We start from the raw sequence: 56,396 nt of genomic DNA on the forward strand, positions 1-56,396 counted from the left end.
AAAAAACTTTGCCAACACTGGAAACCTGCATCAAACCAAAACCCACTTGCTGCCAGTTGCTTTTCTTGTGACAGAAGGGCTTGGTTGGCAGCAAGGGCGTGATTGTAGCAGGGGTTTTTGGCGCTTTCGCGTTTTAGCAGCTTGGGTAAGGCTGCTGCTGGGCGGTGGTAGCGCACCTAGGGGACGGGGCACGGATAATCGGACGTATGGCACTGATTACCTTACTTAACGCGCAGCTGGCCTTCGGGCATGTGGCTCTACTAGATCACACTAACTTCTCTTTGGAGACGGGGGAACGGGTGGGCTTGATTGGGCGCAACGGCGCTGGCAAGTCTTCTTTATTGAAAATTTTGGGGGGACTGGCCCAGCCTGATGATGGCAATAAGCATGTGCAGCAAGGCGTTCGGATTGCCTATGTGGCGCAAGAACCGGAGCTGGATGCGGATACGTCGGTGTTTCAGGCCACCTCGGAAGGCTTGGCCACGGTGATTGCCTTGCGTGAGGAGTATCTGGAGGGCAAAGAGGGGGTCGATTTGGATGCTTTGCAAACCCAGATTGAAGCCTTTGACGCTTGGAATTGGGAGCAGCGGGTGGAAGAAACCCTGCAACGGCTGCACCTGGACCCGCAGGCACGCATTGGTGATTTATCGGGCGGAACCAAAAAACGGGTGGCCTTGGCACAGGCGCTGGTGACACGGCCCGATGTGCTGCTGCTCGATGAACCTACCAACCATTTGGATTTGGATTCGATTGAGTGGCTGGAAGGTTTGCTGCTGGACTTTCCGGGCAGCGTGGTGACGATTACCCATGACCGCAGTTTTTTGGACAATGTAGCCACGCGCATTGTGGAGCTAGACCGGGGCAATCTGCGTTCTTATCCCGGCAATTTTGCCCAGTACCAACTGCACAAGCAGGAACAACTGGCGCAAGAAGAAACCATTTCGGCCAAAGCCGACAAGTTACTGGCCCAAGAGGAGGTTTGGATTCGCAAAGGGGTGGAGGCCCGACGCACGCGCAGCCAAAGCCGCATTGCCCGTTTAGAAGCCCTGCGCGCGCGCCGCAGCGCACGCCGCGAGACTTTGGGCAGTGTGAAGATGGATTTGGCCTCGGGTGCGCCCAGCGGCAAAATTGTGGCCGAACTGGAGCATGTGTCCAAGACTTTTGGCGATAAAACCGTGGTACGCAATTTCAGTGGCACGATTTTGCGTGGCGACAAGGTGGGCTTGATTGGCCCGAATGGTGCCGGTAAAACGACGCTGCTGAAGATGATTTTGGGCGAGTTGGCCGCTGATAGTGGCCGGGTACGGCAAGGGGCTAACTTGCAGGTGGCCTACTTTGACCAGATGCGCCATGCCGTGGATTTGGATGCCACGCTGGAGGATTTCATCAGCCCCGGCAGCGAGTGGATTGAGATTGGCAACCAGCGCAAGCATGTGAAGAGTTATTTGGGCGATTTTTTGTTCTCGCCAGCGCGCGCGCATTCGCCAGTGCGTTCGCTGTCGGGGGGGGAGCGCAACCGCTTGCTGTTGGCGCGCTTGTTTGCCCGTCCGGCCAATGTGTTGGTGTTGGATGAGCCGACCAACGATTTGGACATTGAAACGCTCGATTTGCTAGAAGATTTGCTGCAAAGCTACGAGGGCACGGTGTTTTTGGTCAGCCACGACCGGACGTTTTTGGACAATGTCGTGACCAGCACGATTGCTTTTGAGGGCGATGGCCTGTGGCGGGAGTACGAGGGCAGCGTGCAAGATTGGCTGGTGCAGTCGCGCCGCAGCCGCGAGATTGCCGCTGCTAACGCAAACGCTACGGTGGCAGCGCCCCCAAAAACCCCCGAGGCTCCCAAAGAAGCTGCCAACACAGCACGCGAACCAGCCGCCAGCAAGCGCAAATTGAGCTACAAAGAGCAGCGCGAGTTGGAGCAGTTGCCGCAGCAAATTGCAGCCTTGGAGGCTGAACAAAGCCGTATTCAGGCGGAATTGGCTGATGGCACGTTGTACAGCACCGATGCCGCCCGCGCCACCGCTTTGCACGCCCGCGAAGGTGAAATTGAAGAGGCGTTGATGGCGGCCTTGGAGCGCTGGACGGCGTTATCGACCTAAGGGGGCGCTCATGAGGCGCTCGCTCATCCAGCGCAGCAAATCGACCCACATTTGGCGCATTTCGGCCTCGCGTGGGGTGGTTTTGGCACTGGCCAACTCTACCGTGACTACGGGCATCGCTTTGTGTACGCCCGCGTAGTGGCCCAAGCTGCCGGGGTAGATGCCTACTTGGTCTAAGTAGAGTCGGCCTAAGCGTGAGGGCGGCGTGATGGGGCCATCAAAATCCAACACGCCATAGGGCGCGTGCAAACTGACGATGAGGTGCGGCTTGAATTGCTGCATCTGCTTGTGCAGGTAGCGGCTTTCTGGCTCGGACAGGGGTACTTTGCCGGGCCAGCGGCGTGGGTCTTTACCGGTGCGTTGCGCCCAATAGCGTGGGGCATCGCGCTCCCATTCCGGGGTGGGGAAGTTACGGTTTAAGTCCACCCCGTTGGCGTTGGTGCGCCGAGGCCGCGCCATCAACAAGCCATCGGGGTTGAGGGCCGGAATAAAGCGCCAATGTACCGGCTGGGGCAGTGCAAAAGCACCGTCGCGCGCCCAGTGCAACCAATGCAAAGCCACCGAGGAGGAGGAAGGCTCATCGCCGTGCATACCGCCAAGGACCAGCACGCGAAGTTGTGGCGTTTCTGTGGGTAACACATCGGTGAGCAAAATGCGCCGCCCTTGCACCGAGCGTGCGGCACTGGCGTTCAGCCCAGCTTGCTGGCATTGGGCCAAGGTGACATTGGGCAAGCGGCGCACCAGCGCTTGGCATTCTGGCGTGACCGAAGCTGCTGTGGGGGAGGACACCGGGCTTTCGGGTGCCGCCCCAACGGGCGTGCTAACTCCTACGGCCCACAAACTTGCGAGGGTAGCGCGCAAAGCACAGCGCTGGAAAAAAGACCAAAAACGCATCTCAGAATGGGCCTGTGGCGTGCAGGCGTTGGTGTTCTACCAAGGTGCAGCGGTCTTGCACTACCTGCAAACCAGCGGCACGGGCTTGGGCGGCGGCTTCGTCGTGGCGAATACCCAATTGCAACCACAGGCATGGTGCGCCAATGGCAATGGCTTCTTGGGCAATAGGTGGCACATCGGCACTGTTGCGAAACACGTTCACCATATCAATGTGAATGTGCTGGGCAGCCAGGGCTTGGGCCGCTTGGCTAAGACTGGCATAGCAGGGCTGGCCCAAAATGGATGCGCCCGCTTGGGCGGCTACCGGATTAATGGGCACGATGCGGTAGCCTTGCTGTTGCAGGTACTGGGCGACGTGGTAGCTGTCGCGGTGCGGCTTGGGCGATAGGCCCACCACAGCAATGGTGCGGCATGGCGCGAAAATGGCGCGCAAGTGCTGGTCTGAGTTGTCTAAATTTTGCAGATGGGGCATAACAGTAGGCAATTTTTAAGGAACCATCAGGGGTGCAGGGATGGTAGCGCTGCCATCAGGTTAGAGCGCCTGCAAAGCCGTGCGTACCTCTTGCACGCTGAGTATTTCAGTCAATACGACCGGCGCACGCCCCGGTGCATAGAGCACATAAACTGGCACTCCACTACGGCCCAGTTGGGTCAGGGCCGCAGTGATGGCAGGGTCGCGCAGTGTCCAATCGGCGCGCAACAAGGCTACCTTACGTGCGGCAAAATCATCCAGCAAACTGGCATCGGCCAAGGTGGTGCGCTTGTTGTATTGACAGGTAACGCACCATGCCGCCGTGAAATCCACAAACACCGGCTGCCCGGCGGCACTCAATTCAGCCACGCGCTGCACCGACCACGGCTGCCAATGGGCTTGACTGGCATCGTTGGGTGCAGTGTTCTCTACGCTGGCCCGGATAGGCTTGGATTGGGTGATGTAAGGCCCCAGCACCACCAACAGCCAACCGCTCCACAGCAGCAATATACCGCCCCACCACCAACGGCTACGCCCCGGCAAAGCAAATGCCCACACCAGTGCAGCCAAGGCGACTAACAAGGAGAGTAAGGCACCAGCGCCATCCATGCCCGTTTGCTGGCCTAACACCCAAACCAACCACACCACCGTGGCAAACATCGGAAAAGCCAGCGCCTGGCGGAAAGTTTGCATCCAAGCCCCTGGATGGGGCAGGCAGCGCACCACGGCGGGAATCCAAGCCGCCAGCAGATAGGGCAAGGCCATCCCGAAACCCAGTGCAGCAAACACCGCCAGCGCCTGCCAACTAGGCAACGCTACCGCCAAGCCCAGCGAAGCCCCCATGAACGGCCCCGTACAAGGCGAGGCCACAGCCACGGCCAGCACGCCAGATAAAAAAGCATCGGCCACGGGATGGCGCACCTGCATACTGGCCAAGCCAGAGGGCACAAACTGGCCAAACTCAAACAACCCGGCCAAATTGAGGCCCATCAGGGTGAACAAAGCGGCTAACGCGGCCACCACGGCAGGCGATTGCAACTGAAAACCCCAACCCAGTTGCTCGCCAGCAGCACGCAAAGCCAGCAGCAGCCCGCCCAAGGCCAGAAACGACAACACCACACCAGCGGTATAAGCGGCACCGGCCAAACGCTGCGCCCGCCGCTCCTGTCCGTGGCGAGAAAATCCCACCACCTTCAGCGCCAAAATGGGAAACACACAGGGCATCAAATTGAGCAACATGCCGCCCACCAAACCACCCAGCAAGGCCAAGAGCCAAGTGCTTGCAGGCACTGCTACGGCGGGAGGTGGAGCAACCGGGTTGCTGGCCAAGGCGGCAGCCAAAGCTGGCGACAGTTCGGCACGGGCGGCGGGGGTCCATTGGCCTTGGATGGAGGCCAGCATGCGCCAAGCTGCACCTGCCAAAGTAGCACCGGGGGCATAGGTACTTTCAACCACCAAGAGCAGAGGCAAACGGCTGATGTTTTCCCCTCGGTCAGGCGAGAGGGGCAGGCGGGCAGTCCAGATGGCACCGTCCCAAGTTTGCGTCCAACGCGGGTCTGCTTGCGCCATATGCTGCAACACAGCGGGAGTCTCTGGTAACAACAACAAGGTTTGCCCATGCACCGAGGCAGGCAAACCGGCCACACGCACTTGCAAATGTTCGCCATCCACTTGGGCGCTGGCCTCGCCCGCCAAAGTAACAGGCTGGGTAGCCAACTGCTGCTCAAAAGCAGCGCTGTGCAAGGCTGTGGAACCCTGCACTGGCAGCGCCAAGGTAAATTGGCCTTCTTCGGGGATACATTCCACACGGCACACCAACCAGCTGGCGCGCAGGCGCACGGTGATGTTGCCACTGCCCAACAAGGGCGGCTTAAACAGCGGCGTTACCTGCACGGGCACTGCCAGCAGCAGCTGGCCTTCATAGCCATAGTTGACCAAGGTTTCAACCGGAATGGGGCGCGGAACGGGCCAAAGGATTTCGCCAGCGTCTAAGCCAGCGGGTAGCTCCCAATGCAGCTCGGTGGGCAAACCAGAATCGCCGGGATTTTTCCAATAGCTGTGCCAATTGGGTTGGTGCGTGAGTTGCAGCCCTAGCCACAACGGTTGGCCCGGTGCAATCCCTTGCGGGGCGTGGGCGATGAGTTCAGCGCGCACATGGGGCGTGGTAACGACGCTGCTGGTAGCTGCGCTCAGGCCAGCTTGGGCCAGCGCCAGCGGACTACAAAGACTGGCAGCCAGCCACAACACAATAGAGAAAAATCGAAAAAAAAGAGGATGCAGCATGGTGGTCAGTCGGAGCCACAGACATCCGTTTGGTTCCAGCCAATGGCAACGGGGGTGGGCCGTTGCATGGTAGCCGAGAGGGCCGACAATCCCCGTTATGCGCCACCCACCAGCCCCTTTTATTTCTGCCCACGGCTTGCCCTCGCGTTTTTGGGCCGCGCTTTCTACACACGACTTTGCCCAGCTTCAGGCCAGCGGCATGGCGCAAGAGATTGTGGCCGTGTTGCCTGTGGCAGCAATAGAGCAGCATGGGCCACATCTGCCACTCTCGGTAGATGCCGCCTTGCTGCAAGGGGTGATAGATACCGCGCTGGCACAACTACCCGCCGAATTGCCAGTGTTATTTTTACCAGCGCAAAACCTCGGCCTCAGCACCGAACACCGTGATTTTGCTGGCACCCTGACCCTCTCGCCAGCCACCTTAATCGCCGTATGGACAGAAATCGGCCACTGCGTGGCCCGTGCGGGGGTACGGAAACTGCTGCTGCTCAACGGCCACGGCGGCCAAGTCAGTGTGATGGATATTGTGGCGCGGCAATTGCGCCAAGAGTGCCGTTTGCTGGTGTATAGCGCCAGCTGGTTTAGCCTGCCGCTGCCCGATGCGGTATCCGGACAATTCAGCGCGCACGAACACCGCTTTGGCATCCATGCTGGGGATATTGAGACTTCTATGATGTTGCACTTGGCCCCAGAGACGGTACACATGGAACGGGCGCAAGACTTCCCATCAAGCTCTTATGAGCGCTCGCAACACTATGCGCTGCTGGGCAATGGCAAAAGCGCCAAACTGGGTTGGGCCATGCAAGACTACCACCCAGCAGGTGCAGTGGGCAATGCCGCTGCCGCCACTGCCGATAAAGGTCGGGCGGTAGTCCAAGCAGCCGCGCAGGCACTGGTGCAATTGCTGCAAGAACTGCACCAGTTGCCTTTGACTACCTTGGTATCAGCCCCCGGCCACTTGGCGGGCTAACACCTTTAACCCATCACTCTTGCCAATCAGCGTGCTTTTCACACAGCCGGTTGGTCGATTTACCTTTGGAAGACTCGGAGAATTTCACCAAGTTGCCTGCAAAATCATCGGGGGTTTCGTTCCACATGCAGGTACACCAAGCTTGGGCCTTGGTCTGACCGCGCACGGGGCTGGCCTCGTCGCCACCCTCGTAGAGCTTGGCAGCGTAGCGCAGGCACTGGCGGTATTGGGCATCATCAGAGGGAGGGCGATTGTAATCAGTGGCGGCGAAAGCGCTGCTGCTGAAAACCAGCCACAGGGCAGATGCGGTCAGTGCAATGGTCTTTTTCATGGAAGGGCCTCTTCAAAAAAGGCGTAAGTTAATGGTAAGTTGATAGAAAAAGACTACCCTACAGGCGCTAAACACCTATAAAAGCAATCGACAACTATGTTAGCGATTGCCACCGTGCGTAACAGGATTTTTTTGCAGCGTGGCAAAAAGCAGACATTTTTTTGCTGGGTATCATTGCGCGCGCTTTTGCTTGCCTTCTTCCCTGCTTCCGCTTTATGTCTGTTGGTCTCAATCTTGCCCAGCTTCAGGCTGTCCACTACACCCACGGCCCTTGTTTGGTGCTGGCTGGTGCTGGCTCGGGCAAAACCCGTGTGATTACGCACAAAATTGCCCATTTGATTGAACAGGGACTGGCCCCGCGCCGCATTGCCGCCATCACCTTTACCAACAAGGCCGCCGCTGAAATGCGCGAGCGCGCCCAAGGCTTGATTGGCCGCCGGGCCAAAGAGGTGCTGATTTGCACCTTCCATGCACTCGGGGTGCGTATGGTGCGCGAAGATGGCCAAAGGTTGGGCCTCAAACCGCAGTTCAGCATTTTGGACACCGACGATGTGACCAGCATCCTCAAAGATGCCGCCGGTGGCACCACCGATGCCGCCACCGCCCGGCAGTGGCAATGGGCCATCAGTCGCTGGAAAAACCAGGGTCTCAACGCCGCCCAAGCCTTGGCACAAGCACAGGATGAACAAGAACGCAGCACCGCCGTACTCATGGCGCGCTACGAAGAGCGCCTGAGTGCCTACCAAAGCGTCGATTTTGACGATTTGATTAGCCTGCCGCTGAAACTCCTGCGCGATTTTCCAGAGGTGCGTGCCAAATGGCAAACCCTGTTGGGCCATGTGCTGGTGGATGAGTACCAAGACACCAACGCCACCCAATACGAGCTGCTCAAATTGCTGGTGGGCGAACGCGGCCACTTTACCGCCGTGGGCGATGATGACCAAAGCATCTATGGCTGGCGCGGTGCCACCTTAGACAACCTAAAAAAGCTGCCACAAGATTTTCCGGCACTCAAGGTGGTGAAGCTGGAGCAAAACTACCGCTCCACCAGTGCCATCTTGCGCGCGGCCAATAACGTCATCCAGCCCAACCCCAAGCTGTTCCCCAAAACCCTGTTTTCGGAATTGGGCGAAGGCGAACCGGTGCGCGTGGTCGATGCCGACAACGAAGAACACGAAGCCGAGCGCGCCGTGGCACGCATCCAAAACCTGCGTGCCAGCAGTAATCCACCACCCGATTGGCGCAGTTTTGCCATTTTGTACCGTGCCAACCACCAAGCCAAACCGTTTGAAAAGGCACTGCGCAAGGCCAATATTCCCTACAAAGTCTCGGGTGGCACCAGCTTTTTTGACCGCGCCGAAATCAAAGACCTGTGCGCTTGGTTTAGGCTGTGGATTAACGCCGACGACGACCCGGCCTTTTTACGTGCCATCAGCAGTCCCAAACGCGGCATTGGTCACACCACCTTAAGCCAATTGGGCAACTTTGCCAGCCAGCACAAGCAAAGCATGTTTGAGGCACTGTTCAATGGCATGTTACCGGCCGCCATCCCCAAACGGGCCTTAGAAGACTTGCACGAGTTTGGCCGCTATATCAATGATTTGGAATACCGCGCCCGCCACACCCACGGGGCCGAGGCGGCACGCACTTTTCTGCAAGAGTGGTTGCAAGAAATAGGCTACGAAAAGCACCTCTACGAGGGCGAAGAAAGCGAAAAAGTAGCCGCTGCCCGCTGGACCAATGTGCTGGATTTTTGCGATTGGATGGCGCAGCGCGCCGGTGGTGAACTGGACGAGGCCGCAGGCGATGTCATCACCACGCAAAGTAAAAGCCTGCTGGAGGTAGCGCAAACCATCGCTTTGCTGTCCACCATCTCAGAGCGCGAAAAAGACCAAGACATGGTGACACTGTCTACCCTGCACGCCTCTAAGGGGCTAGAGTGGCCGCATGTGATTTTGGCAGGCGTGACTGAGGGCATGTTGCCCTTCAAGCTCGATGAGGACGAGGACGGGGCCGAGATGGTACAACGCCTACAAGAAGAGCGCCGCTTGATGTATGTGGGTATCACCCGCGCCCAACGAACGCTGACCGTGGGTTGGAGCAAAAAGCGCAAAAAAGGGCGCGAGATGGTCAAAGCACAACCGAGCCGCTTTATTGCCGAAATGAAGCTCAACCAAGCGCCAGTGCAAGAAGATTACCGCGAAAAACTGCGCGCACTGCGGGCCGAGTTTGCTGCGCGGGCGGCAGGCACCATCCCATTCCGGTAAAACGCTTGCCACTCCGGCTTGCCAGAAAGGATGTATTTGATGCCAGAAATTCTAGAACACAACGCAGATATTCATCAAGCATCCCAGTCCGGACTGTTCTCCGGAAAAGTGCCGATTGAGGCTGTCCTCAAGGAATTACGACTGCGTTTGCTGGACATGACTGGCCGCAACCGCTTGGTTAATTTCAAGCACAGTCCGGGCAAGTCCTTGCAGTTTGTACATAGCACGATTGACGGTACGTTCAAACGGCTAACTGAACAAAACAACCGCGTCGCCATCACCCCACTCCCGGAACCGGACAGAAACGAGTGGGTACAAAAAAATGGCCGTTTAGCCAGACCTGATTCAAAAGACTGGGCCACCAGTCTCGGCATTCCGACCAGCTACATATTCACAGAAACAGCAGGGCTCTATCCTCTGAGTGCAGCTGACCTGCAAACCCTTTACTACGCCGAAGACTTAGGAAAGCACTGCCGTAAGCTCGAACGCGAGGCTAGGTTGGCCATTGAGGAAACTGGTGCCAACATGCTTTACTTGGTGGCTGGGTTCCTCGAATTCCCTGAAGCCCCCAACAGCAAAAAGCGCTATCTAGCGCCGCTGCTGTGCATTCCAGTATCTATATCGAAAATCGACAAGGGACAATACTCCAGCTTCTACCTCAATCACACCGGAGAAGAAGTCTCTGACAACTTGTCTCTACGAGAAAAGCTCAAGCGTGACGTCGGTTTCAACTTACCCGAATTCGATCCAGAGGGCAATGAATCCGCAGAGGACTACCTAGAGCGAGTCAACCAAACCGTGAGGCGGCTGCCCGACTGGAGCGTCAAGCCCATGTTGACTTTGACACTCCTTTCATTCAGCAACATGCTATTGGTGCGTGATCTGGATCCAAACAAATGGTGTCAAGAAGGACAATTCAACTCTCTCGTTGAGCATCCTTTGATCAAACAGGTGTTTGAAGGAAAACCATCCGATGGTGAACCCCAATACGCCGATGAATACCCAATCGATGAGCACCCTAAAGGGGATCTGCCGCTGATCTTTGACGCGGACAGTTCGCAACACAGTGCCCTGATTGACATTCTTGAAGGTCATAGCCGTATTATCGAAGGCCCTCCCGGCACAGGCAAATCGCAAACCATCACCAACCTGATTGCGACAGCGCTTCAAGCTGGCAAAAAAATTCTTTTTGTCGCTGAAAAGCTTGCTGCCTTAGAAGTTGTCAAGTCTAGGCTCACGCAGGCAAGGCTATCGCCATTCGTGCTTGAATTGCACAGCAACAAAACCAACAAAAAACGGATTCTTGAAGACTTAGATGCCAGAATTCGTTTAGATCTCCCACAAGCTCACGATCTGCCAGATTTGTTGCAACGCCATGAGGAAAAGCGCAAGGAACTCAAAGCCTATGCTGACTTGATGAACACCAAAGTCGGGAATCAGCTTGACCTGACTCTGCACCAAATCATGTGGCGTGCAGAGCGACACCGTTTGCAAGGGGGAGAGTCTGCACAAGCCGTTCAAGCAGTTGAATACTTCGCTGCCCCCAGAACATCCCCGGTTCTGTTTGCTGATATTTGCGACTGCCTTCGCCATCTTGCCACCCAGCTGGACTTGATTGGAACCTATGGGCCTGAGCACTCTTTATGGGGATTTTTTCCAAAAGATCTGTCCCCAGAACAAGACTTGACTGTCCAGCGAATGCTCAATGACTACGCCAAGCGCTTTACTGCTTTTGCTCAGACAACCTATGAAGCTGCGGAATTTCTGGGTGGCGGCAACCTCAACCTCAGCGCTCAAGGTGCCGAGAAGCTCTTGGACATCCTTGACAGGATTGCGCCAACCAATGTAAGCGAGGCAGATCTTACCTATCTGCCAAAGTTGTTTCCGGTAGATGATCCAACAGGGCGCAACAGTCTTGCCCTGTTGCAAAGCATTCAAATCCAACTTTCGCGACTTGGAGAGCTATCAAAGCAAGTTTCTCAGAGACTTCAAAATCCGGTGTCTGCCTGCGACGATGTTTTGGCAACGGCCAAACAGCAGGTTGAGGACGCTAAGATTTTCGGCTTGGAAAATACATGGTGGACAAGTCTGTCAGAAACAGGCGCTCAACTATCGAAAGCAGCCAGATTAGCCGATGATGCCCTCAGAAAGTTGCAGCAAACCGCCCAGAATGCAGGGCTTCCACTGACAGACCAAAGCTCCGACTTGGCAGTGCTAAAGGCAGCCGCAAAGGTTGCTGTCAATACACCGATGGAGATTCTGAACTACCGACATGCCGGACTGAATCTGCCCATCGCGGTAATTAAGCTCAAAGAAGGCTTGGCAAAAAGCACAGCTTTTTTGGATGTGAGGGCGCAAGCAGAGAGTCTGATGTACCTAGACGCTCTGCCGCCCGAGCCAGAACTGATAGAGGCTGTTCGTACGTTTCGTGAGGGCGACGCTTGGTATCGAATTTTTCAAGGTAGATGGCGTAAAGCACGAAGATTGCACACGGCGCTGTCTCGTAACAAGGCCAAGCGGTCTAGCGCTGCTTGCTTGAAAGACTTGGAATTACTTGTTCAACTCAACTCGGTACGAAACGAGCTGAAAAATGACCAGACCCTGAAAGAAATTGCCGGAGTGTGGTTTGATGCTGAAAAAACACCTTTTGACGAACTCATCGCACTGGCAGAATGGTTAGCCAAAGCTCGGACTATTCTCGACAGCGCAGGCGTACCAGTTGAAACATTTGACCCGCTGACAGCAAAGCAGCTTGTCCTCGAATCATTACGGGCAAATACGGCGGACATAGACCACGGCTTGACCTCCTTAGACGAGCTTCAAATCCTTGCACGCACAGCTCTGACGGATGCTCAACCCGATGTGCTCAAAAACACTGATGCACCCGCATGGCTCCTCAGAATCGAAACTTGGAGACATGCGGCCAAAGTAGCCTTGGCAAGCCATGACTTTGCTCAGAGTGTCTTGCTACCAAGTGTGTCTCTCCAACAAGGGCTGATTGCGCTGCAAGCCAGTCAAGAAATACCAAACCTAGAAGCGCAGTTAGAAGCTAATACAACCGCCAAGTTACTGATAGGCCCACGGTTCGAGGGAGTACAAACTAATTTGGTGCCAATACTTGCCGCCCACACCTATGGCTCCTTGGTCAAAAAGGCTGGCTTGCCCAAAGTCATCGAAAGCGTGCTGATTTCTGAGCAGTGTGCAGAGAACTACGCATTGCTCAAAAAATACACGGCAGGCATCAAGCAAGGATGGCAAGACAGTATCGATTTTGGCAAGGCGATGTCTGCTTATGGCAGCTTCGAGCCAACACAATGGGTTAACCCCAGTAACAAAGCAAACTCCACATATGCCTCTGACTTAGCAAGGAAAACACAAACTGCTGCAGAGAGTCTCGGCAGTCTGCTTGCTTGGGTGCAGTATGTCGCTACCCGAGAGCAAGCCTTGGCATTTGGTTTAGATGAATTTGTGCGAGGTCTTGAAAATGGTATGGTGGCACCGGCACTGCTGGAACATGCGTTCGCCTATCGCTTTTATGCAACGCTTGCTAAAGGGGTCTTTGACAGAATCCCCGCCCTCAAGCAATTCAGCGGAACTCGGCACAGCGCGGTGCGTAGAGAGTTTGCTGCGTTAGACAAGCAAATCATCGAGCTACGAGGGTTACAAGTGGCGCAGACATGCGAAGAGCAAAGCGATCCACCAATAGGCCAGCATGGAGCACGGGTAGGTGACAAAACAGAAATGAAGCTCCTTGAACACCTAATTTCCCTACAACGGCCTCGTGTGCCAGTGCGGCAAATCATGAAACGCGCAGGCAAAGCCATTCAAGAGCTGAAACCATGCTTCATGATGGGGCCTCAGGCAGTAGCGCAGTTTCTGGAGCCGGGGCAGTTCCATTTCGACATCGTTGTGATGGACGAAGCATCGCAGTTGCGCCCCGAACAAGCCATTGGCGCGATTGCCCGTGGCGCTCAGTTGGTAGTGGTGGGTGACCCCAAGCAATTGCCGCCCACGTCTTTCTTCTCACGCATGTCGCTTACAGATGGCGACGGAGACAGCTTAGGCCAGCTGGTGACATCTGATGCAGAGAGTATTTTGGATGTGTGTATCGCTCACTTCCAACCTGTCCGCACATTGCGCTGGCACTACCGATCCCGCCATGAGTCACTGATTGCGTTTTCTAACCAACATTTCTATCGCGGCAACTTGGTGGTGTTCCCTTCACCGTTTCCACAGAGCAAATCGCTAGGTCTGAGTTACCAGTACGTGCAAGATGGTATCTACGAAAACCAGATGAACCATGTCGAGGCCCATCGGGTAGTGGACGCAGCCGTAGACCATATCATTCACCGGCCAGATGACTCGCTGGGCATCGTCACGCTGAACATCAAACAGCGAGATTTGGTTGCAGAACTTTTAGAAGAACGTCTGCATAACCTGCCACAGGCTGCCCACTTCCAAGAAAAATGGGAGGCTGAAGGCTTAAGCTTATTCGTGAAAAACCTAGAGAACGTTCAGGGTGACGAGCGTGACTGCATCTTGATATCCACAACCTTCGGTAAAGCCAAAGGGACGGAAGTGGTGCGCCAAAATTTCGGGCCTATTAGCCGTGAAGGGGGCTGGCGGCGGCTAAACGTATTGTTCACGCGCGCCCGCAAAGCAGTCGCTGTGTACAGCTCAATGCAACCAGAAGACATTGTTTCTGACAGTCGTACACCCGAAGGTACTCGGGCATTACGCAACTACCTTGAGTTTGCGCGTAATGGTGTACTTTCTGTTGACAAAGAGACGGGGCTTCCCCCGGACAGTGATTTTGAGATCACCGTCATGGATGTACTTCGCACCAAGGGCTATGAAGTCACACCCCAGCTTGGTGTAGCTGGGTTCAGAATCGACATTGCGGTTCGGCATCCCCACCAGCTTTCAGGGTATCTCGCAGCCATTGAGTGCGATGGTGCCTCATACCATTCTGGCGTTTCGGTGCGAGACCGAGATCGCATCAGACAAGAAATCTTGGAAAGCTTGGGCTGGCGCAATAAGATTTGGCGTATTTGGTCAACAGACTGGTTCCGCAATCCATTAGTCGAAACACAGCGTATGTTGCAATTTCTTGAGAACCTGCGCCACACATCTGTTTCAGATCAGTTAAGTGCCTCAGTGCCAGCGAATTTACAAGCTAACCACACTGACAAGGACAGTGGGCAAAACCAATGGATTACGGTTCCAAATGAGTCATCTGGCCAAGCACAGATGCTCTTTGACTGAAACGTGACAGACGTTCTTTTTGATATTGCCGAAATGAAGCTCAACCAAGCGCCAGTGCAAGAAGATTACCGCGAAAAACTGCGCGCACTGCGGGCCGAGTTTGCTGCGCGGGCTGCCACAGCCCCGCGCTTCTAAACCGAATGGGAGCAACATCCACAGCTTTTTGCCGGGTTTATTCGACGTTTGACAGACACCTATTTGCACGACAATCGCGCCACGGAGAGGCATCATGGACTTGCAATACCAGCTCAAAGCTGGCAGCTATTATTTATATGACATGCGCGACACCCCCAGCGCCATCACCGGGGAGCGCCGCTTTAAGCTCAAGACCGACACGGTCGCCATTGCCTTTGACTTGCACACCGGTGAGGTGCAACAGCATGGCAATCCGCACCGCATCCACTCTTGGGCCACCATGACGCGCAGGCGTTTGCGCGCTGCTGGTAATTTGGCACAGGCCAATGACATTGTGGTGATCTCTGGCCCCCTGCCGGTAGAAGAGCTGAACAAATGCCTGTGGATTCGGGGCTATGTGCAGCGCCTGTTCAAACGCTTGGCCACCTTACCGCATGGCAAATTACAGCGCCAAGGAAGCGCTGGTTTTCGCCGAGCGGCCTAAGAGCGCTCAATCAGTCGCTTTATCTTCATCAGCCAGTTGCTCCTCCTCGACATCATTGTCGATAGGGTGGACGATGGTGACAGGCACGGGACTAGAGTGTGCCAATTCTTGTGATACCGAACCCAGCAGCGCACTGGCAATCGCCCCTTGGCCGCGTGCGGCAATCAATACCAAATCGCAGCCGGTGTCTTCGATGATGTCTATGAGCGTATGGGCGGGGTCTCCCATACCGACCTCGGTGCTGCACTCTAGCCCGGCCTGTTGCAACAGCGCCAACGCTGGGGCCATCAAATCTTGTGCCGCCTCGACGCTGGCGGCGGCAATCAAATCTGGGTCCCGCGAAGTGACTAGCTCGTACAAGGAAGCCGGTTCTTGCACATTGGCCAGCACAAACTCGGCCTGCAAGCCTTTTTCGACCAGCTTGAGCGCATGGTGTACCGCATCGAGTGAACATTCGGAGCCATCAATGGCAATCAAGATTTTGAGCATGAAAATTCCTTTGAGTCTTTAGCGCAAGCAATACCAGCCAGTGTAGCGGCGCAGCATCGCGGAAAATGCCACCATGCTGCAATTTGAACTTTTGAACACCGACCCCGCCAGCCATGCCCGGCGCGGCCAGCTCACGCTCAACCACGGCGTGGTGCAAACCCCCATTTTTATGCCTGTGGGCACCTATGGCACCGTCAAGGGCGTGATGCCACGCAGTTTGCACGATATGGGCGCACAAATCATCTTGGGCAATACCTTTCATCTGTGGATGCGCCCCGGCTTGGACATCATGCAGAGCTTTGGCGGCCTGCACGCCTTTGAAAAGTGGGACAAACCCATCCTGACCGACTCGGGCGGCTTTCAGGTTTGGAGTTTGGGAGCCATGCGAAAAATCACCGAAGAAGGTGTGACTTTTGCCAGCCCGGTGAACGGCGATAAGCTGTTTATGTCGCCCGAAGTGAGTATGCAAATCCAAACGGTACTCAACTCGGACATCGTGATGCAACTGGACGAATGCACGCCCTACGAGACCAAAGGCCACCTGACCACCGAGCGCGAAGCGCGTACCTCGATGGAAATGAGCCTGCGCTGGGCGGTGCGCTCCAAAAATGAAATAGAACGGCTGCAAAACCCCAATGCCCTGTTTGGCATTGTGCAGGGCGGTATGTACCTGAACCTGCGCGAAGAATCTTTGCAGCGCTTGGTCGAGATGGACTTCCCCGGCTATGCCATTGGTGGCGTGAGTGTGGGGGAACCCAAAGAGGAAATGCTCAGCATCATGGCGCACACGCCGCATCGCCTGCCAGCGCACAAACCACGCTACCTGATGGGCGTGGGCACGCCCGAAGATTTGGTAGAAGGCGTGGCCTGCGGTGTAGATATGTTTGACTGCGTGATGCCAACGCGCAATGCCCGCAACGGCACGCTGTTTACCCGCTATGGCGACCTCAAAATCCGCAACGCACGCCACAAGACCGACCACCAGCCGCTGGACACCAGTTGCACCTGTTATGCCTGTGCGGGCAGCAGTGGCGTGAGTTGGGAGCAAGGCGGACGCGATGGCTTCTCACGCGCTTACCTGCACCACCTCGACCGCTGTGGCGAAATGCTCAGCCCAATGCTGACCACGGTCCACAACCTGCATTACTACCTGAACCTGATGCGCGAAGTGCGCGAGGCGCTGGATGTGGGCCAATTTGCCGCCTTCCGCGCCCGCTTTAAGGCAGAACGGGCGCGGGGGGTTTAACGCGCGCCTCTCATTAGCTGCTAAGACGCGGAACGGCAGCAGCACGCGGCCTTGCCGCCGGTGTCCAGTGTTGCTGCTCTAGCTTGAACACCACCACGGTTTGCACTAAATCTTGCGCCTGCTTTTCTAAGCCACCAGCGGCAGCGGCCATTTCTTCGACCAAAGCAGCGTTCTGCTGCGTTACCTGGTCCATGCGCGTTACGGCGGTGCCGACCTGCTGCACGGCATCGCTTTGCTCGTGGCTGGCGGCAGTGATTTCGCCCACCATATCGGTCACGCGGCGGATGGCACTGACCACTTCGGTCATGGTGGCCCCAGCCTGATCGACCAAAGCCGCCCCTTGCTCTACCCGATCGACGCTGGTTTGGATGAGTGCTTTGATTTCTTTGGCCGCATTGGCACTGCGTCCAGCCAAGGAGCGCACCTCGGACGCTACCACGGCAAAACCACGCCCTTGCTCGCCTGCCCGTGCTGCCTCGACTGCGGCATTCAGCGCCAAGATATTGGTTTGGAAGGCAATGCCATCAATCACTTGGATGATGTCGGCAATTTTTTTGCTGGCATCGTTGATGCCCTTCATGGTACCAACCACCTGTTCCACCACCTCGCCACCACGCATGGCGACGCTACTGGCACCTTGGGCCAATTGGTTGGCTTGCTTGGCACTATCGGCGTTTTGCTGCACTTGGGAACTGAGTTGCTCCATCGCGGCTGCCGTTTGTTGCAACATGGCGGCTTGCTCTTCGGTGCGACGGCTTAAATCGTGGTTGCCCGAGGCAATTTGCCCACTGGCCGAGGCCACGCTCTCGGAGCCGCTACGCACTGCCAGCACCACCCGGCCTAAGCTGGCTTGCATCTCTTGCAGCATTTGCAATAGCTGTGCGGTTTCGTTTTTACCCTCTGCGACAAACCGCTGGCTCAAATCACCCGCCGCCACGGTGCGCGCCACCTCTACCGCCTGCCGAATCGGGCCAGTGAGTGCGCGGGTAATCAGCACCCCGGTCAGCCCACCCAGCAGCACAAACACCACACTAACCCCCAGCGAGATATTGCGCCCGTTTTGCTGCACCTCCAAAGCATTGGCCTGAAAACTTTCGGCCTTGCTCCAGGCAATTTTGTGAATTTCGTTGATGGCGGCATTGATTTCTGCCACCTTGCTCACGCCTTGGGTACGCACTACTTGGGCAGCCTCGGTGCTTTGGCCGGCTTTTTTCAACTGCAACACCTGCTCGCGGATGGGCTGCCACGAGCGGATTTTGGCCACTAAAGCCTCTGAGTGGCCTTTATCGCTCAAAAAGCGCTCTTTGACGATGGCCATATCTTGAAAAATTTTTTGCTCTAGCCCTTGCACATCGGCAGTGAACTTTTGCAGGTCGGCCTCGGTTTCGGCCATTGTCATATCGCGCATGGCCCGGGCTATGCGGGCAACATTGGCATCCACCCGTGTGATGGCGTTGGTGACGGCAAACGGGTGTTTGAACTCGGCCACCATCAGTGCGCCCAGTTTGTCTTGCTGATAGACCGAAAAAGCACTGACCCCTATCAGCGATAGCAGCAACAGGCCAAAGCCAATCGCCAATTGTTGGGCAATATGCAAGTGTTTCACGCGAAGCTCCTTTTATATCTGCTTACCTCTAGCGAGAGACAGCAGCTTTCGTGCCACCGCTTCGCCCCCCTCTTTTTGGCCTTTTTTTATGCAATTTTCAGCATACTTTATAACTAAAAATAATAAAGTATTTTTGATAGCTTCAATCTATCCCATCTGGCACGGCACCACACTAGGGAAAGCCCGGCACCAAATTGAAGCAATAGGCTTGCTGTGATAGGCAAAAACGTGGTGGGCAAAAAAAAGCCGCCTGCAAAACACAGGCGGCTTGGGGGCAATGGTAAAAAATCAGCGATAACTGCGCGCGTCTTCAATCACCTTGCCATCGTTGGGCAAAGAGCCGGGGGCTACCAACTCTACCTCGCCGCGCAGTTTGGTGACTTCGCGGATGGTGTCTTGCAGGCGTTCGGCCAAGCCACCGGCAAACTCGGCGGTTTCGGCTTGCAACACCATGTGGTCGTTGGCCATTTCGCCACTGACCACCAAACGGGCGCGCAACACTTGCGGAAAGCGTGCCGCAATGGCGGCCACTTGGCCCGGATGCACAAACATGCCGCGCACTTTGGTGGTTTGGTCAGCACGGCCCATCCAACCCTTAATGCGGGTGTTGGTGCGCCCAGTCGGGCATTGTCCGGGCAAAATGGCCGATAAATCGCCGGTGCCAAAGCGAATCAAGGGGTAATCGGGGTTGAGCGTGGTCACTACCAACTCGCCCACTTCGCCCTCGGGCACCGGGTCGCCAGTGCCGGGGCGCACAATTTCGACAATCACCCCCTCGTCCAATACCAAGCCTTCGCGGGCGCTGGTTTCGTAGGCAATCAAACCCAAATCGGCCGTGGCATAACACTGGTAGCCTTGCACGCCGCGCTCGGCCAGCCAATCGCGCAAGCTGGGCGGAAAAGCCTCGCCCGACAACAGCGCCTTGTTCATGCCCACAATGGGTTGTTTCAGTTCTGCCGCTTTTTCTAAAATCAATTTGAGAAAGCTGGGCGTGCCAATATAACCAGCGGGGCGCAATTCGGCCATCGCTTGCACTTGCTGCTCGGTTTGGCCAGTGCCCCCCGGAAACACGGTACAGCCCAAAGCATGGGCACCGACTTCCATCATCGAGCCAGCAGGCACAAAATGGTAGCTAAAGCTATTGTGTGCCAAATCTCCGGCCCGGAAACCCGCCGCATACAAGGCACGCGCCATGCGCCAATAATCGGCGCGCTGACCCTCAGGCTCGTAAATCGGGCCGGGGCTGCAAAACACGCGCGGCATGGCGCTGCCAAATTGAATGGCGCTAAAGCCACCAAACACGTTGTCGGCACGCTGCGCCTGTTGGCGCTCTAGCAGCTCGTATTTGCGCGTGACCGGCAAGCGGGCCAGCGCTGCGCGGCTGGTGATGCTGGCAGGGTTGACATCGGCCAAAATAGCCGCAAACGCAGGTGCTGCATGGCGCGCATGGGCTACTTGCAAGGGCAGTGCCGCCAACAGGGTGGCTTCACGGTCGGCGGGGGCGCGGGTTTCCAGCTTGTCGTAAAAAGAGGTCATGGTGGTGTGGGGCGAAGTGGAGGGGAGAGTACGTAGGAAAAAAACGAACCGCCTTCAGCAGGCTTTTAGGCCAGCCAGCGTTTGCGGCGCTTGTAACTTTTGACATCCTTGAAGCTCTTGCGCTCGCCACCACCAACACCGAGGTAAAACTCTTTCACGTCTTCGTTGCTGGTCAAATCGGTGGCGGTGCCATCCATCACCACGCGGCCACTTTCCATGATGTAGCCATAGTCGGCATACTTCAGCGCCATGTTGGTGTTTTGCTCGGCCAGCAAGAAGGTGACTTTTTCTTTGGTGTTGAGGTCTTTGACGATGTTGAACACTTCTTCCACGATTTGCGGGGCCAAGCCCATCGAAGGCTCATCCAACAGCACCATGTTGGGGTTGGTCATGATGGCGCGGCCAATGGCGCACATTTGCTGCTCGCCGCCCGATGTGTAGGCCGCTTGGCTGGTGCGACGGGTTTTGAGGCGCGGGAAGTAGTTATAAACCTTCTCTAAATTAGCAGCAATCTCGGCCTTGCTGTCGCGGGTGTAAGCGCCGGTGAGCAGGTTTTCTTCAATGGTTAAGTGGGCAAAACAGTGGCGGCCTTCCATCACCTGCACCACGCCGCGCTTGACCAAATCAGCGGGCGAGAGGTTCTCAATGCGTTCACCCCGGAACTCAATGCTGCCCTTGGTCACGGCACCGCGCTCGCCTGCTAACAGGTTGGAGATGGCGCGCAAGGTGGTGGTTTTGCCTGCGCCGTTGCCCCCCAGAATGGCCACGATGCCACCTTCGTGGACTTGCAGCGAGACCCCTTTTAGCACCAAGATGACATGGTTGTAAATGACCTCGATACCGTTGACGTTCAGGACAATGTTTCGGTTTTCCATACGATTTCTCTCTCTGTGCCAATCGGCAGGGCTTGTGCAGGCCAACCCTGCCGGTTGGCGGCTGTAAGGGCACAGCCGCCAGAACCCGACACGGCCCCAGCTGTGTCGGAAGGGCGCGTTTCAGGCCATCAAGATTGGCAATCGGCGGGTGCGCGGCGGGTCAGCTTTTTGTCGGCCAGGTATTTATCTGCGCCCGTCTTGACCAGCGGCTTGAGGATTTGCTCATCGGCTTGGTACCAATCCGAGGTGATGCCCCACTTCTTGCCATCCCAAGTTTGCACACGCGCCCAGGTAGAACCCATGTGGTCGGCACAGCTGGTGGCAATTGGGCGCATCAGACCGTTAAAGCCCAGCGCATCCAACTTCTTCTGGTCAAGGGCCAAGTTTTCCATGCCCCAGCGCACTTGCTCGCCGGTCATGACCTTGCCTTTGCCAAAACGCTCTTGCGCGCGGCGCACGGCTTCTACGCCCAGCATCTGGATAATCACGCCACGGGTGTACAGCACCGAGCCGACATCATCCTTGGCACCCGTGCCTTGGCCCTTGTCATAAACGTGCTTGAGGATGTCTTGAACCACCTTGGAATCGGTGCCATAGCCATTCAAAGCCAGTGCTTGGTAGCCCTTGGCCCCTTCGCCCACGTCGCGCACATCAGGTTCGGCACCGGCCCACCAGACGCCATACAACTTGTCCCGTGGGAAGCCGGTGGCTTGGGCTTCTTTCAGGGCGGTGGAGTTCATGACACCCCAGCCCCACAGCATCACGTAATCGGGGCGGCTTTGGCGCACTTGTAACCATGTAGCCTTTTGCTCAACACCGGGGGCAGTAACGGGCAGCATTTGCAGCTCGAAGCCGTGCATCTTGGCGCGCTCTTGCAGCAGCGGAATCGGCTCTTTGCCAAACGGGCTATCGTGATAGACCAGCGCAATCTTCTTGCCCTTGAGCTTGTCCATGCCGCCAGCGTTTTTACCGATGTGTTGCACCAGAATATCGGCGCCTGTCCAGTAGCTGCCCAAGTAGGGGAAGTTCCACTTGAAGGCCATACCGTCTTGCGATACCGACAGGCCATAGCCCAGCGTCATCAGCGGAATTTTGTCCACGGGCGCTTTTTCGGTCAGGGCAAAGGTGATGCCGGTGGCTTGGGGGTCAAACAGCGTGACACCGGGGCGGCTCTTCAGGCGCTCGTAACACTCCACACCCCGGTCGGTGGCATAGCCGGTTTCGCACTCTTCAAAAGCAATTTTTACCCCGTTGATGCCGCCATCGCGGGCGTTAATCATTTTCAGGTAGTCCTGTTTGCCGTTGGCCCAAGGGGTACCGTTGGGGGCATAGGGGCCAGTGCGGTACGACAGCAGCGGAAAGAACTGCTCTTTGGCCTGCGCCACTGCACTGGTGACCGAAGTGGCACCGGCGGCCAATACGGCCACGGCAATCACGATTTTCGAAAGCTTCATGGATGTCTCCTAGTTATGAAAGGTGAAAAATGCAATGCACAGGGAAAATCAGTGTGGGAACGGCCATAAACGCAGCTTTTGCTTGGCAATCGACCACAGCTTGGCCAAACCATGTGGCTCGACAATCAGGAACCAGACAATCAGGCCACCAAAAATCATCAGCTCGGCGTGAGAAACACCAGCGGTAGAGATTTCGATGCCAAACAAGCCCATCAGCGCAGGCAAGAACTGGTTGAGCACAATCGGCAACAGCACAATAAAAGCAGCACCAAAAAAGCTACCCATGATAGAACCCAAGCCACCAATAATCACCATAAACAGCAGGCGGAAGGAGATTTCGACCGAGAACGCCGCAGGCTCCCAAGAACCCAAGTGAACAAAGGCCCACAAGGCACCAGCCATGCCGATGATGAAAGAACTGACCGCAAAAGCCGACAACTTAGCGTACATGGGGCGAATACCAATCACGCTGGCCGCCACGTCCATATCCCGAATCGCCATCCACTCACGGCCAATTGCACCACGTACTAGGTTTTTAGCCAATAGGGCAATCACCACCAACAGGGCCAAGCAGAACAGGTATTTGGAGGTAGCGCTGTCAATCGGCATTCCCAGCACTTGCAAGCTGTTCACCGATACCGAGCCAGAATCGGAGTTGTTGGTAAACCACTTGATGCGTAAGAACATCCAGTCGCTAAAAAATTGCGCTGCCAAAGTGGCCACGGCCAAATAAAGCCCCTTCACGCGCAAACTAGGCAAACCGAACAAAATACCAAAGAAGGTGGCGCACAAGCCGCCCAAAATCAAAGCTGGAATCAACGGCAAGCCCGGAAAGCGCACAAAGAAGTTGAAAGCGCCATAAGCACCCACGGCCATAAAAGCCCCAGAGCCAAGCGAAATCTGGCCGCAATAGCCCACCAGAATGTTCACACCCAAGGCGGCCATCGACATAATGACCAGCGGAATCAAAATAGCGCGGTAAAAATAATCGGTAGCCAACATGGGCACCACCAAGAAGGCGATGGCCAACATCACCCCCAAGGCAATGCGGTCTTGGGCAATCGGGAAAATTTGTTGGTCAGTCCGGTAAGAGGTTTTGAACTGACCGTTCTCGCGGTAAAACATGGAAAGTCTCCTTTTCTTTTTTTTTGTTGTTTACACGCGGTCGATAATTTTCTCGCCGAACAAACCTTGTGGGCGGAACAGCAAAAATACCAGCGCCAGCACATAGGCAAACCAGATTTCAATACCGCCCCCCACAAATGGGCCAAGATAGACTTCAGACAGCTTCTCGCCCACGCCGATAATCAGGCCACCAATAATCGCACCGGGCACCGAAGTGAGGCCACCCAAAATCACCACCGGCAAAGCACGCAAAGCCACGGTCGTGAGCGAGAACTGCACGCCCAGTTTGCTGCCCCAAATCATGCCTGCCACCAAGGCGACCACACCAGCCACGCACCAGACAATCACCCAAATGCGGTTGAGGGGAATACCAATCGATTGTGCGGCTTGGTGGTCATCGGCCACCGCACGCAGGGCGCGGCCTGTGGTGGTTTTTTGGAAGAAGACGCTGAGCAAAATCACCAAACCACCGGCAATGGCTGCGGCAATCACGTCCTCTTTGTTCACCAGCACGCCACCGGGAAACATGGATTCGAGCAAAAATACCGGCTCTTTGGGCATACCGATGTCGATTTTGTAAATATCGCTGCCAAAAATAGTTTGGCCCACACCTTCCAAAAAGTAAGTGATACCCAAAGTGGCCATCAATAAGGTAGCCCCTTCTTGGTTCACCAAATGGCGCAATACCAGCCGTTCAATCACCCAGGCCACGACAAACATACAGGCCCCAGCAATGATAAAGGCCAGCACATTGGCTATCAGCAAACTATCGGTGCCCAACCATTTGGGAATCCACTCAGAGAAACGCGCCATTGCCAAAGCAGCAAATAGCACCATCGCGCCTTGGGCAAAGTTGAATACACCCGAGGCTTTGTAAATCAGCACAAAGCCCAAAGCCACCAAGGCATACAACATGCCGGCCATCAGGCCGCCAATCAGGGTTTCAAGAAAAAAGGCCATTTTTTATTCTTCCTGCGGTTAGTGGCTAGTGCCCAGATAAGCGCGGATGACGTCTTCGTTGTCGCGCACTTCTTGCGGCTGGCCGTCCCCAATTTTTTTGCCGTAATCCAACACCACTACGCGGTCGGAGATGTCCATCACCACGCCCATATCGTGTTCAATCAGCACGATGGTGGTACCGAATTCATCGTTCACGTCCAAAATGAAGCGGCACATGTCCTGCTTTTCTTCTACGTTCATACCGGCCATTGGTTCATCCAGCAGCAGCACTTGCGGCTCCATCGCCAAGGCGCGGCCCAAGTCCACGCGCTTTTGCAGGCCGTAGGGCAACTGGCCGACCGGGGTTTTACGGAAGGCTTGGATTTCCAAGAAATCGATGATGTGTTCGACAAACTCGCGGTGCTTTTCTTCTTCGCGTTGGGCCGGGCCAATGCGCAAAGCCTGCATGAACAGGTTGCTCTTGATCTTCAAGTTGCGCCCGGTCATGATGTTGTCGATCACACTCATGCCCTTGAACAGCGCCAAGTTCTGGAAGGTGCGCCCGATGCCCATCTCGGCCACTTGGCGGCTGTTCATGTGGTCAAACTTTTGCCCCCGGAAGGTAATCGAGCCTTCGGTCGGGGTGTAAACACCGTTGATGCAGTTGAGCATCGAGCTTTTACCCGCACCGTTGGGGCCAATGATGGAGCGGATTTCATGCTCACGCACATTGAAGGAAATATCGGTCAGGGCCTTCACACCACCAAAACGCAGGCTGATGTTTTGGATGTCGAGGATGACGTCGCCAATCTTCTTATCGCTCATGGGGTTCCTCAGGCAGCGGCTTTGACCGGGGTGAATGTTTTGGCATCCGAGAGCTTGAGCGTGGCACTGACACTGCCGGTGCGGCCATCTTCAAACTTGACCAAGGTTTCGATGAATTGCTCGGTGCGGCCTGCATACAGGGCATCGACCAACACCGCGTATTTGTCGGCAATAAAGCCCCGGCGTACCTTGTTGGTGCGGGTCAATTCGCCATCGTCGGCATCCAGCTCTTTGTGCAAAATCAGGAAGCGACTGACTTGGCTACCGGCCAGCAGCACATCGCTGGCCAAATCGGCATTGGTTTTTTCTACGCACTCGCGGATAAATTCATAGACTTCGGGTTTTTGCGCCAAATCGGTGTAACCGGCATAGGGCAGATTGCGGCGCTCGGCCCAATTGCCCATCGCTTCAAAGTCAATATTGATCATCACGCAAACGCGGTCGCGGCCATCGCCCAAAGCCACCACTTCTTTGATATGCGGGAAGAACTTGAGTTTGTTCTCTACATATTTGGGCGCAAACATGGCCCCATCGTGCGCGCCACCTTTGAGGCGGCCCACATCCTTCACACGGTCAATAATTTTCAGGTGGCCGTGGGCATCCAAGAAGCCCGCATCGCTGGTGTGGTACCAACCATCGGGGGTTAGCACTTCGGCAGTGGCAGCGGGGTTTTTGTAATACTCTTTCAGCAAACCAGCCGATTTGACCAAAATCTCGCCGTTATCCGCCACCTTGATTTGCACGCCCCGAATCGGCACGCCCACGGTGTCGGCACGGGCTTGGTCATCGGGGTGCAAGCACACAAACACTGCGGTTTCGGTGGAGCCGTAGAGCTGCTTGAGGTTGATACCGATGGAGCGGTAAAAGGTAAACAGGTCGGGGCCAATAGCCTCACCGGCGGTGTAAGCCACCCGCACGCGCGAGAAACCCAAATTGTTACGCAGCGGGCCATAGACTAGCCAATCGCCAATCGTGTACTTGAGCTTGTCGATGGCACTGACTTCTTCGCCATTCATGAGCGCGGGGCCAACACGGCGCGCCAGCGCCATGCAAGACTCAAACATCTTGCGCTTGAAGCTGCCTGCATCTTCCATGCGGATGGTGACGCTGGTGAGCAGCCCTTCAAACACGCGTGGCGGCGCAAAATAGTAGGTGGGGCCAATCTCTTTCAGGTCGATATTGACGGTGCTGGCCGACTCAGGGCAGTTGACCACGTAGCCACAGGCCAGCCACTGGGCATAGCTGAAAATGTTTTGCCCAATCCAAGCCAGCGGCAGATAGGCCAGCACTTCTTCAGCGTTGGTAAGTTTGTCAAACTCGGCCCCGGCGGTGGCACGGTCGAGCAAGGTGGCGTGGGTATGCACTACGCCCTTGGGGTTGCCGGTGGTGCCCGAGGTAAAAAACATCGAGGCCACATCTTGCGGCTGGGTCTTGCTCACTTCGTTGAGGAACCACTGCGGATTTTTCTGGGCAAATGCAGCACCCGTCTCAATCAGGGTTTCAAACGAGGCCAAACCGGGTTCGCTGTATTTACGCAAGCCGCGCGGGTCATCGTAATAAATATGCGAAATGGCCGGGCAGCGGTCGCGGATTTCGAGCAGCTTGTCCACCTGCTCTTGGTCTTCGACCACGGCAAAACGTACTTCGGCATTGTTGAGCGGATAAACGCACTCGGCCGCCACGGCATCTTGGTACAGCGGCACCGGGATAGCTCCCAGCGATTGCGCGGCCAACATGGTGGCGTAGAGGTGCGGACGGTTGGCCCCCACGACTACCATGTGCTCACCCCGCGCCAAACCAGCCTGGTGCAGGCCAGCGGCCACCTGCTCTACCAAACGGGCCAAGCCAGCCCAAGTATGGGTTTGCCAAATGCCATATTCTTTTTCGCGCAGTGCCGGGGCATCGGGGCGCTCGGCAGCGTGCTGAAGTAGCAGTTGCGGAAACGTGGTCTTCATTCCGGGTCCTAAAAGGTTCAAGGGATGGCCGGTGGGGGCCAGCGTTGCCAGGCCACGGGTGCCTGCAAGTTGCCCGGAATGGTAGGGCGCAATTTGACGTTAAGTTGTCTTTACGGCGACAATTGCAGGGTTATTCCCTGTTGGGTAAAACCCTTGTTTAAGCGCTTTTTTAACGAATCAGTCGGCCTTCACGCCCCACCACGGTCAACTCGACAAAGCGCGAGGCACTGCGGTCGGGGGTGGTAGCGTTGATTTCAAAGCCGCCCAAATCCCATTTTTTCAGCCCCCAACTGGCATCAATAAAGGCACTGCGTGTAGCCCCTTTGCCAGCGCGCTGCAAAATTTCGGCAAACGTTCTGGCATTGATATAACCCTCCAAACCCAAATGGGAGGGTTCGGCCTTGGCATCCAGATTTTTCAGGGCGCGCACAAAATCGCGCGCCACGGCAGTAGTGGAGTTGGTGGGCAAGGGCACCACCTGCGAAATCGCCATGCCCATTGCATCTATGCCCAGTGCTTTGATGTTGACGGGTGTGCCCAACACCGACAGCGCATACAAACTGACACCCCGGCGCAATTTACGGAAATGTTTAATCAACTCTAGCCCCGGCTTACCGGCCAAGCCCAACAATACGGCCTCGGGGTTGGCATCGGCCAGCAAGGCGGCTGCTTTGGCAGCATCGGAGGCATTGCTCTCTACCGTGGTGGAAACTGCATCGGGCAGCTTGGCGCGCTGCATGGCTTGCTCGGCCCCGGCAAACACTTCACGGCCAAAGGTGTTGTTTTGGTAGGCAATGCCAATGCGCTTAATGCCAATCGTGGCCAGATGCTGCACCAGCTTTTCGGCCTCATCGGCATAGCTGGCGCGGATGTTGAACGCATAGCGCGCCCCGGCCACGCGCGAGACCTGCCCACCCGTGAGCGGGGTAAAGAAGGGCATATTGCCATCTTTGAGCCTAGGCATCATCTCTTCCACCATCGGGGTGCCAAAACAGTTGAACAGGGTAAAACAGTCTGGATCGTTCAAAAACTGCTCCAAATTGAGCATCGCCTTGGACACCTCATAGGCATCGTCTAAAGTTTCGAGCTTGATTTGCCGCCCATGCACCCCACCACGCGCATTAATCGCCTGAAACGCCGCCATCGCGCCTTGGTGCAAGGCCGAACCCAAATCACCCAAAGGCCCCGTCAGCGCAGTCGTCTGGCAAAGCTTGACCACGCCCTCCTGTTGCGCCCAAGCAGCAGGCATCGCAGCGGCAGCGGGCAAAGCCAACGCCGTGGTTAAAAAACGACGACGGGCCAGCGTGGCGGTAGCTTGGTCAGAAAGAATCTCGGTAGTTGTTTGAACGGTCATAGTGTTATCAACTCCACAATGGAGGGGCAAATTTTGAGGATGGGGGTGGCAAAAATAACTGCATCATGGCCCGCAACAGATGCGTGGGTCTTGCATCATCGGTCAGTGTGCAAGCAAAAGCTGTCTTTATGCCGACAATCTATCTCGTGGAAATCCCGCATCCCACTCAGAACTTAGCTGCCTGATGATTGCCCCATGAGCCAAGAATTGTCCCTGCACCAGCGCCGCCGCCCCCCCAGCACCGAAGAAATTGAGGGCATTCCTTGGTTGGCCCCTTTGCATCGCCACGAGCGCGAGCGCGCCATTGCCGCCCTGTTGGTGGGCGATGCCAGCCCCGGCGATTACGTCTGCCGCATCGGCCGCCCCGTCACCTACTGGTTTGGTGTGGTCGAGGGCCTGCTCAAAATGAACAACGATAACCCCGACGGTGGCAGCATGACTTTTGCCGGTCTGCCCCCCGGCGGCTGGTTTGGCGAGGGTACCGCCATGAAGCGTGAACCCTACCGCTACAACGTGCAAGCCTTGCGCGCCAGCGTGGTAGCGGGCCTGCCGATTGAAACCTTCCATTGGCTGCTAGACCACTCTATCGGCTTTAATCGCTTTGTCATGAACCAGCTCAATGAGCGGCTGGGCCAATTTATTGCCGCCCGCGAAATTGACCGCCTCAATAGCCCGGATTTGCGCGTGGCACGCAGTTTGGCTGCGCTGTTCAATCCGGTGTTGTACCCGAGCGTAGGCCAAATGTTGCACATCACGCAACAAGAGTTGGCCTATTTGGTCGGCTTGTCGCGCCAGCGGGTGAACGAAGCACTCACGGCGCTAGAGCGCCAAGGGGCCATCCAAGTGGAATATGGCGGCCTGCGCGTGCTGGATTTGGCCGCCCTGCGCTGGCATGTGTTCCAAGTGGGCGAACACCGCAAGGCCAGCCGTCGTAAACGTTAGGCAGCGATAGATAGGCTACTGGTTTGCAGAGTCGATAGTTAAGCGTTATAACAAACGCTTTTGACAAAGATATAGATTTTTCCTATGCTAAGCACCTCCCTGCCCCCTTCTCGCCTGCTTTGGCTGGCTGCACTGCCTTGGGTGCTGGCTGCTTGCACGGGTGCCCCCTCCGCGCCCCCCACACAGAGCGACGGCAGTGCCTCTGCCAGCGCCTTGCAAACCCGCCCTGCGGCACGCGCGCCCGAGTTGTTGGCTGTCACGGCCTCGATGGAGTTGATTCGGTTTCAGGCCGACCAGCCCCGGCAGATTTTGCAGCGCCAGCGCATCCAAGGCTTGCCCAAAGGCGATACGCTGCTTGGTATCGATTTTCGGGTAGCGCGCGGCGTGCTGTATGCGCTATCGCAACAAGGACAACTTTACACCCTGCACCCGCAACAGGCTACCTTGCAAGCCGTGGGCGCAGGCGGCTTGGCTTTGCCCACCGGTAGCTTTGGCTTGGATTTCAATCCCACGGTAGATAGACTGCGCGTTGCTGGTCCCAACGGCCTGAACCTGCGCTTGCACCCCGACACGGGCGCACTGGTCGATGGCGATGCCCAACAACCGGGCGCGCAAACCGATGGTCGTCTGCATTACGCCCCCGGCGATACCTACGCCGGGCGCCAGCCCGACATCAGCGCCGTGGCCTACACCTACAACCCACAAAACGACCAGCTCACCACCAACTACGCCATTGATAAAACCTTGGGCACCTTGGCCGTGCAAGGCTCTTTAGAGGCCGTACAGCCGCAAATTTCGCCCAACACCGGGCAATTGCATACCGTTGGCCCCTTGGGGCTAGGGCCAGTGGCCGATGCCAGTTTGGATATTTCTGATGTTTCTAACCAAGCGCTGGCCGCCGTGCGTGGCCTCTCGCCTTCAGCCCCCACTCGGCTCTACCAAATTGACTTGGCCACAGGCCGCGCCCGCGTGTTGGGTGTGATTGGTGACGGAGAAGCGCTGCTAGGCATCGCCATCGTGCCATGAAACCCTACTCTTTTTTATCGCTGGGTCGCACGCTCAGCACACTGTGCGCCCTTGCACTGGGCAGCAGCTTAGCGCCAGCCGCCAGCGTGCAGGTAGCGGTACAAACCCCCAACGGGCAACCAGTAACGCAGGCGGTGGTGTACCTAGAATCAGCACAAGCACAACGCCAAGTGAAGCCAGCACCTAGGCTAGAAATGGCACAAGAAGGCAAGCGCTTCGTCCCCGAGATTTTGGTGGTGCCGGTGGGCAGCGATGTTTATTTTCCCAACCGCGACACGGTGCGCCACCACGTCTATTCTTTTTCTGCGCCCAAAAAGTTTGAATTAAAGCTGTATAGCGGCACCCCTGCCGAACCGGTGCGCTTTGAGCAGCCCGGCGTGGTGGTGCTGGGTTGCAACATCCACGACCAGATGGTCGGCTGGATTGTGGTGCTAGACACGCCCTATTACGGCCAAACCAATGCTACCGGCCAAGTGCAATTAAACAACCTACCGGCTGGCCAATACCGCCTGCGCGTCTGGCATCCTCAGCTGCCACTGGGTGCCAACCCCAGCGAGCAAACCATCACCCTCACGGCCACAGACTCTCTGGCCACCACTGTGCAATTAAAGGGGCTAACACCTTGAACTGGCATCTGGTTTCTTTGTCGCGCAGCTTGGTGGTGCGGCTGGTGGGTATCTCTTTGCTGTTGCTGTTGGTGGTGCAATTGGCCAGCTTTGCCGTGGTACGCAGCAGCATTGAACGCAACGCGCGCAGCCAAATTACGCACACCCTCAACACCGACGAAAACGTCTGGCGACAATTACTAGAACAAAACGCCGAGCGCCTGCGCCAAGGGGCCACCCTGTTGGCCGCCGATTATGGTTTTCGCACCGCAGTAGGCTCTGGCGATGAGCAAACCATCCAATCTGCGCTAGAAAACCACGGCCAGCGCATGGGCGCAGCGGTGGCGGTGTTGCTCAATACCCAATGGCAGGTGGTCAGCGTCAGTGACAGCGCCAGCCGCCTGACGTACCTAGAACAGACTTTAGCCCAAGTTATCCCGCGCTTGTCCGGTGGGCAAGGCAGCAGCTACATCAGCACACTCAATGGCCTGCCGCACCAATTTGTCTTGGTACCCATGCACGCACCGGTAGTGGTGGGCTGGGTGCTGATGGGCTTTCCTATCCACCAAACGCTGGCCAACCAAATGCAGCAATTGCTCGACGTGCAAGTGGCCCTGCGCGTGCCAGAGGCCAACGGCCAATGGAGCATCCCCGTCAGCACCTTAGATGCCGCCGGATTGGCCGCCTTGCAAAAACAGCAAGGCAGCAACATGAACGAGCTGTCCAGCGGTAAGGCCATTTGGCTGGTGCGTGCCAGCCCCTTGGGCGATGGCCAAGAGGGCCAACCCCCCGTCCAAGCACTGCTCCTGCGCTCTGTCGATGCCGTGGTGGCCCCCTACCGTCAACTGCAATGGCTGCTGGCGGGTATCACCCTGACAGGCGTGCTGCTGTTTGCTATCGGCCAAGGCTTGATGGCCCGTTGGCTGATTACCCCGTTGCGCGCTTTGGTGCTGGGCACGCAACGTATCTCGCGCGGCGAATACGATATGCCGGTAGAACATACCGAGCGCCGCGACGAAATCGGCCTGCTGGCACGCTCTTTTGACCGAATGCGGATTGATATTGCCGAGCAGCAAGCCGAAATCCGCCATCTGGCCTACTGGGACCGCCTTACGGGGCTGCCCAACCGCGAGCGCTTTCGCAACACCGTGCTGGCCGCCATCTCCGCCCACGCCGACTACAACCCCGAAGCCACCACCTTGGCCGTTATCACTTTGGACTTAGACCGCTTCAAGCATGTCAACGATGTCTTGGGCCATGCCTTTGGCGACCGCCTATTGCAAGCCGTGGCCAAACGCCTGCGCGGACAAATCATGGCCCACGGCGATATGGTGGCCCGCATGGGTGGCAACGAGTTTGCCCTGCTACTGCGCCGCACCGATGCTGCCGCCGCACTGGTAGTGGCGCGTAATATTACCCAAGCCTTTGAAAAACCACTGGCCTTTGGCGACCAAATGGTGGACTTGAGCGCAGGCATGGGCATAGCCTGCTGGCCACAGGATGCCAACGATGTCGATACCCTGCTCAATCGCTCTGAAATTGCCATGTACGTGGCCAAGCGCAAATTGGACGGCCCGCAGCTCTATGACCCCATCATGGACTCCTCCAGCGCGCAAACGCTATCGCTGTTGACCGAATTGCGCCAAGCCATCGAGCGCGGCGAACTGCGCCTGTACCTGCAACCCAAAGTACCACTGCAAGGCAAACCGGGTTTGGCCGCCGAGGCACTGGTGCGCTGGCAGCACCCACAGCGCGGGCTGGTGCCGCCGATGGAATTCATCCCCTTTGCCGAGCAAACCGGCTTTGTGCGCCAACTAACGCTGTGGATGTTTGAAGAATCAGCCCGCCTGCTGGCCGACCCACGCACCCAAGGCATGGGCCTGCGTATCTCGGTTAATCTGTCCACACGCGATTTATTAGACCCCGAGCTGTGCGAGCGCCTACAAGCCATGTTGACGCGCCACGGTGTCGCCCCAAAGGGGTTTTGCCTCGAAATCACCGAAAGCGCCATCATGGACGACCCGCTACGCGCCGAAGCCATGCTCAACCGTTTGTCACAACAAGGCTTCAAACTGTCGATTGATGATTTTGGTACTGGCTACTCCTCCTTGGGCTACCTCAAACGCCTGCCAGTGGATGAACTCAAAATTGACAAATCCTTCGTCATGGGCATGGAAGAAGACCCGGACGATGCCATCATCGTGCGCTCCACCATTGATTTGGCGCACAATCTGGGCCTGAGCGTGGTGGCTGAAGGGGTAGAAACTGCCGCCATCCTAGAGCGCCTGCGCGGCCTGTGCTGCGACGAGGCGCAGGGCTACCATGTCAGCCGCCCTTTGCCGGTGGATGCCTTCTTGTCTTGGCAAGCCCAACGCGCTTGGACGCAAGAAACCGCCCGTTGAGGCCCCCCGCTTTAGCCTATCTCGTTCATGTCCTCTGATACTCCTCGCCCTTCGGGCACCCCTGCTGCCAGCAGCGCCACCGCTCGCCCACTGCTACGTCGGCCACCGCTCGCGGCAGCCACTGCCAAACCTAGCCCCAGCCGCTCTGCCCCAGCCAGCAAACCAGCGCTAAACACCCCGGCAGCCCGCACTGGCACCGCCGCTGCAACCCCAGCCAGTACGGGCATCCGCCTGAACAAACGCTTGGCCGAATTGGGCCTGTGTTCGCGCCGCGAAGCCGACGATTGGATAGCCCAAGGCTGGGTACTGGTGAATGGCCAAGTAGCCGCTATGGGCAGCAAAGTGTCGCCGCAAGACCGGGTCGAAGTAGAACGTGCCGCGCAACGCCAGCAAGACAGCCGCGTCACCATTTTGCTCAATAAGCCCATCGGCTATGTCTCCGGCCAAGCCGAAGACGGCCACGAACCCGCCGTGACACTGATTAACCCACGCACCCACTGGCGACAAGACAGCAGCGGCCTGCGTTTTTCGCCGCCACAATTGCGCGGTTTAGCCCCCGCAGGACGGCTTGATATTGACTCGGTAGGCTTATTAGTCCTCACACAAGATGGCCGCGTGGCACGGAAAATCATCGGCGAAGACTCGGTGATGGAAAAAGAATACCTGGTGCGCGTGATTTACCAAGGGCCGGGGCCACTGCGCCCGCTATCGCCCAATGAACGCGCCGCACCACTGCAAGAAATCCACGAAAATGACCCCGTCAGCCGCAACGTGCAGGCCATTTTTCCAGCAGAACAACTAGCGCGCCTGCGCCACGGCTTGAGTTTAGACGGCCAGCCCCTGCAACCCGCCAAAGTCGAATGGCAAAACCCCGAGCAACTGCGCTTTGTCCTGACCGAAGGCAAAAAACGCCAAATTCGGCGCATGTGTGAATTGGTGGGCCTTAAAGTGGTGGGCCTCAAACGCATTCGCATTGGTCATGTTGTGTTGGGCCAGTTACCGGTGGGCCAGTGGCGCTACTTAGGGCCACACGAGCATTTTTAAACTATTCTTAATCCACCCCTGCTTCATTTTTTCAGGAGATACCCCCATGAGTTCCAACAAATACCGACTGGTGACGCGCAGTGATTTTGATGGCCTGGTCTGTGCCGTGCTGCTCAATGAATTGGAGATGATTGATGACATTTTGTTTGTCCATCCCAAAGACATGCAAGATGGCAAAATCGACATCAGCAGCCGCGACATCACCACCAACTTACCCTATGTCGCCAGCGCACACTTGGTATTTGACCACCACGAGTCCGAAACTATCCGCAACACCGGCGAGCGTGCCAACCACATTATCGAAGCCCATGCCCCTTCAGCTGCCCGGGTAGTTTATAACCACTTTGGTGGCAAAGCCGCTTTTCCGCGCGTCACCGACGAGATGATGCAAGCGGTAGACCAAGCAGACTCGGCACAATACTCGCGTGAAGATGTGCTGAATCCACAAAAATGGACGCTGCTCAACTACCTGATGGATTCGCGCACCGGGCTGGGGCGCTTCCGTGAATTCCGCGTCAGCAATTACCAGCTGATGATGGATTTAATCAAGTATTGCCGCGATCACAGCATCGAACAAATTTTGCAACTACCCGATGTGCAAGAGCGCGTCGAGCTGTATTTTGACCACGCCGAAAAAGCCAAAGAACAAATTTTGCGCTGCTCCGCCCAGCATGGCAATTTGGTAGTGCTGGATTTGCGCGGTGAAGAAACCATTTGGGCCGTGAACCGCTTCATGATTTATGCGCTGTTCCCTACGGCCAATATCTCTATCCATGTGCTGTGGGGCTTGCAAAAACAAAATACTGTATTTGCCACCGGCAAATCTATTTTGGACCGCAGCAGCAAAACCCATGTCGGCAACCTGATGCTGGAATACCACGGCGGCGGCCACAATGCCGCTGGCACCTGCCAAATCAGCAATGACCAAGCCGATGCGTTGCTGCAAACCCTGATTCAGCGGATTAATGCTGACGGCTAAAAATACGGCACCCCGCCCGCAATGGTGGGGGCTACTGTGATGGTGTCGGGTTACGATGCGCGAACCAGACCTACAGGCTATCATCCGCAAAAAATTAGGTTTGTCTAAATATCATGCGGTTGAGGTTGTCCTGTGGGTGCTGTAGGATCGTCCAACTTTATTCGACTGACAGTCAGCGTGGGGCCGTCGCCTAATCCTAGTTAGGGGTTTCGTCCTGCGGGATGTCCTTTTCAAACTCATAGACACCATTCAGCGTCCCAGGCAGCGTCCGCGTGATTTCTTCGAGTTCGTTCGCAGCAGCACTCACATACAACTGCCACCATGTTTCAGTCCTTCCGCTTTTGTGTTCCACCGGAAGCCGGAGCGCGTTAATCAACAAGTGCAGCCTCGCTGTTGTTTTGCTGAGTTCAATTTCCCACTTGCCGCCCTCATACATCGCGCCCCAATGTTCTCCGTGTTCTTTTCCTTTGTGAAACCCGTGGCCCCATTGCTTGCTCATTTTGTTTCCTTTCAAAATTCAGTTCTAACGTTCCGCTCAACGCGGACACGCAAAAGCGTGCCGGTTAGCTAGTGGCGTTAGATAAGGAAGGTACCATTGAATTTCAATCAAGTCCGCACAGTCCTCGAAACCTTGACACAAAGCCTGCCAGCTTTGTTCTCAAATATAGAGATTCAATATTATTTTTTTGATAATAGCTTGCCAATTGGTGATTGGTCACGGCCAGAAAGCATGGGAATGCTTGTCACAGGTGACGGTATCGGCTGTAAGAGTGGAGTCTATTTTTTTGCCTCACCCGAAGGTGAGATCATTTATATTGGCAAAGCAACGAAAAGCAACTTGCATCATCGAGTGTGGGATCACTGCAAGACACCGATGATCATGCACAACGGGAAACGGACGTTTCCAAGAAATGGTTTCAGTTGCGCTAGATACTCTAGCCAAGCAAATTACATCCTCAGTGGTGATGCTCGTCTCGGAGTGGTGACAGTGTCAGATCCAGAACTTGTTTCTCTTATGGAGGTCTTCTTACATACTATGTACATCAAGGAGCATAATGTATTGCCTGCACTTAATAAACAAATTGGGTAAGCTCCTGCGGCTTGGTCTAACCAGACGCTCAAGCGGACAGCTTCCAGCTGCCGCTTACCTTAGTTCGTTAGAAAATTTATGAAATTAATTAAATCTACCCCAACACGAGGTGAAGACGGCGAGAACATCTACACAGATGAAGTTGTAATGATTTCTGATGATGCCGACTCGCTTCGAGCAAAAGCACATGATTTATGCCAAGGCATGGGAATTAATTCTGAACCTTGGTGCAGCAGATATCCAGTAATGGGCAATGACGAAGTTCAGCCAGATCATGAATGGGTCATGAAGTTGTCCAACGACATTGGCTTCATCATTGAAAAATAAATCAGCTTCTAACCCAGCGCTCAAGCCGACCCGCCTTCGGCGGTCGACTTAGCTTTTTCGTTAGCCACTTCTCAACAAACTGCTTATGCTTAGAAAAATTCTTTCTTGCCTGCCTGCCGTACTACTGGCTGCTGCAGCACCTACATCTTCTTTCGCTCAATCAAAAACAGAATCTGAAGAGAAAATTATTGCTCTTACAGTTCTAAAAAAATATTCAGAAACTGTTTCTTGCGGAAGCAGCTTTGAAGAAGAAAAATCAGTTCGTAAATTTTTAAAGAATGTCTACACCATTGAACGAGATGAAGAAATGGGTAGTGCTACATATTTCATATTATGGGATGGCGATATCGGCTGCAATGGTGGGTCTGCAACACACTCATTTATGATAAGTGAGGTAGGTCGCTTTACGGAATCCAGACCATTCCTCGTTTTAAATAACGATGCTTTTGGCGAAGATTTTTCCAAAAACATAAATTCCAGATTTATTGAAAAGCTTCAAAAAATTAACAACGAAAAATTTTTAGTCGTATCATCAGAGCACGGGGAAAATGATGCCAATAATTTCCCTAGCAAAAAATATCAATACACTGTTGATAGAATAAAATTCCAATGGAAAGTGACCGGCAAAAAATATCTTGGAAAAAATAATTATTAAATCTATCGTCTAACCACTCGTCGCAGCCGACCGCCTACGGCGGCGGCTAAACTCAGGGCGTTCGGCGTCATGCACTTCAGGCACACAGCCGTTTCCACAGTCACCGGCCCTTTGCGGCTTTTAGCTTCGTGCCGGTCAATCTGGTCACTCAGTTCCTGCGGGTATTTCCACTTCCCACAGCGCCCGCACTCCTTCTGTCGCAATCCTGCCTTGTGCTGCACTTCGGCCCATTCGTGCCAGGCCAGGTATCCTTCTGGCGCTTGGTCGCCGGGCTTGAAATCTGGAATCATGCAGATAATACCGTTAAAACCGCGCCCGCTTAATCTTGTGCAAGCCTCGTAGGTTGGGTTGCGTGCAACCCAACATCACCATAACAGGTGCACAATTTTGTTACGGTGGGTGGGTGTTGGTCTTGAAGATGTTGGGTTACATCCGTAACCCAACCTACGCTCTATTTACTTTTGTAAGGAAACTTAAAAAATGGATATCCCAAAAATATTCAATATCATGGAAAGTGCACACCGCATTCATAATCCGCTCACACCAGAGAAGTTAGCCACTCTCGGTGCCGCCTTGCGTCTAAAGCCAGGTGATCGTATTTTGGATCTTGGCAGTGGTTCGGGTGAGATGCTGTGTACTTGGGCACGCGACTACGGCATTGTCGGGACAGGTATCGACATGAGCCAGTTATTCAGCGATCAAGCAAAGTGCCGTGCAGAAGAACTAGGGGTCGCTGAGCGTATTGAGTTCATTCATGGCGATGCTGCGGGTTGTATCTCCGATGAGAAGGTGAACGTGGCCGCTTGTGTTGGGGCTACTTGGATCGCTGGGGGAGTTGCCGGCACTATCGAACTTCTTGCCCGAAGCCTGCGCCCCGGAGGCATCATCCTGATTGGCGAACCTTACTGGCGGCAACTGCCGCCAACGGAAGAGATTGCCAAGGGATGTTTAGCCAACGCTATTGCTGATTTTCTGGTGTTGCCAGAACTGATCGCATCTTTCGGTCAGTTGGGCTATAACGTGGTTGAAATGGTACTCACCAACCAAGAGGGCTGGGATCGGTACGAGGCAGCCAAATGGTTGACCATGCGCCGATGGCTTGAAGCCAATCCGGATGATGAGCTGGCCCAAGAAGTGCAATCGAAATTGGCCTCCGAACCTGAGCGTTACGCTGCTTATACACGCGAATATATGGGCTGGGGCGTGTTCGCGCTGATGCCGCGATTCTGCTCAAAGTAGGAAGCAATGCCGCTGCGGGTCGCAGAAACGAGGTGTTCACCATGAATGCAGACACAATCATCCGAATCATCGCTCTATGCGTCGTTCTGGCTGGAGTAGAGACGCTTCATGGCATCGTGCGTATCAAGCTGATGACTCCACACATCGGAAAACATCGGGCCGTAAAGCTCAGTGCATTTACGGGGACACTTCTGGCGCTCGCTACATGTTGGGCGCTGGTTCCAGACATTGGCTTACAGTCTTCGCAAGCGCATCTCAATTTAGGCTTGGGTCTGGCCGCTTTCATGGCCGCCTTTGACATTGCAATTGGGAGGTGGCTTATGCGCAAGTCATGGGCGAAAATTTGGCCTGACTTTAACCCTCGAAATGGCAATTATCTGCTGTTCGGCCTGGTCGGACTTTCCATCAGTCCGCTGCTGGTCTGGTATGCAGAAGCTTAATACGGTAAGCGACACTAAGCACAGACCATAAAAAAACCCGCTAACTTTGCAGTTAGCGGGTTTTTGTATTTGGTTGCGCGAGAAGGATTTGAACCTTCGACCTTTGGGTTATGAGCCCAACGAGCTACCAGACTGCTCCATCGCGCGCTCTAATTATAACCTGCTTTTTTAGCTGTTTTATGCAGCTTCGGAAGAAATATTTTCTTCAGCCGTGATTTCGGTGCGTTCGACCAGCTCAACCAAGGCCATCGGGGCATTGTCACCGACGCGGAAACCCATCTTCAGGATGCGGGTGTAGCCACCGGGACGGGTGTTGAAGCGGGGGCCAAGCACGTTGAACAGCTTGGTCACGCTGTCACGGTCGCGCAGGCGGTCAAACGCCAGGCGGCGGTTGGCCACGGTGTCCACCTTGGCCAGGGTAATCATGGGTTCGACCACGCGGCGCAGTTCTTTGGCCTTGGGTACAGTGGTCTTGATGGCCTCATGCTCGATGAGCGAGTTCATCATGTTACGCAGCATCGCGAGGCGGTGCGAAGAAGTGCGATTGAGTTTACGAAGGCCGTTTCCGTGGCGCATGGTGCTTTTCCTTATTGATACAAATTAAATCGGGCAGCCGTATCAGGTACTGCCCGAGGCACTGCCCCATCCAAGGGGCACAAGATTATAGCGACAGCTTAACGCTTGTCCAAGCCAGCGGGTGGCCAGTTTTCCAGCTTCATACCCAAGGTCAGACCGCGCGAAGCCAGCACTTCCTTGATTTCGTTGAGCGACTTGCGACCCAGATTTGGGGTCTTGAGCAACTCGTTCTCGGTGCGCTGAATCAGGTCACCGATGTAGTAAATGTTTTCGGCTTTCAGGCAGTTGGCCGAACGCACAGTCAATTCCAACTCATCGACCGGACGCAACAGAATCGGATCGAAACTGGCGCTGCTGCGGCCACCGCCAGAAATTTCACCCAGACCTGGCAACTCGCCACCGTCCAATTGGGCAAACACGGCCAGCTGCTCGACCAAAATACGGGCCGACTTGCGTACCGCATCTTCAGCGGTGATGGCACCGTTGGTTTCAATCTCAAGTACCAGCTTGTCCAAGTCGGTACGCTGCTCGACGCGGGCGCTCTCGACGGTGTAGCTCACACGCTTGACCGGCGAGAAAGAGGCATCCAGCACAATACGGCCAATGCTCTTGGTAGGCTCGTCGGCATAGCGGCGCATGGTGCCGGGCACGTAACCACGGCCTTTTTCTACCTTGATCTGCATGTCCAACTTGCCGCCTTGCGACAAATGGGCAATGACATGGTCAGGGTTGATGATTTCGACATCGTGCGGTGTTTGAATATCGCGCGCCGTGACAATGCCTTCACCATCTTTACGCAGGCTCAGGGTCACCTCATCACGGTTGTGCAGCATAAACACCACGCCCTTGAGGTTGAGCAAGATGTTGACGACATCTTCCTGCACACCATCAATCGACGAATACTCGTGCAACACCCCGGCAATGGTCACTTCTGTCGCTGCATAACCCACCATCGACGATAGCAGAACACGGCGCAGGGCGTTGCCCAACGTGTGGCCATAGCCACGTTCAAACGGCTCTAGCACTACTTTGGCGCGGTTGTAGCCCAGCTGTTCAACATTAATCGTCTTGGGTTTCAGCAAATTGGTTTGCATGCAGACTTCCTCTCAATACCCCCAGCTCGTTACACCGGTAAGGCTGGTGAAGCGCCTAAACCGCGATGCCTCGCGGTTCAGGTACGGTTTTCAACTATATCGCAGAGCGATTAGCGCGAATACAATTCAACAATCAAAGATTCGTTGATGTCAGCACCGAACTCATCGCGGTCCGGAGTCTTCTTGAACACGCCCTCGGCCTTGTCCACGCTCACTTCTACCCAAGCAGGGAAGCCCACTTGTTGGGCCAGTTGCAGGGCTTCGACAATGCGGTTTTGCTTCTTGGACTTTTCACGCACGGCCACCACATCACCGGCCTTGACCAGGTAGGATGGGATATTGACCGACTGGCCGTTCACGGTAATCGCCTTGTGCGACACCAATTGGCGAGCTTCAGCGCGGGTAGAACCGAAACCCATGCGATAGGCTACGTTGTCCAAACGCGATTCCAGCAGGCTGAGCAGGTTGGCACCGGTGTTGCCCTTCTTGCCGTCCGCAGCTTCAAAATAACGGCGGAATTGTTTTTCCAACACGCCATACATGCGCTTGACTTTTTGCTTTTCGCGCAGTTGCAGACCGAAGTCAGAGGTACGGGCACCCGAAGTGCGACCGTGCTGACCGGGCTTGGAATCGAACTTGGCCTTGTCCGCAATCGAGCGACGGGCGCTCTTGAGGAACAAGTCCGTGCCTTCACGGCGGGAGAGTTTGGCCTTAGGGCCGAGGTAACGTGCCACGAGAACTTCCTTTTATTTCATCTACCGCAAGTGCATTGCGGGAGCCGCCTGAAACGCTGTTATGCAGCGCAGGCGGCGGTGGGCTTTGAATCAATCAGATGCGACGGCGCTTTTGTGGGCGGCAACCGTTGTGTGGCACCGGGGTCACGTCGGCAATCGAAGTGATACGGATACCCAAGGCACCCAGAGCGCGCACCGAAGACTCACGACCGGGGCCGGGACCTTTGATTTCGACATCCAGGTTTTTAATACCTTGTTCGATAGCAGCGCGGCCAGCGACTTCGGAAGCGACCTGAGCAGCAAAGGGGGTCGATTTACGCGAACCCTTGAAGCCCTGACCACCCGAAGATGCCCAAGACAAAGCATTGCCTTGGCGATCGGTAATCGTGATGATGGTGTTGTTGAACGACGCATGCACGTGGGCGATGCCGTCAGAAACGTTCTTGCGAACTTTTTTACGAACACGCTGGGATGCGTTGTTGGCAGGAGATTTAGCCATATTGATCTTTCAATCTCTTTATTTCTTCAGTGCCGCTGCGCCTTTGCGCGGACCCTTGCGGGTGCGGGCGTTGGTGCGCGTGCGCTGACCACGCATCGGCAGACCGCGACGATGGCGGAATCCCCGATAGCAACCGATGTCCATCAGGCGCTTGATGTTCATCGTTGTTTCACGGCGCAGATCACCCTCGATGGTGAACTGTGCGATCTGGTCGCGAATCTTTTCAAGGTCGCCATCCGTCAGATCTTTGATCTTTTTGGAATAAGCGATGTCGCAGGCTTCGCAAATTTTGCGTGCGCGTGTGCGACCGATGCCATAAATGGCGGTCAGGCCAATTTCAGCATGCTGATGTGGCGGAATATTGATACCAGCGATACGTGCCATATGCGTCCTCTATACTTTTCTCATCAACCCTGACGCTGCTTGTGGCGCATGTCAGTGCAAATCACGCGCACCACACCCTTGCGGCGGATGATTTTGCAATTACGGCAGATTTTTTTAACCGAAGCAGAAACTCTCATTTCATTCTCCTAAAACTTTTAGCGCTTTCAAACCAGCATGGTACGAAAGACAAGACTCAAACGCCTGAACCCGCTTTGAAGTTCGCTTTTTTCAACAGCGACTCGTATTGCTGCGACATCATGTAATTTTGCACTTGGGACATAAAGTCCATCGTGACCACCACAATAATCAACAACGAGGTACCACCGAAGTAAAAAGGAACGTTGTACTTGAGGATCAGGAACTCTGGCAACAAGCAAACAAAGGTGATGTAAGCCGCACCAATCAGCGTCAGACGCAGCAAAATCTTGTCGATATAACGTGCTGTTTGATCACCGGGCCGAATACCAGGAATAAATGCGCCGCTTTTCTTGAGGTTGTCTGCTGTTTCGCGGCTGTTAAATACCAATGCCGTATAAAAAAAGCAGAAAAACACAATGGCTGTGGCATAAAACATTACATAAATCGGCTGACCGGGGGTCAGTGTTGCTGCAATGTCTTTGAGCCAGCGCATGGACTCACCCGCACTGAACCAGTTCACAACGGTGGCGGGCAGCAAAATGATGGACGAAGCAAAGATGGGAGGAATCACACCTGCCATGTTCAACTTCAGTGGCAAGTGCGAAGACTGACCACCATACACCTTGTTACCCACCTGACGCCGAGCATAATTGACCAGAATTTTACGCTGCCCACGCTCGACAAACACCACGAAGTAAGTGACCAAGGCCACCAACAACACAATGATAATCGCAGCAATAATGCTCATGGCACCGGTACGCACCAGCTCTAACAAACCACCAATCGAGCTGGGCAGGCCAGCAGCAATACCAGCAAAAATCAGGATGGAAATACCATTACCCAAACCACGCTCAGTAATTTGCTCGCCCAACCACATCAAAAACATGGTGCCAGCCGTTAAACTGACCACCGCCGTCATACGAAAACCAAAGCCGGGTGATAAAACCAAACCAGCTGAGCTTTCTAATGCCACTGCAATACCCAAGGACTGAAAAATAGCCAGCCCTAAAGTACCATAGCGAGTATATTGCGTGATTTTGCGGCGACCGGCTTCGCCCTCTTTCTTCATTTGTTCGAAAGCGGGCACAGCGTAGGTCATCAGCTGCATGATGATCGATGCCGAAATATACGGCATGATTCCCAGCGCAAACACCGTGAAGCGGGACAGCGCACCACCCGAGAACATGTTAAACAGGTTCAGGATGCCGCCCTGCTGGCTATTGAACAGCTGCTGCAGCTGGGTTGGATCAATGCCCGGAACGGGAATATGAGCCCCCGTCCGGTACACCACCAACGCCAACAAGAGAAAAACCAGTCGGCGACGCAAATCGCCGAATTTTCCAGTTTTTGCCACGGAAGCAGTGCTAGTAGCCACAGCTTTTTTCCTTCGGGCAGGCGTTAAGCTACGCTGCCGCCAGCAGCTTCAATCGCTGCCTTGGCACCAGCCGTTGCAGCGATACCGCTGAGCTTGACTGCGGTAGTGATAGCGCCGCTTTGGATGACTTTGACCGTGCGGGTCAGATCGTTGATCAGGCCAGCTTGTTTGAGGGCCAGTTGATCGACTTCTGCCAGACCCAAACGGGCGACATCGCTGAGGGTGATTTCGGCATTGAAGCGCAAAGTCAGCGACTTGAAACCACGCTTGGGCAAGCGGCGTTGCAAAGGCATTTGACCGCCTTCAAAACCGACTTTATGGTAGCCGCCCGAACGCGATTTTTGACCTTTGTGGCCACGGCCAGCGGTTTTGCCCAGACCAGAGCCAATGCCCCGGCCGACGCGACGCTTGGCGTGCTTGGCACCGTCTGCGGGCTTGATGTTATTGAGTTCCATCATCAACCTTTCAGACGATTTTGACCAGATAACTGATCTTGTTGATCATGCCGCGCACTTCAGGCGTGTCTTGCAGTTCGCTGACACTGTTGAGTTTACGCAGGCCCAGACCACGCACGGTGGCGCGGTGGGATTCTTTCGTGCCAATCGGGCTGCGAACCAGCTGGATTTTCACGGTTTGTTGTGTAGACATTGTCAAAGCTCCTGTCAGACGAAGAGGTCTTCGACCGACTTGCCGCGCTTGGCCGCTACTGCACCGGGGGTGGTGGAGTTGGTGAGCGCATCAAAGGTGGCACGAACCATGTTGTAGGGGTTGGACGAACCGTGGCTCTTGGCCACGATGTCGGTGATACCCAACACTTCAAACACAGCGCGCATAGGGCCGCCAGCAATCACACCGGTACCCTTGGGGGCCGGGGCCATCATGACGGAAGCAGCACCGTGGTGGCCTGTCACTTGGTGGTGGATGGTACCGTTTTTGAGCGATACTTTAACCATGTTGCGACGGGCTTCTTCCATCGCCTTTTGCACAGCAGCGGGCACTTCTTTGGATTTGCCTTTGCCCATGCCAACGCGACCATCGCCATCACCCACTACAGTCAGTGCAGCAAAGCCGAGGATACGACCGCCCTTGACCACTTTGGTGACGCGGTTGACCGCGATCATCTTCTCGCGCAGTCCGTCGTCGCGGCCTTCGTCTTGCACTCGGGGTTGAAATTTAGCCATTTTGTATTCCGTTCCGCTTAGAACTGCAAACCTGCTTCACGGGCTGCGTCGGCCAGAGCCTTGACGCGACCGTGGTAGGCAAAGCCTGCGCGATCAAATGCAACTTTTTCGACACCTGCGGCCTTGGCCTTTTCAGCAATGCGCTTGCCGATGGCTTGGGCTGCAGCAGTGTTGCCACCTTTGCCAGAACCACCGAGTACGCTGCGTACTTCGGCTTCGGCGGTAGAGGCACTGGCCAGCACCTTGGTGCCGTCGCCGGAAACCACGGTAGCGTAAATATGGAGGTTCGTACGGTTTACCGACAGACGGGCAACACCTTGCTGGGCAATGCGGATGCGGGTCTGGCGGGCACGACGAAGACGCTGCTCTTTCTTGGTCAACATATTGCAGCTCCTTATTTCTTCTTAGTCTCTTTGATCGTGACTTTTTCGTCCGCATAGCGGATGCCCTTGCCCTTGTAGGGCTCGGGTGGACGAACGGCACGAATCTCAGCGGCAATTTGGCCTACGCGCTGGCGGTCGGCACCCTTGACCACGATTTCAGTCGCGGTAGGCGTAGCCACGGTGATACCGGCGGGCATATCAAAATTGACGGGGTGGGAGTAACCCACGGCCAAATTGAGTTTGTTGCCACTGGCTTGGGCTTTGTAACCCACACCAATCAGGGTCAGCTTCTTTTCAAAGCCTTTACTAACACCCAACACCATGTTGTTGACCAACTGGCGGAAGGTGCCACTCATGGCGTTGGCTTCGCGCGATGCGTCGATGGGCTCAAAAGAGATTTTGCCATCGGTGTTGGTAATCTTGACCAGAGCGTTCTGGGTCAGAACCAAATTACCACCAGCGCCTTTAACGCTGATTTGGTCGTCTTTGATGGCGACATCCACACCTGCGGGGATGACGACGGGCGATTTTGCTACACGGGACATTTCAGTTTCTCCTCAATGTCACGGCTTAAGCCACGTAGCAAAGCACTTCGCCACCGACACCGGTAGCACGCGCTTTGCGGTCGGTCATCACACCCTTGGGCGTGGTGACAATGGCCACGCCGAGGCCATTCATGACCTGGGGGATGGCATCACGGCCCTTGTACACGCGCAGGCCGGGGCGGCTCACACGCTCAATACGCTCGATGACCGGACGGCCAGCGTAGTACTTGAGGGCGATTTGGAGTTCGGATTTGCCGGCTTCGGTCTTGACCTCGAAACCGTCAATGTAACCCTCGTCCTTCAGCACTTGGGTGATGGCAATCTTCACTTTGGAAGAAGGCACGCTCACGGTGGCTTTGGAAACCATTTGGGCATTGCGGATGCGGGTCAGCAAGTCAGCGATGGGATCACTCATGCTCATGTTGTATCTCTCCTGCCTGCTTACCAGCTGGCCTTGGTGACACCGGGGATGTCGCCTGCAAAAGCCAGTTCGCGGATCTTGGCGCGGGCCAAGCCGAATTGACGGAAAGTACCACGGGGGCGACCGGTGATTTCGCAACGGTTGCGCTGGCGCGTGGGATTGGCGTTGCGTGGGAGCTTTTGCAAGCCCAGACGGGCTGCATCACGCTCTTCATCGCTGCGCTTGGCATCAGAGGCGATGGCCTTGAGTTCGGCGTGTTTGGCGGCGTATTTGGCCACCAGTTTATCGCGCTTGAGTTCGCGCTGGATCAAAGCTTGTTTTGCCATACGCCGCCTCAGTTCTTGAAGGGGAAACGGAAACCGGTCAGCAGTGCTTTGCACTCTTCGTCGGATTTGGCCGTTGTGGTGATGCTGATATTGAGACCGCGCAGGGCATCGACCTTGTCGTACTCAATTTCAGGGAAGATGATTTGTTCTTTGACACCGATGTTGTAGTTGCCACGGCCATCGAAGGCGCGACCGGAGATACCCCGGAAGTCGCGCACGCGCGGCAGTGCAATGGTGACAAAGCGGTCTAGGAATTCATACATCTGCACACCGCGCAGAGTGACCATGCAACCAATGGCTTGGCCTTCGCGGATTTTGAAACCAGCGATGGCTTTCTTGGCCTTGGTGACTACGGGCTTTTGGCCAGCAATCTTGGTCAAATCAGCCACGGCGTTGTCCATGACTTTTTTGTCGGCCACGGCTTCGGATACACCCATGTTGAGGGTGATCTTGGTCAGGCGCGGCACCTGCATGGGCGAGGTATAACCGAACTGCTTCATTAGTTCGGGGGCGAGTTTTTCGCGGTAGATTTTTTGGAGTCGTGCCATGTTTTACCCCTTAGGCCGTCTTGATTTCAGCGCCGCTGGACTTGAACACGCGCACGTGCTTGCCGTCTGCTTGCAGCTTGATGCCAACGCGATCAGCCTTGCCCGTGGCGGCATTGAAAATGGCCACATTGGACTGGTGAATAGGCATGGCCTTGTCAATAATGCCGCCAGTCGTACCCTTCATGGGGTTGGGCTTGACGTGTTTTTTGACCAGATTGATGCCTTCGACCACCAGATGGGAGTCATCAGCGCGCAGCGTTACAGTGCCGCGCTTGCCTTTGTCGCGCCCGGTGAGTACGACGACTTCGTCGCCCTTGCGAATCTTATTCATCGCGCCGTCCTTAGAGAACTTCAGGAGCCAGGGACACGATCTTCATGAACTTCTCGGTACGCAGTTCACGCGTCACGGGTCCAAAGATGCGGGTGCCAATGGGCTCCAGCTTTGCATTGAGCAACACTGCTGCGTTGCCATCGAATTTGACGAGCGAGCCATCGCCACGGCGAATGCCTTTGGCGGTACGGACAACCACTGCGCTGTAAACCTCGCCTTTTTTGACGCGGCCACGTGGAGCGGCTTCCTTGACGCTCACCTTGATGATGTCGCCAACACTGGCATAGCGACGCTTAGACCCGCCCAGCACTTTAATGCACAGGACGGACTTGGCGCCGGTATTGTCGGCAACGTCTAACCGGGTTTCTGTTTGGATCATTTTAATATTCCCAACTTGCACCAACAAGATCAACAGCCCCAGAGAAACTCTCAAGCGCTGCCAACCAGCCAGTCAGTCTTGGGCCCGTCGTCAGCGGCGCAAACCATTTGCAGCGCTTCTTGTGGGGCAGAAACTTCGCTTTTTGACGGCGAAGCCCGCTATTGTTTCAAAAAAATTCTGGGGTGTCAATGCCTAGTGCCTTTTTATTGCCTTAAAAAGACAGCCAACAGCACGCAGCAAGCGGCTACGATGCCATTCTTTACTTGATTGTTGGAGACTTTTCACATGTCCGCATCTACTGCAATTCGTTTTCCGGCCATCGCTTTCATTGGCGGCGGCAACATGGCCAGTGCTATTTTAGGCGGCCTGATGCACCAAGGGCTGCCTCTGAGCCAGATTGAAGTGGTGGAGCCTTGGGAGCCTGCCCGTGCCGCTTTGCAACAGCAGTTTGGTGTGCTGGCCCAAGCCAGTGCTGGCCCGCAGTTGGAGCGCGCCGAGGTGGTAGTCTGGGCGATCAAGCCGCAAACCTTCAAAGAGGCGGCACTGACTACCGGCACCCATACTGGCAAAGCACTGCATCTGAGCGTGGCCGCTGGGGTGCGTAGCGATAGCATTGCCCACTGGCTGGGCAGTGAACGGGTGGTGCGCGCCATGCCCAATACACCGGCTTTGATTGGTCAGGGTATCAGCGGTTTGTATGCACGCCCCACGGTGAGCGAGGCTGAACGGCAGTTGGTGGCACAGATTATGGCCTCTACGGGCGAGCATTTGTGGGTGCCAGAAGAAGCGCAATTGGATGCGGTGACGGCCTTGTCTGGCTCTGGTCCGGCGTATGTGTTTTATTTTTTAGAGGCGATGGTGCAGGCCGGGGTGGAGATGGGCTTGGGTGCGGCACAGGCCGAGCAATTGGCGATTGCTACCTTTGCTGGCTCTTCGGAGTTGGCACGGCGTTCGCACGAGTCGCCCGCTGTACTGCGCGAACGGGTGACATCGAAAGGCGGCACCACCTATGCAGCATTGGAATCTATGCGCGCTGCCGAGTTGAATCGGCACTTTATTGCAGCTTTGCGCGCCGCACAGGCACGCGCCCACGAGCTGGGTGATGCCTGTGAGGCTTAATGGCCTTTAAGCCCGCACCAAGTAGCTGGCGACAATACCGACAAACACGGTAAAGCCCAACCAGTGGTTGACGCGAAAGGCGTGGAAGCAGCCCTCGCGGGTGCGGGTGCGAATCAGCTGCCAATGCCAGAGTACCTGCGCCAAAGCCACGGCCAACGCTAGGTAAAAAGCCATGCCCAAAGCCTGTGGTGCCAACGCCAGCCACCACAGGCCCAAAAAGAGCAGATAAAACAGCACAATCGCGGCCACATCAAAACGACCCAGGGTGATAGCAGAGGTTTTGATACCAATTTTGAGGTCATCGTCGCGGTCCACCATCGCGTACTCGGTATCGTAGGCCAGCACCCAAAACAGGTTGCCCAGCCACAGCAACCAAGCCCACCACGGCACGCTGCCTTGCACTGCGGCAAAGGCAATCACGATACCAAAATTGAAGGCAATGCCCAAAACGGCTTGTGGCATGGCCAAAAAGCGCTTGGTAAACGGGTACAGCACCGTCACCAACAGGGCGGCCACCGACCAAGCGATAGCGGCGGCGTTGGTGGTCAGCACCAGTGCCAAGGCCAGCAAGCTGAGTACCACGCCCACGGCGATGGCCTCGCGCACCGACACTTGGCCCGAGGTGATAGGGCGCTGCGCGGTGCGCTTGACGTGGCGGTCAAAGTGGCGGTCGGCCACGTCGTTGATACAGCAACCAGCGCTACGCATCAGGATGGTGCCCAACACAAACACGGCCAACAGATGCCAGCCCGGAAAGCCGCCAGCCGCCAGCCACAGGGCGCTGAGGGTGGGCCACATCAGCACCAACCAACCGGCAGGTCTGTCCCAGCGGATTAAATCAAGGTACAGGGACAAACGGCTACGGCTACGGCTCGCGGTGGACATACGATGATTAAGGCGATGGAGGCTCGTCCAGCGTGCGCGCTACCACAACACCCTGCAAAAAGGCCAGCCACAAGGGGTTAGCGCCCCAGCGGGCCACCAGATGGCGCGCTTGCAGCAAATCGCGCGCTGCGCCCAAGCGCTCTTGCAATTGCTGGGCGGCGCGGTGCTGTTGTTGCAGGCGTTTGGGCAGCAGCGGGGCCAGTGCGTGTACGTTGTAACGCAAGCGTTTGGCCAGAATACGCACTTCGTGTTGGCGCTCTATGCCCTCGGGGGAGTGGTCGTGCTGGCACTGGTGCAGCATTTGCTCCAATCGCTTAGCCAAACGCAAGGCACGGCGACGCAGGGCTTGGAGGCTCCGTGCTTGCGCTTTGGCCGACTGGGGGGCCACGGTAGCGGCCAAGGGGCCATCCAGTAATTCTAGCCAGTGTGACAGCGCCAGCAAGGCAGCGCCTACGCTGGGCTGCATTAAAGCGGCGCGCACAGCGGCGCGCTCTTGGCTGGCGGCTTGACCCAGCGCCGTTTGTAATTGCTGCCACTGCTGGGGCATATCGGCCCCAGCCTCGTGCTGGCTGTGTTGGAGATAGGCTTGCGCCAAAGGCGGCAGGGTTTCGGTGCGGGCCACATCCAAATCGCGCAAAGCCCCCAAGCTGCCCAAAAGGGGCTGCAAAGCCTGCAAGGGTGGCAAGGCCCAATCTGGCAGCAAGGGACGCAACATGCGCCACAAACTGCGGAAACGCCGCCAACCGACACGCGCTTGGTGAACCAGCTCTGGCGCATCATTGGTTTGTAGGCGATATAAGTTGGCGGTAAATTGCAAGAATGCCTCGCCCAACACCTGCCGGGCGATACGGGCCAGGCTATCGCTGGGGCTGACTTTGGGCGGCTGGGCCAGCACGGCAAGCACAGGAGCCGCTGGATTAGCCGCTGGATTAGCCGCTGAATGGGCCGATGCTTGCAAAGCAAAGCCACGTTCGGCCTTGCTGGCCGCCAAAGGCAGCACCGCCACGCTGCGTGCAATACGCCCGGCCAAGTCCAACAAGGCGGCCGGTGAACCAGCGATTAACTCCAACTCCAACTCGCACAGTGGCACGCTGCGGCCTGCGGCTGTGATGCTGCCTATGTCGAGCGCAACTTCAATTTGACTGCCATCGCGCTGGCGCACCAGCCAAGTGGTGCGCTCAAACTCGGTGGTAAAGCAGGGTTGCAAGGCGGCAGACAGACTGCTATCGGCATCCATTTGCGGCCACGGCGAGTTTTGTAGCAGCTCCAGCGCCAGCGCGGGGGCGGGCACGGGCATTTCCCACTCGCCGCGCACGCTGAAAGCCGAATCGCCTTGGCCTGCGGTTTTGAGGGTTTGCCGCCACTGCGGCTGCTCTGGACTGCCCAAACGGCGCAGACGCAAGGCTACGCGCTGGCGGCGCAGGGCTTGGTCGGGGGTATCAAAGTATTGGCTAAACACCCTCTGGCGCTGCGCTTTGCGCCGCGCCAACACCGGACTGGCCGCCACAGCCGCCGCTATCGCTTGCACATCGGCACCGGGCAGGGCCAGTTTGACCTCGATTTCGGTGGGTGCTGCGCTGGCAGCAACCTTGGAGCGGCGGGCCATCGTTCAGTCTTCCAGCAAGGAGCGCAACATCCAAGCGGTTTGCTCGTGTACCGTCAAGCGCTGGGTGAGTAAATCTGCCGTAGGCTCGTCGCTGGCTTTGTCCACTACGGGGAACAGGGCGCGCGCAGTGCGGGCGACGGCTTCGTGGCCCTCGACCAAAATACGCACCATCTCCAAAGCCTTGGGTGGCTTGGTGGGGGCATCGGGCACGCTGGCGAGTTTGCCAAACTCGGCGTAAGAGCCGGGCGCGGGATGGCCCAAGGCACGGATGCGCTCGGCAATCGGGTCCACGGCGTTCCACAGCTCGGTGTATTGGCCCATGAACATGGTGTGCAGGGTGTTGAACATCGGGCCAGTGACGTTCCAGTGGAAGTTGTGCGTGGTCAGGTAGAGGGTATAGGTGTCGGCCAACAAGTGCGACAGCCCTTGGGCAATGGCGGCGCGGTCTTTATCGCTGATGCCAATATGGATGGCAGGGGCAGTGGTTTTGGTGCTTTTGGCCATGATGGTACATCTCCTCTGAACAATGAACTGCCACTGTAACCCAGCCAGCGCTGGAGGGTGCAATACCACTTAGGATAGGCGCTGCACGCCCGGCAATTCACAAGCGTAAATGGCATTGCGTAGCGCGGCAATGGCCTCGTAGCGGGTAAAACTGCGCCGCCATACCAATACCACCCGGCGCATGGGTGGAGCGCTGCCATCGCCTTCTTCCATCGGCAAATAGCGGATATAGGTTTCATCGCTTTTGCGCCGCCGCACCGTGTTAATCAAGGCATCGCGCGGCACCGACATGCGCGGCACCAGCGTCACGCCCATGCCAGCGGCCACCATATATTTGATGGTCTCGAGCGAGGAGCCTTCAAACGATTTGCGGATACCCTCCGCATTGCTAGAGAAGCGGGCAAACTCGGGGCAAACTTCTAGCACATGGTCGCGGAAGCAATGGCCGGCCCCCAGCAGCAGCATGGTTTCATTGCGTAGGTCTTCGGCGCTTACGCTTTTGACATTGGCCAGCGGGTGCGTGCTGGGCACAGCGGCCATAAAAGGCTCATCGTAGAGCGGGGCCATCGCCAGCCCGGTATCAGGGAATGGCTCGGCCAAAACGGCGCAATCAATCTCGCCGGTACGCAGCATTTCTAGCAGACGCGCGGTCATGTTTTCTTGCAGCAACAGCGGCATTTGTGGCGTGCGCTCAATCGAGCGGCGCACCAACTCGGGCAGCAGGTAGGGGCCAATGGTGTAAATCACCCCCAGCGTCAGGGCACCGGCCAACGGGTCTTTGCCGCGCTTGGCAATCTCTTTGATGGCGGCAGCCTGCTCTAACACGCTTTGGGCTTGGCGCACAATTTCTTCACCCAGCTGGGTGACAGTGACCTCGCCCACACTGCGCTCGAACAGCTTGATGTCGAGTTCTTCTTCCAGCTTCTTCACAGCCACCGACAACGTGGGCTGGGAAACATAACAGGCATCTGCGGCTTTACCAAAGTGCTTTTCGCGCGCCACAGCAACGATGTATTTGAGTTCAGTCAGGGTCATAGGGGCTATTGTGCGGCCAAGCTTTGGCACAGTGCAAATTTCGTCAAGCGAATTGACTTGAAACCGCACGCAATGCCCATAACTGCATCGCTGCTGGCGCAAAGCCCTGCCCCCTCTGGCGCGCGGTGCGCGTATTTTTGCAATTTTGGTCTTTAAGAGAAAATTTTCTATGAGCAAACAAACCCTGCACTTTCAAGCCGAAGTGGCCCAACTGCTGCACTTGGTCACCCACTCGCTGTACTCTAACCAAGAAATTTTTCTGCGCGAGTTGGTCTCCAACGCCTCGGATGCTTGCGACAAACTGCGTTTTGAAGCCCTGAACAACAACGCCCTGTACGAGGATGCACCCAATTTGGAAGTGCGCGTGTCCTTTGACAAGGATGCCAAAACCCTGACCATCACCGACAACGGCATCGGCATGAGCGCGCAAGAGGCCATTGACCACTTGGGCACTATTGCCAAGAGCGGTACCAAAGACTTTATGAGCCGCCTAGAGGCCGACAAAAAGGCCGATGCCAAAGAGCAAGGCCAATTGATTGGCCAATTTGGTGTCGGGTTTTATTCCGGCTTTATCGTGGCCGACAAAATCACCGTCGAGTCGCGCCGCGCAGGTTTGGCCGCCGAAGAAGGCGTGCGCTGGATTAGCGCTGGCACGGGCGACTTTGAAGTCGAAACCATCAGCCGCACCCAACGCGGTACCAGCGTGATTTTGCACCTGCGTGCTGATGCCGAAGAGTACCTGAACGCTTGGAAGCTCAAGTCCATCATCAACAAATACTCCGACCATATCAGCCTGCCCATTTTGATGGAAAAGGAAGAATGGAAAGAGGGCGAGAACGACCAACCCGGCGGCATGGTCAAAACCGGCGAGTGGGAAACCATCAACAAGGCCAGCGCCCTGTGGACTCGCCCCAAGAAAGAAGTCACGGATGAGCAATATGCCGAGTTCTACAAAGCCATCAGCCACGATTTTGAAGCGCCCCTGACTTGGAGCCACAACCGTGTCGAGGGCAACACCGAGTACACGCAACTGCTCTACATTCCAGCCAAAGCCCCGTTTGACCTGTGGAACCGCGACAAAAAGGCCGGCGTGAAGCTGTATGTGAAGCGCGTGTTCATCATGGACGAGGCCGAAGCGCTGCTGCCCACCTACCTGCGCTTTGTCAAAGGTGTGATTGATTCAGCCGACTTGCCGCTCAACGTGAGCCGCGAACTGCTGCAAGAAAGCCGCGATGTGCGCGCTATCCGCGAAGGCAGCACCAAGCGCGTGCTGACGATGCTAGAAGACTTGGCCAAGCACGACAAGCACGAAGCCGCCGAAGGAACTGATGGCGTGACCGATGTGGTCGATGCCGACGACAAGGCCAAAGAGGGCAAATACAGCCAGTTCTACGCCGAGTTTGGCGCGGTGCTGAAAGAAGGTTTGGGCGAAGACTTTGGCAACAAAGAGCGCATTGCCAAACTGCTGCGCTTTGCCAGCACCAGCAGCGACACGCCCAGCGTCAGCTTGGCCGACTACAAAGCGCGCCTGAAAGAGGGCCAAGATGCCATCTACTACATCACCGCCGACAACTTGGCCGCCGCCAAAAACAGCCCCCAATTGGAAGTGTTCAAGAAAAAGGGCATTGAAGTGCTGCTGATGGTGGACCGCGTGGACGAATGGGCGCTCAACTACCTGCAAGAGTTTGACGGCACGCCGCTGCAAAGCGTGGCCAAGGGTGCGGTGGACTTGGGCAAGCTGCAAGACGAAACCGAAAAGAAAGCCGCCGAAGAAGCCGCCGAAGCCTTCAAGCCGGTGCTGGCCAAGCTGAAAGAAGCGCTGAAAGACAAGGCCGAAGATGTGCGCGTCACTACGCGCCTGGTGGACTCCCCGGCCTGCTTGGTGGTGCAAGACGACGACATGAGCACCCAACTGGCCCGTATGCTCAAGCAAGCTGGGCAAAAAGCCCCCGACACCAAGCCGGTGTTAGAGGTCAACCCAGAACATGCACTGGTGAAGAAGCTCGATGGCAGCGTGCATTTCCACGACTTGGCGCACATCTTGTTTGACCAAGCCCTGTTGGCCGAAGGTGGCCTGCCCGAAGACCCAGCCGCTTACGTCAAGCGCGTGAATGCGCTGCTGGTCTAAACGCTGTTCTGCTGCCGCCTGCGCCGTTTAGATTTGGCGCGGGCGCACCTTGCTGGCGGCCAGTTTGGCGTTCTGGCGCGCGCTGTCGGTGTCGGCAGCACGCGCCAGCGCCACCCCCATACGGCGCTTGGCAAAGCTCTCGGGCTTGCCAAACAAACGTAAATCGGTGTTGGGCACGCGCAGGGCCTCATCCACGCCATCAAACACAATCCCGCTGGCCTCCATGCCACCATAAATCACGGCACTGGCTCCGGGGTTACGTAAGCTGGCATCGACTGGCAAGCCCAAAATGGCGCGCGCGTGCAATTCAAACTCGCTTTGGTGTTGCGTGCAAAGCGTGACCAAGCCGGTATCGTGCGGGCGTGGACTGACCTCGCTGAACCAAACCTGCTCGCCCTTGACAAACAACTCGACACCAAACAAGCCTTGACCGCCTAAGTTGTCGGTCACGGTTTTGGCAATCTGGCGTGCCTTGTCTAAGGCTACCGGGTGCATGGGGTGTGGTTGCCAGCTCTCCACATAATCGCCGCCCACCTGTACATGGCCAATCGGGGCGCAAAAATGGGTTTCGATTTGGCCGTCAGCGCCCAAGGCACGCACCGTCAGTTGGGTGATTTCGTAATCGAAGTCGATAAAGCCTTCCACAATCACGCGCCCGTGGCTAACGCGGCCTCCGGCCATTGCATAGTCCCACGCCTTTTGCACATCTTCTGGGCCATCAATTTTGCTTTGGCCCTTGCCCGAGCTGCTCATCACCGGCTTGACGATGCAGGGATAACCAATGCCACCCTCAATCGCTGCTTGCAATTCGGCCAGCGAATCACAAAACTGGTACGGGCTGGTGGGTAGGCC

At 56.0% G+C, this 56,396-nt stretch carries 57 protein-coding genes and 1 tRNA gene (1 of these 58 running past the window's edge); 20 read left to right on the forward strand and 38 right to left on the reverse strand.

Features of this window, described 5'->3' with window-relative positions:
• The first annotated feature begins 206 nt into the window (after positions 1 to 206).
• Positions 207 to 2,099, forward strand: a complete 1,893-nt coding sequence (locus PHX60_RS11285) for an ATP-binding cassette domain-containing protein (protein ID WP_300077522.1) — start codon at positions 207 to 209, stop codon at positions 2,097 to 2,099.
• Here PHX60_RS11285 and PHX60_RS11290 read toward each other — a convergent pair.
• From PHX60_RS11290 to PHX60_RS11300, 3 genes are read right to left on the reverse strand one after another with little or no spacing between them, the layout of a single operon-like run.
• Positions 2,088 to 2,993 carry a DUF2817 domain-containing protein gene (locus tag PHX60_RS11290; protein WP_300077525.1) on the reverse strand — a complete coding sequence of 302 codons (906 nt, stop codon included), beginning with the start codon at positions 2,991 to 2,993 and terminating at the stop codon, positions 2,088 to 2,090. The genes PHX60_RS11285 and PHX60_RS11290 overlap by 12 nt on opposite strands.
• A 1-nt stretch (position 2,994) precedes the next feature.
• Positions 2,995 to 3,465, reverse strand: coding sequence for a CoA-binding protein (locus PHX60_RS11295; protein ID WP_300077528.1), 471 nt, complete (start codon positions 3,463 to 3,465; stop codon positions 2,995 to 2,997).
• A gap of 60 nt (positions 3,466 to 3,525) precedes the next feature.
• Entirely contained in the window at positions 3,526 to 5,748 is a 2,223-nt protein-coding gene (locus tag PHX60_RS11300) for a thioredoxin family protein (RefSeq protein ID WP_300077531.1), read from the reverse strand.
• A 97-nt stretch (positions 5,749 to 5,845) separates the two neighbouring features.
• Here PHX60_RS11300 and PHX60_RS11305 point away from each other — a divergent pair, with 97 nt between their 5' ends.
• Positions 5,846 to 6,718 carry a creatininase family protein gene (locus PHX60_RS11305; protein WP_300077534.1) on the forward strand — a complete coding sequence of 291 codons (873 nt, stop codon included), beginning with the start codon at positions 5,846 to 5,848 and terminating at the stop codon, positions 6,716 to 6,718.
• Positions 6,719 to 6,731: 13 nt separating this feature from the next.
• Here PHX60_RS11305 and PHX60_RS11310 read toward each other — a convergent pair whose 3' ends face one another.
• A complete protein-coding gene (locus PHX60_RS11310; RefSeq protein WP_300077537.1) occupies positions 6,732 to 7,049 on the reverse strand; it encodes a hypothetical protein in 318 nt (105 codons plus the stop codon).
• 215 nt (positions 7,050 to 7,264) lie between these two features.
• Between PHX60_RS11310 and PHX60_RS11315 the strand changes: the two genes are divergently transcribed.
• The 4 genes from PHX60_RS11315 to PHX60_RS11330 all read left to right on the forward strand — a co-directional run bounded on the left by PHX60_RS11315 (position 7,265) and on the right by PHX60_RS11330 (position 15,200).
• Complete coding sequence (locus PHX60_RS11315) at positions 7,265 to 9,316, forward strand: UvrD-helicase domain-containing protein (protein ID WP_300077540.1); 2,052 nt, start codon at positions 7,265 to 7,267, stop codon at positions 9,314 to 9,316.
• 39 nt (positions 9,317 to 9,355) lie between these two features.
• Complete coding sequence (locus PHX60_RS11320) at positions 9,356 to 14,581, forward strand: DUF4011 domain-containing protein (RefSeq protein ID WP_300077543.1); 5,226 nt, start codon at positions 9,356 to 9,358, stop codon at positions 14,579 to 14,581.
• Positions 14,582 to 14,584: 3 nt separating this feature from the next.
• Complete coding sequence (locus PHX60_RS11325) at positions 14,585 to 14,716, forward strand: hypothetical protein (protein ID WP_300077546.1); 132 nt, start codon at positions 14,585 to 14,587, stop codon at positions 14,714 to 14,716.
• 94 nt (positions 14,717 to 14,810) lie between these two features.
• A complete protein-coding gene (locus PHX60_RS11330) occupies positions 14,811 to 15,200 on the forward strand; it encodes a hypothetical protein (protein ID WP_300077549.1) in 390 nt (129 codons plus the stop codon).
• A 6-nt stretch (positions 15,201 to 15,206) separates the two neighbouring features.
• Here PHX60_RS11330 and PHX60_RS11335 read toward each other — a convergent pair whose 3' ends face one another.
• Entirely contained in the window at positions 15,207 to 15,689 is a 483-nt protein-coding gene (locus PHX60_RS11335; RefSeq protein ID WP_300077552.1) for a universal stress protein, read from the reverse strand.
• Between the two features lie 73 nt (positions 15,690 to 15,762).
• On the opposite strand from PHX60_RS11335, the gene tgt reads away from it, so the two are divergent.
• Positions 15,763 to 16,935 carry a tRNA guanosine(34) transglycosylase Tgt gene (tgt, locus tag PHX60_RS11340; RefSeq protein WP_300077555.1) on the forward strand — a complete coding sequence of 391 codons (1,173 nt, stop codon included), beginning with the start codon at positions 15,763 to 15,765 and terminating at the stop codon, positions 16,933 to 16,935.
• A 13-nt stretch (positions 16,936 to 16,948) separates the two neighbouring features.
• On the opposite strand, the gene PHX60_RS11345 is transcribed toward tgt, so the two are convergent.
• The 9 genes from PHX60_RS11345 to PHX60_RS11385 form a co-directional block, all read right to left on the reverse strand.
• Positions 16,949 to 18,541: a methyl-accepting chemotaxis protein gene (locus PHX60_RS11345; protein WP_300077558.1), complete on the reverse strand. Its 1,593-nt coding sequence runs from the start codon at positions 18,539 to 18,541 to the stop codon at positions 16,949 to 16,951.
• 288 nt (positions 18,542 to 18,829) lie between these two features.
• Entirely contained in the window at positions 18,830 to 20,077 is a 1,248-nt protein-coding gene (locus PHX60_RS11350; protein ID WP_300077561.1) for an AMP-binding protein, read from the reverse strand.
• 65 nt (positions 20,078 to 20,142) lie between these two features.
• Positions 20,143 to 20,952, reverse strand: coding sequence for an ABC transporter ATP-binding protein (locus PHX60_RS11355; RefSeq protein ID WP_300077564.1), 810 nt, complete (start codon positions 20,950 to 20,952; stop codon positions 20,143 to 20,145).
• Between the two features lie 128 nt (positions 20,953 to 21,080).
• Positions 21,081 to 22,406, reverse strand: a complete 1,326-nt coding sequence (locus tag PHX60_RS11360; protein WP_300077567.1) for an ABC transporter substrate-binding protein — start codon at positions 22,404 to 22,406, stop codon at positions 21,081 to 21,083.
• Positions 22,407 to 22,454: 48 nt separating this feature from the next.
• Entirely contained in the window at positions 22,455 to 23,531 is a 1,077-nt protein-coding gene (locus PHX60_RS11365; RefSeq protein WP_300077570.1) for a branched-chain amino acid ABC transporter permease, read from the reverse strand.
• 30 nt (positions 23,532 to 23,561) lie between these two features.
• A complete protein-coding gene (locus PHX60_RS11370; protein ID WP_300077573.1) occupies positions 23,562 to 24,491 on the reverse strand; it encodes a branched-chain amino acid ABC transporter permease in 930 nt (309 codons plus the stop codon).
• A gap of 18 nt (positions 24,492 to 24,509) precedes the next feature.
• Positions 24,510 to 25,295, reverse strand: a complete 786-nt coding sequence (locus PHX60_RS11375) for an ABC transporter ATP-binding protein (RefSeq protein WP_300077576.1) — start codon at positions 25,293 to 25,295, stop codon at positions 24,510 to 24,512.
• 8 nt (positions 25,296 to 25,303) lie between these two features.
• Positions 25,304 to 27,250 (reverse strand): AMP-binding protein, encoded by a 1,947-nt coding sequence (locus PHX60_RS11380; RefSeq protein WP_300077579.1) that lies wholly within the window; start codon positions 27,248 to 27,250, stop codon positions 25,304 to 25,306.
• Between the two features lie 169 nt (positions 27,251 to 27,419).
• A complete protein-coding gene (locus PHX60_RS11385; protein ID WP_300077582.1) occupies positions 27,420 to 28,604 on the reverse strand; it encodes an ABC transporter substrate-binding protein in 1,185 nt (394 codons plus the stop codon).
• Positions 28,605 to 28,799: 195 nt separating this feature from the next.
• On the opposite strand from PHX60_RS11385, the gene PHX60_RS11390 reads away from it, so the two are divergent.
• The 6 genes from PHX60_RS11390 (at position 28,800) to PHX60_RS11415 (ending at position 35,602) form a co-directional block, all read left to right on the forward strand.
• Positions 28,800 to 29,546, forward strand: coding sequence for a Crp/Fnr family transcriptional regulator (locus PHX60_RS11390; RefSeq protein WP_300077585.1), 747 nt, complete (start codon positions 28,800 to 28,802; stop codon positions 29,544 to 29,546).
• Between the two features lie 84 nt (positions 29,547 to 29,630).
• On the forward strand, positions 29,631 to 30,572 hold the full coding sequence (locus PHX60_RS11395) for a DUF4394 domain-containing protein (protein WP_300077588.1): 942 nt from the start codon (positions 29,631 to 29,633) through the stop codon (positions 30,570 to 30,572).
• Positions 30,569 to 31,198: a methylamine utilization protein gene (locus PHX60_RS11400; RefSeq protein WP_300077591.1), complete on the forward strand. Its 630-nt coding sequence runs from the start codon at positions 30,569 to 30,571 to the stop codon at positions 31,196 to 31,198. The genes PHX60_RS11395 and PHX60_RS11400 overlap by 4 nt, the downstream gene beginning before the upstream one ends.
• Entirely contained in the window at positions 31,195 to 33,579 is a 2,385-nt protein-coding gene (locus tag PHX60_RS11405; RefSeq protein ID WP_300077594.1) for an EAL domain-containing protein, read from the forward strand. Before PHX60_RS11400 ends, PHX60_RS11405 begins: the two co-directional genes overlap by 4 nt.
• A 27-nt stretch (positions 33,580 to 33,606) precedes the next feature.
• A complete protein-coding gene (locus tag PHX60_RS11410; protein ID WP_300077597.1) occupies positions 33,607 to 34,623 on the forward strand; it encodes a pseudouridine synthase in 1,017 nt (338 codons plus the stop codon).
• A 46-nt stretch (positions 34,624 to 34,669) separates the two neighbouring features.
• Entirely contained in the window at positions 34,670 to 35,602 is a 933-nt protein-coding gene (locus tag PHX60_RS11415; protein WP_300077600.1) for an exopolyphosphatase, read from the forward strand.
• Between the two features lie 196 nt (positions 35,603 to 35,798).
• On the opposite strand, the gene PHX60_RS11420 is transcribed toward PHX60_RS11415, so the two are convergent.
• The gene (locus PHX60_RS11420) at positions 35,799 to 36,101 is read right to left on the reverse strand and encodes a hypothetical protein (RefSeq protein WP_300077602.1); all 303 of its coding nucleotides are present in this window, start codon (positions 36,099 to 36,101) and stop codon (positions 35,799 to 35,801) included.
• Positions 36,102 to 36,197: 96 nt separating this feature from the next.
• Here PHX60_RS11420 and PHX60_RS11425 point away from each other — a divergent pair, with 96 nt between their 5' ends.
• The 5 genes from PHX60_RS11425 (at position 36,198) to PHX60_RS11445 (ending at position 39,353) form a co-directional block, all read left to right on the forward strand.
• On the forward strand, positions 36,198 to 36,692 hold the full coding sequence (locus tag PHX60_RS11425) for a hypothetical protein (protein WP_300077605.1): 495 nt from the start codon (positions 36,198 to 36,200) through the stop codon (positions 36,690 to 36,692).
• Between the two features lie 78 nt (positions 36,693 to 36,770).
• On the forward strand, positions 36,771 to 37,019 hold the full coding sequence (locus PHX60_RS11430) for a hypothetical protein (protein ID WP_300077608.1): 249 nt from the start codon (positions 36,771 to 36,773) through the stop codon (positions 37,017 to 37,019).
• Positions 37,020 to 37,104: 85 nt separating this feature from the next.
• A complete protein-coding gene (locus tag PHX60_RS11435) occupies positions 37,105 to 37,674 on the forward strand; it encodes a hypothetical protein (RefSeq protein ID WP_300077611.1) in 570 nt (189 codons plus the stop codon).
• Positions 37,675 to 38,154: 480 nt separating this feature from the next.
• On the forward strand, positions 38,155 to 38,913 hold the full coding sequence (locus tag PHX60_RS11440; protein WP_300077614.1) for a class I SAM-dependent methyltransferase: 759 nt from the start codon (positions 38,155 to 38,157) through the stop codon (positions 38,911 to 38,913).
• A 41-nt stretch (positions 38,914 to 38,954) separates the two neighbouring features.
• Complete coding sequence (locus tag PHX60_RS11445) at positions 38,955 to 39,353, forward strand: hypothetical protein (protein ID WP_300077617.1); 399 nt, start codon at positions 38,955 to 38,957, stop codon at positions 39,351 to 39,353.
• 70 nt (positions 39,354 to 39,423) lie between these two features.
• Here PHX60_RS11445 and PHX60_RS11450 read toward each other — a convergent pair.
• The 18 genes from PHX60_RS11450 to rplN form a co-directional block, all read right to left on the reverse strand.
• Positions 39,424 to 39,500 (reverse strand) — tRNA-Met (locus PHX60_RS11450).
• A gap of 30 nt (positions 39,501 to 39,530) precedes the next feature.
• The gene (gene rplQ, locus PHX60_RS11455; protein ID WP_300077620.1) at positions 39,531 to 39,929 is read right to left on the reverse strand and encodes a 50S ribosomal protein L17; all 399 of its coding nucleotides are present in this window, start codon (positions 39,927 to 39,929) and stop codon (positions 39,531 to 39,533) included.
• 98 nt (positions 39,930 to 40,027) lie between these two features.
• Entirely contained in the window at positions 40,028 to 41,023 is a 996-nt protein-coding gene (rpoA, locus tag PHX60_RS11460) for a DNA-directed RNA polymerase subunit alpha (protein ID WP_300077623.1), read from the reverse strand.
• A gap of 110 nt (positions 41,024 to 41,133) precedes the next feature.
• Complete coding sequence (gene rpsD, locus PHX60_RS11465) at positions 41,134 to 41,757, reverse strand: 30S ribosomal protein S4 (RefSeq protein ID WP_300077626.1); 624 nt, start codon at positions 41,755 to 41,757, stop codon at positions 41,134 to 41,136.
• 94 nt (positions 41,758 to 41,851) lie between these two features.
• Positions 41,852 to 42,256, reverse strand: coding sequence for a 30S ribosomal protein S11 (gene rpsK, locus PHX60_RS11470; protein ID WP_300077629.1), 405 nt, complete (start codon positions 42,254 to 42,256; stop codon positions 41,852 to 41,854).
• An 18-nt stretch (positions 42,257 to 42,274) separates the two neighbouring features.
• Entirely contained in the window at positions 42,275 to 42,640 is a 366-nt protein-coding gene (rpsM, locus tag PHX60_RS11475) for a 30S ribosomal protein S13 (RefSeq protein ID WP_091457140.1), read from the reverse strand.
• Positions 42,641 to 42,663: 23 nt separating this feature from the next.
• The gene (rpmJ, locus tag PHX60_RS11480; RefSeq protein WP_011793797.1) at positions 42,664 to 42,777 is read right to left on the reverse strand and encodes a 50S ribosomal protein L36; all 114 of its coding nucleotides are present in this window, start codon (positions 42,775 to 42,777) and stop codon (positions 42,664 to 42,666) included.
• Positions 42,778 to 42,833: 56 nt separating this feature from the next.
• Positions 42,834 to 44,153: a preprotein translocase subunit SecY gene (secY, locus tag PHX60_RS11485; RefSeq protein ID WP_300077639.1), complete on the reverse strand. Its 1,320-nt coding sequence runs from the start codon at positions 44,151 to 44,153 to the stop codon at positions 42,834 to 42,836.
• Positions 44,154 to 44,176: 23 nt separating this feature from the next.
• Positions 44,177 to 44,608: a 50S ribosomal protein L15 gene (gene rplO / locus PHX60_RS11490; protein WP_300077706.1), complete on the reverse strand. Its 432-nt coding sequence runs from the start codon at positions 44,606 to 44,608 to the stop codon at positions 44,177 to 44,179.
• 10 nt (positions 44,609 to 44,618) lie between these two features.
• Positions 44,619 to 44,801 carry a 50S ribosomal protein L30 gene (gene rpmD / locus PHX60_RS11495; protein WP_091457148.1) on the reverse strand — a complete coding sequence of 61 codons (183 nt, stop codon included), beginning with the start codon at positions 44,799 to 44,801 and terminating at the stop codon, positions 44,619 to 44,621.
• 14 nt (positions 44,802 to 44,815) lie between these two features.
• Positions 44,816 to 45,334, reverse strand: coding sequence for a 30S ribosomal protein S5 (gene rpsE / locus PHX60_RS11500; protein ID WP_300077643.1), 519 nt, complete (start codon positions 45,332 to 45,334; stop codon positions 44,816 to 44,818).
• 17 nt (positions 45,335 to 45,351) lie between these two features.
• On the reverse strand, positions 45,352 to 45,717 hold the full coding sequence (gene rplR, locus PHX60_RS11505) for a 50S ribosomal protein L18 (protein WP_300077646.1): 366 nt from the start codon (positions 45,715 to 45,717) through the stop codon (positions 45,352 to 45,354).
• A gap of 11 nt (positions 45,718 to 45,728) precedes the next feature.
• Positions 45,729 to 46,262: a 50S ribosomal protein L6 gene (rplF, locus tag PHX60_RS11510; RefSeq protein ID WP_300077649.1), complete on the reverse strand. Its 534-nt coding sequence runs from the start codon at positions 46,260 to 46,262 to the stop codon at positions 45,729 to 45,731.
• 25 nt (positions 46,263 to 46,287) lie between these two features.
• Positions 46,288 to 46,683 (reverse strand): 30S ribosomal protein S8, encoded by a 396-nt coding sequence (gene rpsH, locus PHX60_RS11515; RefSeq protein ID WP_300077652.1) that lies wholly within the window; start codon positions 46,681 to 46,683, stop codon positions 46,288 to 46,290.
• A 20-nt stretch (positions 46,684 to 46,703) separates the two neighbouring features.
• A complete protein-coding gene (rpsN, locus tag PHX60_RS11520; protein ID WP_300077655.1) occupies positions 46,704 to 47,009 on the reverse strand; it encodes a 30S ribosomal protein S14 in 306 nt (101 codons plus the stop codon).
• 8 nt (positions 47,010 to 47,017) lie between these two features.
• The gene (rplE, locus tag PHX60_RS11525; RefSeq protein ID WP_300077658.1) at positions 47,018 to 47,557 is read right to left on the reverse strand and encodes a 50S ribosomal protein L5; all 540 of its coding nucleotides are present in this window, start codon (positions 47,555 to 47,557) and stop codon (positions 47,018 to 47,020) included.
• 10 nt (positions 47,558 to 47,567) lie between these two features.
• Complete coding sequence (gene rplX / locus PHX60_RS11530; protein ID WP_300077661.1) at positions 47,568 to 47,888, reverse strand: 50S ribosomal protein L24; 321 nt, start codon at positions 47,886 to 47,888, stop codon at positions 47,568 to 47,570.
• Between the two features lie 10 nt (positions 47,889 to 47,898).
• Positions 47,899 to 48,267 carry a 50S ribosomal protein L14 gene (gene rplN, locus PHX60_RS11535; protein WP_056670966.1) on the reverse strand — a complete coding sequence of 123 codons (369 nt, stop codon included), beginning with the start codon at positions 48,265 to 48,267 and terminating at the stop codon, positions 47,899 to 47,901.
• A 285-nt stretch (positions 48,268 to 48,552) separates the two neighbouring features.
• On the opposite strand from rplN, the gene proC reads away from it, so the two are divergent.
• The gene (gene proC, locus PHX60_RS11540; protein WP_300077668.1) at positions 48,553 to 49,386 is read left to right on the forward strand and encodes a pyrroline-5-carboxylate reductase; all 834 of its coding nucleotides are present in this window, start codon (positions 48,553 to 48,555) and stop codon (positions 49,384 to 49,386) included.
• A gap of 6 nt (positions 49,387 to 49,392) precedes the next feature.
• Here the strand turns inward: proC and ubiA are convergent, their stop codons facing one another.
• The 4 genes from ubiA to PHX60_RS11560 all read right to left on the reverse strand — a co-directional run bounded on the left by ubiA (position 49,393) and on the right by PHX60_RS11560 (position 53,416).
• Positions 49,393 to 50,271, reverse strand: a complete 879-nt coding sequence (ubiA, locus tag PHX60_RS11545; protein ID WP_300077671.1) for a 4-hydroxybenzoate octaprenyltransferase — start codon at positions 50,269 to 50,271, stop codon at positions 49,393 to 49,395.
• Between the two features lie 7 nt (positions 50,272 to 50,278).
• Complete coding sequence (locus PHX60_RS11550) at positions 50,279 to 51,877, reverse strand: CYTH and CHAD domain-containing protein (RefSeq protein ID WP_300077674.1); 1,599 nt, start codon at positions 51,875 to 51,877, stop codon at positions 50,279 to 50,281.
• A 3-nt stretch (positions 51,878 to 51,880) separates the two neighbouring features.
• Positions 51,881 to 52,381 (reverse strand): Dps family protein, encoded by a 501-nt coding sequence (locus tag PHX60_RS11555; RefSeq protein WP_300077677.1) that lies wholly within the window; start codon positions 52,379 to 52,381, stop codon positions 51,881 to 51,883.
• A 69-nt stretch (positions 52,382 to 52,450) separates the two neighbouring features.
• Positions 52,451 to 53,416 carry a LysR substrate-binding domain-containing protein gene (locus PHX60_RS11560; protein WP_300077680.1) on the reverse strand — a complete coding sequence of 322 codons (966 nt, stop codon included), beginning with the start codon at positions 53,414 to 53,416 and terminating at the stop codon, positions 52,451 to 52,453.
• A gap of 169 nt (positions 53,417 to 53,585) precedes the next feature.
• Here PHX60_RS11560 and htpG point away from each other — a divergent pair, with 169 nt between their 5' ends.
• Positions 53,586 to 55,544 carry a molecular chaperone HtpG gene (gene htpG, locus PHX60_RS11565; RefSeq protein ID WP_300077683.1) on the forward strand — a complete coding sequence of 653 codons (1,959 nt, stop codon included), beginning with the start codon at positions 53,586 to 53,588 and terminating at the stop codon, positions 55,542 to 55,544.
• 27 nt (positions 55,545 to 55,571) lie between these two features.
• On the opposite strand, the gene purT is transcribed toward htpG, so the two are convergent.
• A protein-coding gene (purT, locus tag PHX60_RS11570) for a formate-dependent phosphoribosylglycinamide formyltransferase (RefSeq protein WP_300077686.1) crosses the window boundary here: on the reverse strand, positions 55,572 to 56,396 show its 3' portion. 378 nt of this gene lie beyond the right edge of the window; only the last 825 of its 1,203 coding nucleotides appear in the window; the start codon falls outside the window, past its right edge; the stop codon is at positions 55,572 to 55,574.

It is taken from the genome of Giesbergeria sp., from assembly GCF_028686475.1.
In the GTDB taxonomy this organism is placed as follows: domain Bacteria; phylum Pseudomonadota; class Gammaproteobacteria; order Burkholderiales; family Burkholderiaceae_C; genus Simplicispira.

Excerpts from the sequence above, each read along its gene's own strand:
- PHX60_RS11285 (WP_300077522.1), top strand. The coding sequence starts at position 207 with ATGGCACTGATTACCTTACTTAACGCGCAGCTGGCCTTCGGGCATGTG.
- PHX60_RS11290 (WP_300077525.1), bottom strand. The coding sequence starts at position 2,993 with ATGCGTTTTTGGTCTTTTTTCCAGCGCTGTGCTTTGCGCGCTACCCTC.
- PHX60_RS11295 (WP_300077528.1), bottom strand. The coding sequence starts at position 3,465 with ATGCCCCATCTGCAAAATTTAGACAACTCAGACCAGCACTTGCGCGCC.
- PHX60_RS11300 (WP_300077531.1), bottom strand. The coding sequence starts at position 5,748 with ATGCTGCATCCTCTTTTTTTTCGATTTTTCTCTATTGTGTTGTGGCTG.
- PHX60_RS11305 (WP_300077534.1), top strand. The coding sequence starts at position 5,846 with ATGCGCCACCCACCAGCCCCTTTTATTTCTGCCCACGGCTTGCCCTCG.
- PHX60_RS11310 (WP_300077537.1), bottom strand. The coding sequence starts at position 7,049 with ATGAAAAAGACCATTGCACTGACCGCATCTGCCCTGTGGCTGGTTTTC.
- PHX60_RS11315 (WP_300077540.1), top strand. The coding sequence starts at position 7,265 with ATGTCTGTTGGTCTCAATCTTGCCCAGCTTCAGGCTGTCCACTACACC.
- PHX60_RS11320 (WP_300077543.1), top strand. The coding sequence starts at position 9,356 with ATGCCAGAAATTCTAGAACACAACGCAGATATTCATCAAGCATCCCAG.
- PHX60_RS11330 (WP_300077549.1), top strand. The coding sequence starts at position 14,811 with ATGGACTTGCAATACCAGCTCAAAGCTGGCAGCTATTATTTATATGAC.
- PHX60_RS11335 (WP_300077552.1), bottom strand. The coding sequence starts at position 15,689 with ATGCTCAAAATCTTGATTGCCATTGATGGCTCCGAATGTTCACTCGAT.
- tgt (WP_300077555.1), top strand. The coding sequence starts at position 15,763 with ATGCTGCAATTTGAACTTTTGAACACCGACCCCGCCAGCCATGCCCGG.
- PHX60_RS11350 (WP_300077561.1), bottom strand. The coding sequence starts at position 20,077 with ATGACCTCTTTTTACGACAAGCTGGAAACCCGCGCCCCCGCCGACCGT.
- PHX60_RS11355 (WP_300077564.1), bottom strand. The coding sequence starts at position 20,952 with ATGGAAAACCGAAACATTGTCCTGAACGTCAACGGTATCGAGGTCATT.
- PHX60_RS11360 (WP_300077567.1), bottom strand. The coding sequence starts at position 22,406 with ATGAAGCTTTCGAAAATCGTGATTGCCGTGGCCGTATTGGCCGCCGGT.
- PHX60_RS11365 (WP_300077570.1), bottom strand. The coding sequence starts at position 23,531 with ATGTTTTACCGCGAGAACGGTCAGTTCAAAACCTCTTACCGGACTGAC.
- PHX60_RS11370 (WP_300077573.1), bottom strand. The coding sequence starts at position 24,491 with ATGGCCTTTTTTCTTGAAACCCTGATTGGCGGCCTGATGGCCGGCATG.
- PHX60_RS11375 (WP_300077576.1), bottom strand. The coding sequence starts at position 25,295 with ATGAGCGATAAGAAGATTGGCGACGTCATCCTCGACATCCAAAACATC.
- PHX60_RS11380 (WP_300077579.1), bottom strand. The coding sequence starts at position 27,250 with ATGAAGACCACGTTTCCGCAACTGCTACTTCAGCACGCTGCCGAGCGC.
- PHX60_RS11385 (WP_300077582.1), bottom strand. The coding sequence starts at position 28,604 with ATGACCGTTCAAACAACTACCGAGATTCTTTCTGACCAAGCTACCGCC.
- PHX60_RS11390 (WP_300077585.1), top strand. The coding sequence starts at position 28,800 with ATGAGCCAAGAATTGTCCCTGCACCAGCGCCGCCGCCCCCCCAGCACC.
- PHX60_RS11395 (WP_300077588.1), top strand. The coding sequence starts at position 29,631 with ATGCTAAGCACCTCCCTGCCCCCTTCTCGCCTGCTTTGGCTGGCTGCA.
- PHX60_RS11400 (WP_300077591.1), top strand. The coding sequence starts at position 30,569 with ATGAAACCCTACTCTTTTTTATCGCTGGGTCGCACGCTCAGCACACTG.
- PHX60_RS11410 (WP_300077597.1), top strand. The coding sequence starts at position 33,607 with ATGTCCTCTGATACTCCTCGCCCTTCGGGCACCCCTGCTGCCAGCAGC.
- PHX60_RS11415 (WP_300077600.1), top strand. The coding sequence starts at position 34,670 with ATGAGTTCCAACAAATACCGACTGGTGACGCGCAGTGATTTTGATGGC.
- PHX60_RS11420 (WP_300077602.1), bottom strand. The coding sequence starts at position 36,101 with ATGAGCAAGCAATGGGGCCACGGGTTTCACAAAGGAAAAGAACACGGA.
- PHX60_RS11430 (WP_300077608.1), top strand. The coding sequence starts at position 36,771 with ATGAAATTAATTAAATCTACCCCAACACGAGGTGAAGACGGCGAGAAC.
- PHX60_RS11435 (WP_300077611.1), top strand. The coding sequence starts at position 37,105 with ATGCTTAGAAAAATTCTTTCTTGCCTGCCTGCCGTACTACTGGCTGCT.
- PHX60_RS11440 (WP_300077614.1), top strand. The coding sequence starts at position 38,155 with ATGGATATCCCAAAAATATTCAATATCATGGAAAGTGCACACCGCATT.
- PHX60_RS11445 (WP_300077617.1), top strand. The coding sequence starts at position 38,955 with ATGAATGCAGACACAATCATCCGAATCATCGCTCTATGCGTCGTTCTG.
- rplQ (WP_300077620.1), bottom strand. The coding sequence starts at position 39,929 with ATGCGCCACGGAAACGGCCTTCGTAAACTCAATCGCACTTCTTCGCAC.
- rpoA (WP_300077623.1), bottom strand. The coding sequence starts at position 41,023 with ATGCAAACCAATTTGCTGAAACCCAAGACGATTAATGTTGAACAGCTG.
- rpsK (WP_300077629.1), bottom strand. The coding sequence starts at position 42,256 with ATGGCTAAATCTCCTGCCAACAACGCATCCCAGCGTGTTCGTAAAAAA.
- rpsM (WP_091457140.1), bottom strand. The coding sequence starts at position 42,640 with ATGGCACGTATCGCTGGTATCAATATTCCGCCACATCAGCATGCTGAA.
- rpmJ (WP_011793797.1), bottom strand. The coding sequence starts at position 42,777 with ATGAGAGTTTCTGCTTCGGTTAAAAAAATCTGCCGTAATTGCAAAATC.
- rplO (WP_300077706.1), bottom strand. The coding sequence starts at position 44,608 with ATGGAACTCAATAACATCAAGCCCGCAGACGGTGCCAAGCACGCCAAG.
- rpmD (WP_091457148.1), bottom strand. The coding sequence starts at position 44,801 with ATGTCTACACAACAAACCGTGAAAATCCAGCTGGTTCGCAGCCCGATT.
- rpsE (WP_300077643.1), bottom strand. The coding sequence starts at position 45,334 with ATGGCTAAATTTCAACCCCGAGTGCAAGACGAAGGCCGCGACGACGGA.
- rplR (WP_300077646.1), bottom strand. The coding sequence starts at position 45,717 with ATGTTGACCAAGAAAGAGCAGCGTCTTCGTCGTGCCCGCCAGACCCGC.
- rplF (WP_300077649.1), bottom strand. The coding sequence starts at position 46,262 with ATGTCCCGTGTAGCAAAATCGCCCGTCGTCATCCCCGCAGGTGTGGAT.
- rpsH (WP_300077652.1), bottom strand. The coding sequence starts at position 46,683 with ATGAGCATGAGTGATCCCATCGCTGACTTGCTGACCCGCATCCGCAAT.
- rpsN (WP_300077655.1), bottom strand. The coding sequence starts at position 47,009 with ATGGCAAAACAAGCTTTGATCCAGCGCGAACTCAAGCGCGATAAACTG.
- rplE (WP_300077658.1), bottom strand. The coding sequence starts at position 47,557 with ATGGCACGACTCCAAAAAATCTACCGCGAAAAACTCGCCCCCGAACTA.
- rplX (WP_300077661.1), bottom strand. The coding sequence starts at position 47,888 with ATGAATAAGATTCGCAAGGGCGACGAAGTCGTCGTACTCACCGGGCGC.
- rplN (WP_056670966.1), bottom strand. The coding sequence starts at position 48,267 with ATGATCCAAACAGAAACCCGGTTAGACGTTGCCGACAATACCGGCGCC.
- proC (WP_300077668.1), top strand. The coding sequence starts at position 48,553 with ATGTCCGCATCTACTGCAATTCGTTTTCCGGCCATCGCTTTCATTGGC.
- ubiA (WP_300077671.1), bottom strand. The coding sequence starts at position 50,271 with ATGTCCACCGCGAGCCGTAGCCGTAGCCGTTTGTCCCTGTACCTTGAT.
- PHX60_RS11550 (WP_300077674.1), bottom strand. The coding sequence starts at position 51,877 with ATGGCCCGCCGCTCCAAGGTTGCTGCCAGCGCAGCACCCACCGAAATC.
- PHX60_RS11555 (WP_300077677.1), bottom strand. The coding sequence starts at position 52,381 with ATGGCCAAAAGCACCAAAACCACTGCCCCTGCCATCCATATTGGCATC.
- PHX60_RS11560 (WP_300077680.1), bottom strand. The coding sequence starts at position 53,416 with ATGACCCTGACTGAACTCAAATACATCGTTGCTGTGGCGCGCGAAAAG.
- htpG (WP_300077683.1), top strand. The coding sequence starts at position 53,586 with ATGAGCAAACAAACCCTGCACTTTCAAGCCGAAGTGGCCCAACTGCTG.